The sequence below is a fragment of the Streptomyces sp. NPDC088910 genome, assembly GCF_044749865.1.
In the GTDB taxonomy this organism is placed as follows: domain Bacteria; phylum Actinomycetota; class Actinomycetes; order Streptomycetales; family Streptomycetaceae; genus Actinacidiphila.
On record NZ_JBIVIV010000001.1, the window covers coordinates 994,163 to 1,050,143 of the forward strand.

Consider the following 55,981-nt stretch of genomic DNA (forward strand, 5'->3'; position numbering starts at 1 on the left):
AGGAGATCGAGGACATCACCAAGTGACGTACGGGCGCTGACAGTTCAGCCACCCGCGGCGGGTCCGGGACCGGATACGGTTACGGGCCCGCCGTCCGCGTTCCGGTCAGAGTTCGTAGACCGCGCCGGAGACGGCGAGTTCGACCGGACCTTCGAAGGCGGACTTGGCGTCACGCAGGTTGACCGAGGGGTTGGTCCACGGCGGGATGTGGGTGAGGACCAGGCGTCCGGCGCGGGCGCGCGCGGCGGCCTCCCCGGCCTCGCGGCCGTTGAGGTGCAGCTCGGGGATGTCCTCCTTGCCGTGCGTGAAGGACGCCTCGCACAAGAAGAGGTCGGCGCCGTCCGCGAGCCCGTCCAGGGCGGCGCAGGGGCCGGTGTCGCCGGAGTACGCCAGCGTGCTGCCCTCGTACTCGATACGGAACCCGTACGCCTCGACCGGGTGGCTGACCAGGTCCGTGGTGATGCCGAACGGGCCCAGGCGGAAGGCGCCGGGCTCCAGGGTGCGGAAGTCGAAGACCTCGCTCATGCACTTCTCGTCCGGCACGTCGCCGTAGGCGATGCTCAGACGGCGCTCGGTGCCCTCGGGGCCGTAGACCGGGATCGGGGCGGCGGGGCCGCCGTCGTGCCGGTAGTAGCGGGCCACGAAGTAGCCGCACATGTCGATGCAGTGGTCGGCGTGCAGATGGCTGAGCAGTACGGCGTCCAGGTCGTACAGGCCGCAGTGACGCTGCAGTTCGCCGAGGGCGCCGTTGCCCATGTCGATCAGCAGCCGGAAGCCGTCGGCCTCGACGAGGTAGCTCGAACAAGCCGATTCCGCGGACGGGAACGACCCCGAGCAGCCGACGACGGTGAGCTTCATTCCTGGAAACACCTCCGTGGGCGCGCCACAGATCACCCCATTCCGGCTGGAGTGGGGGGATTGGCGGGACGGTCCGCCATGTCTTGAGAGGGTAAGGCGCGGGGGGTCCTCACGCGCCTCTCCCGCACCTCGTTGTGGGCGGAATCACCAGTACGGGGGGCCGCGGGGCCGGTTGCCGAACACCAACGCGGGCCCCCGCGCACCGGGGGGAGTCCTGGAACGCCGGACGGGCCGGCCGACGAGCGGTCAGGCCCAGAGCTGGCCGTGCAGGGCCGCGACGGCGGCCTCGGTGGACTCGGCGGTGTAGATGCCGGTCGAGAGGTACTTCCAGCCGCCGTCGGCGACGATGAAGACGATGTCGGCGCGCTGGGCGGCGCGGTGCGCCTTGGCGGCCACGCCGAGGGCGGCGTGCAGCGCCGCGCCGGTGGAGACCCCGGCGAAGATGCCTTCCTGCGACAGGAGTTCGCGGGTGCGGCGGACCGCGTCCTCGGAGCCGACGGAGAAGCGGGTGGTGAGCACGGACTCGTCGTACAGCTCGGGCACGAAGCCCTCGTCGAGGTTGCGCAGGCCGTAGACGACGTCGTCGTAGCGCGGCTCGGCGGCGACGACGGAGACTCCCGGCACCTTCTCGCGCAGGAAGCGGCCGACGCCCATGAGGGTGCCGGTGGTGCCGAGACCGGCGACGAAGTGGGTGATGGTGGGGAGGTCGGCGAGGATCTCCGGGCCGGTGGTGGCGTAGTGCGCGGCCGGGTTGGCGGGGTTGCCGTACTGGTAGAGCATCACCCAGTCGGGGTGCTCGGCGGCCAGTTCCTTGGCGACCCGGACCGCGGTGTTGGAGCCGCCCGCGGCCGGTGAGGAGATGATCTCCGCGCCCCACATGGCGAGCAGTTCGCGCCGCTCGGAGGAGGTGTTCTCCGGCATGACGCAGACGATCCGGTAGCCCTTGAGGCGGGCGGCCATGGCCAGCGAGATGCCGGTGTTGCCTGAGGTGGGCTCCAGGATGGTGCAGCCGGGCGTGAGGCGGCCGTCCGCCTCGGCCTGCTCGATCATGTGCAGGGCCGGGCGGTCCTTGACCGAGCCGGTCGGATTGCGGTCCTCCAGCTTCGCCCAGACGCTCACCTCGTCGGACGGCGACAGGCGCGGCAGGCGGACCAGCGGGGTGTTGCCGACCGCCGCCAGCGAACTGTCGTAACGCATCAGCGCGCGCCGCCGGCCACTGCCGGGAGGATCGTCACGCTGTCGCCGTCGGCGACCTTGGTGGAGATGCCGTCGAGGAAGCGGACGTCCTCGTCGTTGAGGTAGACGTTCACGAAGCGGCGCAGTTCGCCGCCGTCCACGACGCGGTCGCGCAGGCCCGCGTGCCGGGTGTCGAGGTCCGCGAACAGCTCGTCCAGGGTGGTCCCGGCGCCTTCGACGGCCTTCTGGCCGTCGGTGTAGGTGCGGAGGATGGTCGGGATGCGGACCTCGATGGCCATGACTGCGCTCCAGTGAGTGCGTGCGTACGACGACAGGGGCGGGGCGGGGCTGCGGTGCTTCAGCGGTCGTGCGGGGTGCGTGCGGAAGCGGGCGCGGGTGGTCAGGCGCCCTGACACGCCGCGCTGGTGCGGCGGCACAGGTCGACGTGCAGCCGCGCCACGAGCAGCGTGCCCGGCGCCTTGTCACTCACGTCGAAGAGAACCATGGGGTCATCGTATCGATTCCCCCTGGTGGGCCGAGACGGCCGTCCCACGATCCGGACCGTCAGACGTAGGAGTCCACGACCTGTACGGGTTCTTCGGTGACGACACCGTCCACGATGCGGAACGAGCGGAACTGGAACTCCTCCGCGAGCGAGACCAGCACGTAGTGCGCGCCGGGTTCCTGGGCGAGCGAGATGTCGGTACGGGAGGGGTACGCCTCGGTCGCGGTGTGCGAGTGGTAGATCACCACCTGCTCCTCGCCGCGCTGCCGCATCTCCTTGTCGAGCCGGAGCTGCTCCATCGAGTCGAACTCGTAGAAGGTGGGTGAGCGGGCCGCGTTCAGCATGGGCACGAACCGCTCGGGGCGGTCGCTGTCCTCGGGGCCCGCGACGACCCCGCACGCCTCGTCGGGGGCGTCGGCCTCGGCGTGCGCGACGATCCGGTCGTACAGGTCCTGGGTGATGGTGAGCATGCGGGAAAAATAACAGGGGCCGCGCGGTCACGGGCCGGTGGTCGGGGCCCGGCGCTCACGGGCCGGCGGTCGGGGCCCGGCGCCTACGGCCCGGTGGTCGCGGTCGCGGCGGCGGGGGTGGGGGCGGGCGCCAGGTGGGCCCTGCGGGCGAAGGCGGCCGGATTGCGCCGCTTGAGCAGCGCGTAGCCGCCGCCAAGGAGCGCGAGCCACAGCGGGACGCCGTACAGCGAGATCCGGGCGTCGGCGTCGGCGCCGATCAGCACCAGCACCAGGACGAGGAAGGCGAGCGCGAGCCAGCTGGCGACGGCGCCGCCGGGCGCGGTGAACCAGGCCGCCGCCGCGCGCCCGTCCTTGACCGCGGCGCGGTAGCGGATGTGCGAGGCGAGGATCACCCCCCAGGTCCAGACGGCGGCGACGGTCGCGAAGGCGGTGATGTACGTGAACGCGCCTGCGGGGTCGACGTAGTTGAGCCACACGCCGGTGCCCATCAGGGCGACGGAGACCAGGGTGCCGGTGGCCGGGGTGCGGCGGGCGGTGAGGCGGGTGAAGACCCGCGGGCCCTGGCCGTTGACGGCGAGGTCGCGGAGCATGCGCCCGGTGGAGTACATCCCGGAGTTGCAGGACGACAGGGCGGCGGTGAGCACCACGAAGTTGACGATGCCCGCGCCGAAGGGGATGCCGATCCGGGCGAAGGCGGCCACGAACGGGCTGACGCCGGGCCGGAATTCGGTCCAGGGGACGACGCAGAGGATGACGGCGAGCGCGCCGACGTAGAACAGGCCGATGCGCCAGGGAAGGGTGTTGATGGCCTTGGGCAGCGTCTCGCGGGGGTTCTCGGCCTCGCCCGCGGTGACGCCGACGAGTTCGACGGCCAGATAGGCGAACATGACGATCTGGAGGGTGAGCAGCGAGGAGCCGACGCCGTTGGGGAAGACCCCGCCGTCGCGCCACAGGTGGCCGACCGAGGCGGTGTCACCGGCCGCGGACACCCCGAGGGTGAGGACGCCGACGCCGATGAGGATCATGCCCGCGATGGCGGTGACCTTCACCATCGACAGCCAGAACTCGACCTCGCCGAAGAGCCGCACGGAGATCAGGTTGGCCGCGAAGAGCAGGACGAGGAAGCCGAGGGCGGCGGTCCACTGCGGAATCCAGGGCCACCAGTACGCGAGGTAGGTGGCGGCGGCGGTGACCTCGGCCATGCCGGTGACCACCCACATCAGCCAGTACGTCCAGCCGGTGACGAAGCCCGCGAAGGGGCCGAGGAATTCGCGGGCGTAGTCGGCGAAGGAGCCGGACACCGGGCGGTAGGTGAGGAGTTCGCCGAGCGCGCGCATGATGACGAAGATGGCGACGCCCGCGACGGCGTACATCAGGACCAGGCCGGGGCCCGCCTGGTGGATCGCGCGGCCCGCGCCGAGGAACAGGCCGGTGCCGATCGCGCCGCCGATGGCGATCATCTGGATCTGGCGGCTGCCGAGGCCGCGCGCGTACCCCTCGTCCCCCGCCGGGGCCTCGCCCGCCCCGTCCCGCCCGTCCGTTCCACCCGTCACGTCCGACACGTCCGTCATGCCGGATTCGTACCACGTGCGGTACGGCGCCGCCCGTCGGCGGCCGACGGTCCGTCAGGTCGGGTGCGGGCCGGACGAGGGGCGGATACGGGCCGGGGGCGGGTGGGCGCGGCTCGGGCCCGGCTCAGGTGAGGGCTTCGAGCAGGGTCTCCTGGAGCAGGCCGAACCACTGGAAGGCGAGCATCAGCGGCTTGCGCGGGTCCTCGTCCGGCAGGTGGTACAGCTCGCTGCGCTCGTCCTCGCTGACCTCCAGCCGGGCGCCGATGGACAGCCGCAGGTCGTTGAGCGTGCCGAGCCACTGGCGGGCCTCGTCGGCGGTGAGCCGGATCAGCGGGCCGCCCGCGTCCAGCGCGCGCAGCACGGCGAGGGCGTCCTCGCGCTTGCGGGCGCGCAGGTCGTTCTCGGTGAAGCGGCGGAATTCGGCGGCGTCGGCGGTCTCCTCGTACGCGCTCGGGAAGAGCCGGGCCAGCGCCGGGTCCTCCGGGGGCTTGGTGGGGCCGTCGGCGAAGAGCGCGGCCAGCGGGTCGTCGTCGGCCTCCGCGGGCTGGTTGCCCGGACCCACGAGTTCGAGCAACTGCGCCGTGAGGCTGCGGAGGATGGAGATCTCCACCGTGTCCAGCTCGATCGCGGCGCCGCCGCCGCGGACCCGCTCGAAGTAGCCCGCACGGGCGCGGCGGCCCATCAGCGGTCCTGCGTCAAGGTGGCCCACAGGCCGTATCCGTGCATCGCCTGCACGTCGCGTTCCATCTCCTCGCGGGTGCCGCTCGACACCACGGCGCGGCCCTTGTAATGGACGTCTTCCATCAGCTTCTTGGCCTTGCCCTTCGAGTACCCGAAGTAGGTCTGGAAGACATACGTCACGTAGCTCATGAGGTTGACGGGGTCGTTGTGGACGAGGGTCACCCACGGCACGTCCGGCGCGGGAACCTCGAAAGGCGCTTCGCTCGCTTCGGGACGCTCGACTTCTACTGGCGCGACACTCACAGGTTCCATGCTGCCGCTCCTGTGGTGCCTCGCACAAATGGGCGTGCGCGGCACCGCCGAATGGGGGGTTTTGCGCCCGCGCGGAATCCGCCGGTGTGCGGCGCCGCACACTTGCCCCGAGAAATCGTCACTCTGACGAGTATTGGGGGTAGCATCCTCGCCATGAGCACAGCAGACCTGGGACTGCCGGTGGACGTGCCGTCCACCGCCCTGTTCACCGACCGGTACGAGCTGACGATGCTGCGGGCCGCCCTGCGCAGCGGCGCCGCGCAGCGCCGCTCGGTCTTCGAGGCGTTCACCCGCAGGCTGCCCGAGGGGCGCCGCTACGGAGTGGTCGCCGGCACCGGCCGGGTCCTCGACGCGGTGGAGAACTTCCGCTTCGACGAACCCGTGCTGGAATTCCTGGAGCGCGAGGGCGTGGTGGACTCCGCGACCCTCGACTGGCTGGCGGGCTACCGCTTCACCGGCGACATCTGGGGATACCCGGAGGGCGAGGTGTACTTCCCCGGCTCGCCGATCCTGCGCGTCGAGGGCACCTTCGCCGAGGCCGTGCTGCTGGAGACGGTCATCCTGTCGATCCTCAACCACGACTCGGCGATCGCCGCGGCGGCCTCCCGGATGGCGGTGGCCGCGGGCGGCCGTCCGCTGATGGAGATGGGCGCCAGGCGCGCCCACGAGCTGGCCGCGGTGGCCGCCTCGCGGGCCGCGTACATCGGCGGCTTCGGCTCCTCCTCCAACCTCGCCGCCGGTTTCCGGTACGGCATCCCGACCATCGGCACCAGCGCGCACGCCTTCACGCTGCTGCACGACACCGAGCGCGACGCGTTCACCGCCCAGGTGGACGCGCTCGGCCGCGGCACGACGCTGCTGGTGGACACGTACGACCTCACCAGCGCCGTGCGCACCGCCGTGGAGATCGCCGGGCCCGAGCTGGGAGCGGTCCGGATCGACTCCGGCGACCTGCTGCTGCTCGCCTACCGGGTGCGCCAGCAGCTCGACGACCTCGGCGCCAAGGACACGAAGATCGTCGTGACCTCCGATCTGGACGAGTACGCCATCGCCTCGATGGCCGCCGCGCCCGTGGACGCCTACGGGGTCGGCACCTCCCTGGTCACCGGCAGCGGGCACCCCACCTGCTCGATGGTCTACAAGCTCGTGGCCCGCGCCACCTCCGACGACCCCGACGAGCCGCTGGTCTCCGTCGCCAAGAAGTCACTCGGCGGCAAGACGAGCGTCGGCGGCCGCAAGTGGGCCGCCCGGCGGCTCGACGAGGACGGCGTCGCCGCCGCCGAGGTGGTCGGCACCGGGGCCGTGCCGCCCGAGCTCGCCGACCGCCAGCTCCTCGTCCCCCTCGTCCGCCACGGCGAGGTCATCGGCCGCGAGCCCCTCGACTCCGCCCGCGCCCGCCACATCACCGCTCGCGCGGGCCTTCCCCTCTCCGCGACCCAGCTCTCCCGCGGCGAGCCCGTCCTCCCCACCGAACTGATGTGACCCCCGCGGGGGCGCCCCCTCAGGGGCGCGAGGAACCGCGCGAGCGGCCCGTCGACGGCTGAGCGCGCGGTTCCCCGCGCAGCGGGGAGGGCAACGTCTTACGTTGGGGGGAGCGCACCCCTAGGCTCGGGACCGTTTCCACACTTTCCGCCGGAAGGGCAAAATGCACCGCGCATTGATCGTCGTCGACGTGCAGAACGACTTCTGCGAGGGCGGCAGCCTCGCGGTGACCGGCGGGGCCGACGTGGCCGCGGCGATCACGGACCTGATCGGGGAGTCGGCGGGCAGCTACCGGCACGTCGTCGCCACCAGGGACCACCACATCGACCCGGGCTCGCACTTCTCGGACCGGCCGGACTTCGTGACGTCGTGGCCGGTGCACTGCGTCGCGGGCACGGAGGGCGCGGGGTTCCACCCGAACTTCGCGCCCGCGGTCGCCTCCGGCGCGGTGGACGCGGTCTTCGACAAGGGGGCGTACGCGGCGGCGTACAGCGGCTTCGAGGGCCTGGACGAGAACGGCGCGGCGCTGACCGGCTGGCTGCGCGAGCGCGGCGTCACGGAGGTGGACGTGGTGGGCATCGCCACCGACCACTGCGTGCGGGCGACCGCGCTGGACTCCGTACGCGACGGCTTCACGACCCGTGTGCTGCTCTCGCTGACCGCGGGCGTGGCGCCCACGACGACCGATCGGGCGCTGGTGGAGCTGCGCGAGGCGGGCGTGGAGCTGACCGGCGCCCCGGTGGTCGCCGGCTAGCGCGGAGTACGGTTCAGCTAGCGCGGAGTACGGTTCAGCGCCGAGATCGGGTGCCACAGCTCGGTGCTGGCGCCGACGTCCCCCTTGCCGCGGTATTCGCGCCAGACCAGGCCGTCCGGGTGGTGCAGGACCGCGGTGACCTCGTCGGGCGTGGGCGGCTCGGCGTTGCCGGTGAGCCGGGCGCCGCGGAAGCCGAGGTTGCTGAGCCGGGTGAGGGCGCGCTGCCGGTTCTGGGCGTGCACCACGACCCGTACCGTGCGTTCGGGGCACGCCGGATGCGGCAGGCCGAGTGCGACGACGACCGTGCCGCCCGGGAGCTTGGTGAATCCACCGACCGCCATGGTCACATCATCAGCCGTTCGGCCGCCGCCCACCAGAGGACGACGGCCGAACGCGGGATGAACCCGGATGAAACAGCAGGTCACAGCGAGTGCGACCCGATCAGGACGATCTTCGTGCGGTGACCGTCCCGGTGACCGTCCCGGTGATCAGCCCGGTGATCAGCGCGGTGATCGGCCCGGTGATCGGCCCGGTGATCAGCGGTGCGCCGGCCCGACCTGGAGGGTCATCGTGCTGCCGTCGAGCGCCTCACCGACGATGGTGATCCGGGTGTTGGTGTCCTGCACCTTCACCCCGCCGGTCGGGTTCGCGGCGTCCCAGTAGGAGCCGTAGTGGTCGTCGAAGACCGGGTTGCCGAGCTTCGCCTTGACCTTGGTGGCGACACCGTTGGTGTGCACGGTGAAGCCGTCGGTCGGGAACCAACTGAACGGCGAGTCGTACGCCTGGATGCGGTTGCGCATCACGCTGCCGTCCGACCACTTCTCCGCCTTGGCGTGGGCGTCGATCGGCAGGATCTGGCCCGTGCCGGGGTGGATGCCGACGTTGTTGTCGGACTGCGAGGTGTCCCACAGCCAGACCAGCAGACCGTTCTGGTACGGGTAGTGCTCGACCCAGTCCGGCCGGGTGCTCGTCCAGCCGAAGTTGTACGGGCCGGTCTTCAGCGTCTTGTCGTACGAGACGTACTGCCGGTTCTCCGCGATGTAGTACTGCGGGTAGTCATTGGTGAACGACGCCCCGATCCGGGAGAAGCCCTTGGCGGTCCAGCCGTTGTCGTCCGTCTCGGCGCCGTCGGTGAAGACGGTCGCGCCGTCCGCGGTGACCGAGATCGCGTCGGCCGCGAAGCCCTGCTGGGCCACGCCGCCGTCGGTCAGGTAGCGGAAGCGGAGCTGGATCTGCTTGCCCGCGTAGGCGTTCAGCGGGAAGGACAGGTCCTGGTACGCGCCGTTGGTGCCGGTCAGCGCCGGGGTGCCGCCGCCGTCGCGCGGGATGGACTTGCCGTTGGCGGTGCCGTCGAGCGCGGTCCAGGTGGCCCCGCCGTCGGCGGACGCCTCGGTGTAGAGGTAGTCGTACCCCTCCTCGATGTCCCACCAGCCCTTGAGGGCCAGCGACGCCGAGGACTTGCCGGTCAGGTCGACCGAGCGGGTCAGGGTGTTGGACAGGTTGTCGCCGCTGCCGCTCCACCACTGCTTGCTGCCCTCGGCGGGCGCGGTGATGGCGGTGGTGACCGCCTTGTCGGGCAGCGAGACGATCAGCGCCTGCTTGTCCTTGGTGTTGTACTCGGCGACGCCCAGCTTGGTCGTCGAGCGCGAAGCGGCCTTGGCCGTACCGTAGTTGAGCCAGCCGAGCTGGAGCTTGTCCCAGGCGCTCATGTCGTCCGGGAGGTCGCCGATCGAGTCCTTGCCGGTGCCCATCCAGGAGCCGGAGGACATCAGCGACCAGAAGCCGACGCTGGACTCGCCGACGTACGTGGTGTCGTACTCGTCGGGCAGGCCGAGGTCGTGGCCGTACTCGTGCGCGAAGACGCCGAGTCCGCCGTTCTCCGGCTGGAGGGTGTAGTCACCGATCCAGACGCCGGTGTTGCCGATCTGGGTGCCGCCGGACTTGTTGTCGGCCGGGCCCGTGCGGCCCGCGTCGGTGCCGTAGGCGTACCAGCGGTGCGCCCACAGCGCGTCCGTGCCCTGGGCGCCGCCGCCCGCGGACTCGTCCTCGCCCGCGTGCACGATCTGGAAGTGGTCGATGTAGCCGTCGGGCTCGTTGAAGTTGCCGTCGCCGTCGTAGTCGTAGCGGTCCCACTGGTCGTACTGGGCCAGGTCCGCCTTGATCTGCGCGTCGGTGCGGCCCTGGGCCTTCTGGTCGGCGACGTACGCGGTGGTGGCGTCGCGGATCAGGTCCCAGGCGCTGGAGCAGGTGCTGGCGCCGCAGTAGTTGGAGCCGTAACGGGCCTCGTTCCAGGGCACCTTGACCCAGGAGGAGACCTCGCCCTCCACCGAGTAGCGGCCCGAGGACTGCTTCTCGTAGTACTTCGCCAGCGACTCCTTCTTCGCGTCGTGCGAGAAGTAGAGGTCGTTGAAGTGCTGCTGGTTGTAATCCGCCTGCCAGGCCGTGCTGTTGTCGTTCTTCGGGTCCGGCTTGGCGATGGTGTTGTGCGCGGGGCCCGGGTCGCCGCCGTACTTCACGACCGGCGGCTGCGGGCCGTCGGGGCCGTCCGGGTCGTACGTCGTGGTGTTGTCGACCTGGTCGCCGAACTCGACAAGAATCGTGAAGATCTTGTCGGTCTGCTCGCGGCCCAGCTCGACGTACTTGCTCTTCTTGCCCTTGCCGGAGCCGAGTTGGACGACCTTCGAGCCGCCGCGCTGCTGCACGGTCGCGTCGCCGTTCACGACCTGCTGAAGCGCGGCCGTACGCTCGGCCGACTGCTTCTCGCTGAACGGGCCCGGCAGATCGTGGGCCTGGTTCTCCGCCGGATCGTGGCTGGCCACGGGTGCGGGCTGCCCCTTCTCGGCGGGAGCCGCGTACGCCCCCGCGGTGGTGACCGCGGTGACGCCCAACACGGCTATCGCGAGGGCCAGGGCGGCGGGTGTGGTGATCCTCCGCTGCGTTTTCAAGATTTTTGACCTCCCCTTGGGAAAGGCCATTGCATCGGAGTGACGGGAGAAAAAACAGATCTTGACTTGAGCATGGCAGGCCAGTACGTTTACCGGTTTCCCGGCACCGCTCAGCGGACCCACAGGTCACACCAACCGGCCGCCGCCGTACAGGCGTTGACGGACACCGGCGTCCGCAGGATGAGACGCCTGACACGCTTGCGACCCCGTGCGCCCCCTCGTGCTCCGCACCGTGGGTTAGGTCACGCTTACCCCATGTTCGGGCCGGGCATGCCGAAGCGTAGAGCCAGCCCGCTACCGAGGACGGATTCCCCCAATGCCACGTCCTACGACCGCGCAACTCGCCTACGGTTCCCTGACCGTTGTCCTGTCCACCTTCGCGATGCTCCTGCTGTCGGACGCACGGTCCGGCGTGGGAGTCGCCGTCATTTGCGCGGCGGGACTGATCCTGGGCCTGCTCGTCGCGGTGACCGTCACCCTGCCCTTCGCCGCCCGGGTGCGGTCCGCCCAGGCCCGGCCCAGCGCGTCCACCGGTTCTACCGGTTCCACCGTTCCCGCCGCCGAGTCCGGCGCCCAACCGTCCCCCGCACAGCGCCCGCTCCCACGGGCCGCCGGCGGTCGCGGCGTACGCGAGTCGTCGCGGGTCAGCGAGGCGTCACTACGACGCTGAGGCCCGGCGCGGACCCGCGCGGAAGACCCGCACCGCATGTCACCGCTGAAGGCACTTCGGCACTTCGGCACTTCACGGCGCCACCGCTTCATCGCTCCAGCGCTCGTCCGCTGCACCGCTTCACCGCGTCACCGCGTCAGACGGCGGCCACGACCACGGTCCTGGCCGCCTTGTCGTGCAGGCACTGCCGGAACGGCTTGTCCCAGGTGCACCACAGGGAGTTGAGCAGCCAGAAGAGCGGGCCGATCAGGATCGTGACGAGCACGCCGGGCAGCGCGTAGACCGCGGCCCGCGTCCAGCCGACGCCGCCGGGGACCGCGCCGTCCTCCAGGCGCGCCGCGCGTATCCGCAGCAGCATCTTGCCGAGGGTCTGCCCGCGGGCGGCCGTCATGGCTCCCTCGTAGAGGAAGTACGCGATGAAGGTCGCCGCCCCCGCGAGGATCTCCTTGCCGCGGCCCGCGTCACCTGGATGGGACAGATCACCGCCGAACACCGCCGCGCTGAGCAGCACGTCGAGGACGATCAGGATCGCGGTGTCGACGACCCGGGCCAGGAACCGCTGGCCGAGGGAGGCGAGCGGGGCCATCCCGGACGGCTGGTCTGCACTCATGACGCTCAGTCAATCAGCCATCCGGGTGGCGGTACAGGGCGTGTGCGGCGCCCTTCCGCCCGGCCGCCGGTCCGTCAGGCGGTCTGGACGACCACCGTCTTGGCGGCCTTGTCATGGAGCCCCTGCTTGTACGGCTTGTCGAACAGCACCGTGATGCCGAGGATCACGAACCAGACGCAGCTGCAGCAGAAGGCGGGCAGCCACAGCACGAGGGCGCGCAGCCCCGCCGCCGCGGAGGTGGGCACGCTGCCGTTCTCCAGCATCGCCACGCGCAGCTTCATCAGCTTCTTGCCCACCGTCTGGCCGGTGGACCGGGTCATGAACCACTCGTAGAGGAAGCCGAGCACCGCGAAGAAGGCGCCGCCGACCGCCGACTTGCCGCTGCTGAAGTTGTCGGTGCCGCCCGCCGCCCAGTCCAGCAGACCGGCCGGGATCAGCACGATGATCACGTCGATGACGCGGGCCAGCACGCGCTTGCCGCCGTCCGCCAGCGGCGGCATCCCGGCCAGCGGGTCCTGCGGGGCGCCGCCGTAGGGGTTGTTGGGGTCACCGGGCCCGCCGGGACCGCCAGGACCGCCAGGACCGCCAGGACCGCCGCCGTACGGGTTTCCCGGACCGCCGGGACCGCCCCCGCCGTACGGATTCGCCGGGCCGCCGGGACCGCCGCCGTAGGGGTTGTCGGAGCCGCCGGGGCCGCCCGGAGTGGCGGGACCGCCGCCGTACGGGTCGCCGCCGTACGGATTGCCCGGCGGCGGGGTGCCCTGGGCGCCGTTGTACGGGCCGCCTGCCTGGTCGCCTGGCGGCTTGGCGAAGGGGTCCTGGGGGGAACCGGGCGCTGGCTGATCGGTACTCATGTCCCGAGTCAAACCCGGACACCGGCCGCCCGCCCGCTGCGGACTCCGTTCGGAGTACGGCGCCGCCCCGGACGTACGGCATCGGCGCGGACGTACGCCCCCACGGACGTGACCTCAGTCGGCCGCCACGAACGTCCGCGCGGCCTTGTCGTGCCAGCACTGGCGCCACGGGCGGTCGAAGAGGCACCAGGCGAGGCCGACGACGCCGACGACCAGGACGTCCAGCACGGTGTGGGTCAGCCAGCGGCGAAGGCTCGGGCCGAAGGCCGGCGGGATCTGCGCCTCGACGTCCAGCACCCGCAGGCCCACCAGCTTCTTGCCCAGCGTGCGCCCCCACTTGACGGTCGGCAGCACTTCGAGCAGCAGGCCCGCCAGGACCGCCACCAGCAGCACCACGGCCAGCTCCAGGCCCGTCGTGCCGTCGATCAGCCACACCTTCACGGTCTCGCCGCTCTGCTTCGCGTCGTCCACCTTCGTGTGGATGTGGTGGTACGCGGCCGTGCCCAGCGGTACGGCCGCGGCGGCGGTCACCGCGCAGAACAGCACGGTGTCGAGCACGCGCGCCGCGAACCGCCGCACCAGCGCGCCCGGCCGCCCCTGCGCCGAGATCATGCTCAGGAACGGGTCACCGGCCGGGGGCCGCCACGGCGCCGGGCGCTCCTCGCCCGCGGGCCGCTCCTGCTCCCCCGCCGACTGCCGGGCCAGATGGTGCACCTGCTGCGCCCAGGGCGCGGCCTGCGGTTGAGGTTGCGGCTGGGCCTGCGGCTGCGGCTGGGCGTGCGGTTGAGGCTGGGCCTGGGCCTGCGGCTGGTGGGGCGGTGTCCGCGGCTGGGGCCGCTCGGCGGCGGGCGGCGACTGCTGCGCGGGCACGCCCGGCGCGGCGGCCGTGCCCGCGGCGCCCCAGGAGATCCGCGGCGGCTCGGCGCCGGGCTCCTGCCCGGCGGGCCGGGGCCAGGAAGGAGCGGGCTCCGGGGCGGACGCCGGGGCCGCAGCGGGCGCCGGCGTACCGAAGTCGGAGTGCGGCGCCCCCGGGTCCTCGTCGAGGAACATTGGCCCGGACTCGTCCATCGCCGGGGCGGGCGGAGGGGAAGAAGAAGGGGACGGGGACGGAACCGGCGCCTCACCCGCGGCGGGCGCGGGCCGGCTCGTACCCGGCACCCAGGTGGAGCCGTTCCAGTAGCGGATGTAGTTCGGGACCGAGGGGTCAGGGTAGTAGCCCGGGGCCGGGGACGCGGAGGAGGAACCGGAGGAGCCAGAAGTGGGTGCGCTCATGGTTCACGGAATCCGTATCTGCTCGGTCTGGGGGGTTTGTGACGTCCACATCTACCAGACGCGCGGGCCCGGCGTGACCGCCGTTCCCCGCACCGCCCGGCTTCGGAGGGCGTACTTGTCTTTACCCGTACGCGCCCCCTCGTGCCCGTGCTTCAGGAAATTTGAACCGAATCCCGCGAACCCGCGTAATGGTTGGAGTGGTACGCGCTCTCTCCTGGTGCAGGCCCCGGCGCAGCACCCGCTGCGCGTCACCGAAGACACCGCGGAACACGCGGAACGCGAAATGGGGCTGCCGCGCCGAGGAAAGGATGTCGAGTCGATGCACACCGTGGTGGAACGCGAACTGGAAATGCAGCTAGTGCTGTCGCCGGAGCGGAGCATCCCCGTACCCGCCAGGCTGGCCTATCGCACGGATGATCCCTTTGCCGTGCACATCACTTTCCACGTGGGCTCCGACGCCCCCGTGAACTGGACCTTCGCCCGCGAGCTGATCGTGGAGGGGGTGTTCAGGCCGTGCGGTCACGGTGACGTGCGGATCTGGCCGACGAAGGTCAACGGCCGCAGCGTGATCTGTCTGGCCCTCAGCTCCCCCGACGGCAACGCGCTGCTGGAGGCGCCCTCGTCGCCGGTCGCGGCCTGGCTGGAGCGGACGCTGCGGGTGGTGCCGCCGGGCACCGAGCACGAGCAGCTCGGCATGGACGACGGTCTCAGCCGGTTGCTCGCCCCGACCACGCGGGACGAGCTGTGGCTGAGCGATCCGTGGTCGGGGAAGGACGAGACGCCGGACGCGGGGGCGTGAGGGCCGGGCACGCCCGGCGCGGCCCTCAGAACAGCTTGCCCGGATTCAGCAGCCCGAGCGGGTCGAAGACGGCCTTCACGCCGCGCTGCAACTCGACGCCGGTGGGGCCGAGTTCGCGGGCCAGCCAGTCCTTCTTGAGCAGGCCGACGCCGTGCTCGCCGGTGATGGTGCCGCCGAGCGCGAGACCGAGCGCCATGATCTCGTCGAAGGACTCGCGGGCCCGCAGGGCCTCGTCGGGGTCGTGCGCGTCGAAGCAGACCACGGGGTGGGTGTTGCCGTCGCCCGCGTGCGCGCACACCCCGATCGTCAGGCCGAACTTGGCCGAGATGTCCGCGACGCCGTCCAGCATCTCGCCGAGCTTCGCGCGCGGTACGCACACGTCGTCGATCATCATGGCCGTCGAGATGGTCTCCAGCGCCGTCAGGGACAGGCGGCGCGCCTGGAGCAGCATCTCGGACTCGGCGCTGTCCTCCGCGGGCACCACGTCGGTGGCGCCCGCCGCCGTGCACAGCTCGCCGACCGCAGCGAGGTCGGCGGCCGGGTCCGCGGTGTCGAAGGCGGCGAGCAGCATGGCCTCGGTGGTCTCGGGCAGGCCCATGTTCGCCATCGCGTTGACCGCGCGGATGGTCGTGCCGTCCATCAGCTCCAGCAGCGACGGCACATGGCCGCTCTCCATGATCGAGCAGACGGCGGCGCAGGCCGCGGCGGCCGACGGGAATTCGGCGACCATGGCGAGCTGGCGCGGCGGCGCGGGCCGCAGCGCGAGGACCGCCTTCACGACGATGCCGAGGGTGCCCTCGGAGCCGACGAAGAGCCGCGTGAGGTCGTATCCCGCCACGCCCTTGGCGGTGCGCCGCCCGGTGGTCAGCAGCCGCCCGTCGGCCAGCACCACCTCGAGGCCGAGGACGTACTCGGCCGTCACCCCGTACTTCACGCAGCACAGGCCGCCCGCGCCGGTGCCGATGTTGCCGCCGATCGTGCACTGTTCCCAGCTCGACGGGTCCGGCGGGTAGGACAGGCCGTGCTCGCCGACCGCCCTGGACAGCACGGCGTTGACGACGCCCGGTTCGACCACGGCGATCCGGTCGACCGTGTCGATCTCCAGGATGCGGTCCATCTTCACCAGCGAGAGCACGATGCAGCCGTCCATGGCGTTGGCGCCGCCGGACAGCCCGGTCCGCGCCCCCTGCGGTACGACCGGCGCCCGGTGCGCGGTCGCGGTCCGCATGACGTGCTGCACGTCCTCGGTGCTGCGGGGCAGCACGACCGCCGCCGGGGTGCCGACGGCGGAGAAGCTCGCCATGTCCTGGGAGTACGCCGCGACGACGTCGGGGTCGGTCAGTACCGCCTCCGGCGGCAGGCCGCCGCGCAGTGCGGTGATCAGTTCATCGTGCATGTGTTCACCCTGGCAGGCCGGGGCCCCGCCCTCAAGGGCGGGACCCCGCGAGACCACAGGGTGAGATCAGAGGTTGCCGCGCAGCTCCTGCTCCCGCTCGATCGCCTCGAACAGGGCCTTGAAGTTGCCCTTGCCGAAGCCCATGGAGCCGTGGCGCTCGATCATCTCGAAGAAGACGGTCGGGCGGTCCTGGACCGGCTTGGTGAAGATCTGGAGCAGGTAGCCGTCCTCGTCGCGGTCCACGAGGAGCTTGAGTTCGCGCAGTGTCTCGACGGGGACGCGGGTCTCGCCCGCCCATTCGCCGAGGGTGTCGTAGTAGGAGTCGGGGGTGTCGAGGAATTCGACACCGGCGGCGCGCATGGCGCGTACGGAGGCGACGATGTCGTTGGTGGCCAGCGCGATGTGCTGGACGCCGGGGCCGCCGTAGAACTCCAGGTACTCGTCGATCTGGGACTTCTTCTTGGCGACGGCCGGCTCGTTGAGCGGGAACTTCACCTTGAGCGTGCCGTCGGCCACGACCTTGGACATCAGCGCCGAGTACTCGGTGGCGATGTCGTCGCCGACGAATTCCTTCATGTTGGTGAAGCCCATGACCCGGTTGTAGAAGGCCACCCACTCGTTCATCCGGCCGAGTTCGACATTGCCGACGCAGTGGTCGATGGCCTGGAAGAAGCGCCGCGCCGGGGGCTCGACCACCGGCTCGGCGGCGACGAAGCCCGGCATGTAGGGGCCGTCGTAGCCGGTGCGGTCGACCAGGGTGTGCCGGGTCTGGCCGTACGTGGCGATGGCGGCGAGCACGACGGTGCCGTGGTCGTCCTTCAGCTCGTACGGCTCGGTGAGGCCGGTGGCGCCGTGCTCGACGGCGTACGCGTACGCGGCGCGCGCGTCGGGGACCTCCAGGGCGAGGTCGACGACGCCGTCGCCGTGGGCGGCGACGTGGTCGGCCAGGAAGCGGCCGTGGTCGGTGGCGGGCTTGATGACGGAGGTGAACACGAAGCGCGCGCCGCCCGACTCCAGGACGTAGGAGGCGGTCTCGCGGCTGCCGTTCTCGGGTCCCGAGTAGGCGACGCGGCGCATGCCGAAAGCGGTGGAGTAGTAGTGCGCGGCCTGTTTGGCGTTGCCCACGGCGAAGACGACGGCGTCCATGCCCTTTACCGGGAAAGCATCCTGGGTCTCAGTCATGACAAAAGCGTCCCGCCGCTTGTCAGGGTGCGCAATAGTTCCGGATTTCAGTGGACAGTCTGCACAGCGGAAGCGAGGATCGACGGGTCAATCTGTGCAGCATGACCACGGAAGGCGGCGGGGTATGGGGATCGACGCGCTGGACGGGCGGCTGATCACGCTGCTGGACCGGGAGCCGCGGATCGGCGTGCTGGAGGCGTCCCGGCGGCTGGGGGTGGCGCGCGGCACGGTGCAGGCCCGGCTCGACCGGCTGAGGGCCAATGGGGTGATCCGCGGCTTCGGCCCGCAGGTGGACCCGGCGGCGCTCGGCTATCCGGTGACGGCGTTCGCCACGCTGGAGATCAAGCAGGGCCAAGGGGCCGACGTACGGGCGCACTTGACCACTGTGCCGGAGGTGCTGGAGCTGCACACCACGACCGGTCAGGGCGACATGCTCTGCCGTCTGGTGGCCCGTTCCAACGCCGATCTCCAGCGGGTGATCGACCGCGTTGTCGGCTTTGATGGGATTGTCCGGGCCGCCACGGCCATCGTCATGGAGAACCCGGTCCCGCTGCGGATCATCCCGCTGGTGGAGCAGGCGGCGCGCGACACGTAGACGCGCCACGCGGTCGAAGGAGACGGGGAGGTAGCGGCGCGGTGAGCTTCTGGCAGTACCTCTCCAACCGGCACCAGCAACTGCTCACCGACGCCTTCCAGCACGCCAGCGCCGTGTTCCAGTGCATGGTGCTCGCGACCGTGATCGGCGTCCTGATCGGTGTCCTGACCTACCGCAGCGACTGGGCGGGCAATCTCGCGGTCACCTCGACCGCGACCATCCTCACCATCCCGTCGCTGGCCCTGATCGGTCTGCTGATCCCGGTCCTGGGCCTGGGCGTGCCGCCGACGGTGACCGCGCTGACGCTGTACGGGCTGCTGCCGGTCGTCCGCAACTCCATCGTCGGGCTGCGCGGTGTGGACCCCGCGCTGGTGGACGCGGCCAAGGGCATCGGCATGTCGCGGGTGGCCCGGCTGCTGCGGGTGGAGCTGCCGCTGGCCTGGCCGCCGATCCTGACCGGTATCCGGGTCGCCACCCAGATGCTGATGGGTATCGCGGCGGTGGCCGCGTACGCCTCGGGCCCCGGCCTCGGCAACGAGATCTTCCGCGGCATCGCGTCGCTGGGCAGCGCCAACGCGCTCAACGAGGTGCTGTCCGGCACGCTCGGCATCATCGTCCTCGCGCTGCTCTTCGACGCCGCGTACGTGGGCATCGGCCGTCTGACCATTCCGAGGGGGATCCGTGTCTGAGCAGTGGTCACCGCAGGACCGGGAGCAGTCGGCGCCCGCCGGGGTGGCGGGCGCCACCATCGAGCTGGAGAACCTGACCAAGCGCTATCCGGGCAGCCAGGACCCGGCCGTGGACAGCGTCAGCATGGAGATCAAGGCCGGTGAGACGGTGATCTTCGTGGGCCCTTCCGGCTGCGGCAAGTCCACCACGCTGAAGATGATCAACCGGCTGATCGAGCCGTCGTCCGGGCGGATCAGGATCAACGACGAGGACGTCACCGCGATCGACCCGGTCAAGCTGCGCCGCAAGGTCGGGTACGCCATCCAGTCGTCCGGTCTCTTCCCGCACATGACGGTCGCGGAGAACATCGCGCTGGTGCCGAAGATGGTCGGCTGGAGCAAGTCGCGGGTCAAGGACCGGGTCGAGGAGATGCTCGACCTGGTGGGCCTGGACCCGCGGGAGTTCCACGGCCGCTACCCGCGCCAGCTCTCCGGCGGACAGCAGCAACGCGTGGGCGTGGCAAGGGCGTTGGCGGCCGACCCGCCGGTGCTGCTGATGGACGAGCCGTTCGGCGCGGTCGACCCGATCACCCGCGACCACCTCCAGGACGAACTGATCAGGCTCCAGCACGAGTTGCACAAGACGATCGTCTTCGTCACGCACGACTTCGACGAGGCGATCAAGCTGGGCGACCGGATCGCGGTGCTCCGCGAGCACTCGCACATCGCCCAGTTCGACACGCCGGAGGCCATTCTCACCAACCCGGCCGACGACTTCGTGTCCGGCTTCGTCGGCGCCGGCGCGGCGCTCAAGCGGCTCAATCTCACCCGCGTGCGCGATGTCGGCATCGCCGACTTCCCCGCGGTGGGCGTCGACGAGCCGTTGCAGTCGGTCTTCGAGCGGCTGCGCACCAGCCAGCACAACGAACTGCTGCTGCTCGACCGGCGGCGGCGCCCGTACAAGTGGCTGCGGCGCGGCGATCTGATGCGCGCCAAGGGGTCGTTGGCGCGGGCGGGCACGGTCGTGCACGACACGGTGACGCGGGACGCGACGCTGCGGGACGCGCTGGAGGCGGTGCTGACCGACAGCGGCGGGCGGGTGGCGGTGACCGGGCGGCGCGGCGAATTCGTGGGCGTGGTCGACATGGAGACGCTGATGAACTCGGTGCAGGAGATGCTGGAGGCCGACCGGCTGACCGCGATGGAGCACCAGCACGAACTGGCCGAGTCGCAGGCCGGGCAGGGGCACGAGGAGGAGCGGGCACGCGCCGAGCAGGAGGGCGCGGCGGGCGCGGAGCCGGCGTCATGAGCCCGGACGGCCCGGACCGCGCGACGGGGGCCAGCCGCGCCGACGGCGGCCGGTCCCACCCGTCGGGCCGGGACACCCGCGACGCCGGGGAGCGCCGTCCCCCCGGCGAGCACGACGTGCGGGGCCTGGCCTTCCGCGACGACGACGGCGGTACGGAGCGCGAGGAGCACGAGGGCGGGCCCGCGCCCGCCGCGACCAGGCCGAAGCCCAAACTGACCTGGCGGAAACTGGTGTTCACCCCGGTCGTGCTGGCCGCCGTGCTGCTCGCCACGTATCTGTGGATCACCAACATCCACCTGGACGCGATCGAGAAGAATTCGCTCGACGACGGCAATGTGCAGCTCCGGCTCTGGCAGCACGTGAAGCTGACCGCGATCTCCACCTTCTGGGTGCTGGTGATCGCCATCCCCGTCGGCATCGCGCTGACCCGGCGGCGGCTGCGCAGGGTCGCGCCGTTCGTGACCGCGCTCGCCAACATCGGCCAGGCCACCCCGGCGATCGGCCTGCTGGCGCTGCTGGTGATCTGGCTGGGCATCGGCGCCCGCACCGCGATCATCGGCATCGTGGCCTACGCGGTGCTGCCGGTGCTCTCCAACACCGTCGCGGGGCTCAAGGCCATCGACCCGACGCTGGTGGAGGCCGCGCGCGGCATCGGCATGTCGGCGCCCGGCGTGCTCGCCAAGGTCGAACTGCCGCTCGCCGTACCGCTGATCCTCGCGGGCGTGCGGACCGCGCTGGTGCTCAACGTCGGCACCGCCACGCTGGCCACCTTCGGCGGGGGCGGCGGCCTCGGCGACCTGATCACCTCCGGCATCGTCAACCAGCGGATGCCGGTGCTGATCCTCGGCTCGGTGCTGACGGTGGTGCTCGCGCTGTTCGTGGACTGGCTGGCCTCGGTCGCCGAGCAGTTGATGCGCCCCCGCGGCCTGGAGGTGACGGCGTGACGCGGCGGCGTACGGGGCTCGTGGCGCTCTGCGGCGCCGCCCTGCTGGCGTCCTGCGGGCTGACCAGCGGCAGCCCGCTGGTGGACAACGTCAAACCGGGCTCGATCGGGCAGGGCGAACCCCTCAAGGGCGCCCACCTGGTGATCACGTCCAAGAACTTCAGCGAGAACATCATCCTGGGCGAGATGATCGGCCTCGCCTTCAAGGCGGCGGGCGCGAGCGTGCTGGACCGGACGAACATCACCGGCTCGATCGGCGCCCGCGAGGCGGTCAAGTCCGGTCAGGCGGACGCGATGTACGAGTACACCGGCACCGCCTGGATCACGTATCTGGGGCACACGGAACCCATCAAGAACCCCCAGGCGCAGTGGCAGGCCGTGCACGACGCGGACCTGAAGAACGGCCTGACCTGGCTGCCGCCGTCCACGCTGAACAACACGTACTCGCTCGCCGTCAGCCAGCGCAACAACGCGAAGTACCACCTCAAGACGCTCTCCGACGTGGCCGCGCTGGCGAAGAAGGACCCCAAGGCCGTGACGCTGTGCGTGGAGAACGAGTTCGCCTCCCGGCAGGACGGGCTGCCCGGCATGATGAAGGCGTACGACATGGACATCCCCAGCTCGCGGATCCAGAAGATGGACGCGGGGATCATCTACACCCAGGTGAACAAGAGCGGTTCCTGCCTGCTGGGCGAGGTGTACACCACCGACGGCCGCATCCAGTCGATGCACCTGACCGTCATGGAGGACGACAAGCACTTCTTCCCCAACTACAACGCGGCGCCCGTCATCTACAGCAAGGCGTTCAAGAAGTACCCGGCCATCGCCAAGCTCCTCGACCCGATCAGCGCCAAGCTGGACACGGCGGTCGCGCAGAAGCTGAACGCCCAGGTGGACGTGGACGGGCAGGACCCGCACGACGTGGCGAAGAAGTGGCTGATCGCGGAGGGCTTCATCAAGAACGGGTGAGGGGGCCCTGCGGGGCTCGGGGGGGGGTACGGCTCGCGGGGTACGGGCCGGGGGTACGGCTCTGGGGTACGACTCTGGGGTGGATGCAAAGCTGTTTTGCAAAAGAGCGTTGCAAAGGTGCTTTGCATGCGCTTAAGGTGGTGTCCATGACGGACAAGAAGGACGCGGTGCCGATCGGCCCGATCTCGGACGAGGATCTGCTGACCCTCGACGCCAGGTCGCTGCGCGGCCTCGCCCACCCGCTGCGGATGCGGCTGCTGGCCGCGCTGCGCGACCGCGGCCCCGCCACGGCCTCCCAACTGGCCGACCGGCTCGGCGAGTCCAGCGGTGCGACCAGCTACCACCTGCGCCAGCTCGCCTCGTTCGGCCTGGTCGAGGACGACCCCGGCCGCGGCACCGCGCGCGAGCGCTGGTGGAAGGCGGTGCACCGGGGCCAACGCTTCGACAGCATCGGGGAGTTCGTCCGGCACCCCGACCCAGAGGTGCGCGCCGCGATGAGCACCTTCCTGGTCGAGCACGCCACCAGCAGCGCCGAGCAGGTGGCGACCTGGATGAGCACGATGCACACCTGGCCGAAGGTCTGGCAGGAGGCGTGGGACTCCAGCCGCTTCACGCTGCGCCTCACGCCGCAGGACGCGGTGGAGCTGAGCGAGCGGGTGCACGCGCTCGTGGAGTCCTTCCGCGAGCGGGAGACGGACGGGCCGGAGGGTGAGCGGGTCCGGGTGCAGTTCCACGAGTTCCCGATCGCGTCCGACTGACCCCGCTCCCCCGCGCCGCGCGCGCCGTCACCGCACGCGCAGCCGTATCCGTATCCGTACTCGTACCGGCTCCCTGTCCGTACCGGCTCCCTGTCCGCACCGGCCCGTAATTCCGTAGCTCCGTCACTCCGTATCAACGACCCATCGTCACGGGGGAATTCGCCATGCCCGCACGCACCGCGATACCGCACGCCCACCACCGGCCCGACGGGTCGGGACCGGCCCGCGACCGGCGCCCGCTGGGGGTGCTGCTGGCCGCCAACGTGGTCTCGATCGCCGGGAACATGCTCACCGTCGTCGCCGTCCCGTGGTTCGTGCTGGAGACCACCGGGAGCCCGGCGCGGGCCGGTCTGGTCGCCTTCGCGGCCACCCTGCCGGTCGTGCTCGCCGCGATCCTGGGCGGCCCGCTGATCGACCGGCTCGGCTACGCGGTCACGAGCGTCGTGTCGGACGTGGTGTGCGCGGCGGCCATGGCGGCCGTACCGCTGCTGCATCTGACCGTCGGGTTGCGCTACTGGGAACTGCTCGCGCTCGTCGGCGTCAGCGGCCTCTTCCACGCCCCCGGCGAGACCGCCCGCGAGGTGCTGATGCCCCGCCTCGCCGCACGCGCCGACACCACCGTGGCGCGGGCGTCGAGCGCGTACGAGGGCGCGTCGCGCGGCGCCCGTATGCTCGGCGCCCCGCTGGCGGGCGTGCTCATCTCGGTGATGGGCGCCACCAACACGCTGCTGGTCGACGCGGCGACCTTCGCGGTGTCCGCGGTGCTGATCGGGATCGGGGTACGGGGCCGGACGCCGGCGGAGGCGCCGGAGCCGCCGAAGGAGTCCGCCGGCAGTTACCGGGCCGAACTGCGCGAGGGATTCGCCTACTTGGTGGCCGCGCGGCTGCTGTTCGCCATCGTGGTGATGGTGATGGTGACCAACGCGCTGGACCAGGCGTGGTCGGCGGTGCTGCTGCCGGTGGACGCCCGCGAGCACCTGGGCGGTTCGGTGAGCGTCGGCCTGGTCGCCGGGACCTTCGGCGGCGGCGCGCTGATCGGCTCGCTGACGTACGGCGTCGTCGGCCACCGGGTGTCGCAACGCGGCCTCTACATCGGCGCGTTCCTCATCAGCGGCTTCCCCCGGACGGCCGTGGCCGCCTTCGTGCCCGGTCTGACCCCGCTCCTGGTCACCTGCGCGGTGTGCGGGCTGGCCGCCGGGGTCCTGAACCCGATGATCGGCACCGAGATGGTCCGCCTGGTCCCCGAGCGGCTGCGCAGCCGGGTCTTCGGCGCCGTCACCTCCGGCGTCCTGGTCGCCGTGCCGCTGGGCGGCCTGCTCGGCGGCTTCCTCGTCCAGTACGCGGGCCTGCGCACCGCCATGGCCACCGTCAGCGCCGTCTATCTGCTCACGACGCTGAGCCCGCTCGTCCTGCCCGCCTTCCGGCACTGGAACGACGAGCCCGGCGACGAGCCCGCCGTGTCGCCAGGCGCCGCGCGGGCGTCGGTCTAGCCGCCGTCTAGCAGGTCGGCAGCTTTCCGCCCTTGTCCAGGGCGGCCAGGGCCGCCAGCGCGTCGTCCAGGTCGTTGACCGGGACCAGCCTGAGCCCGTCGGGCAGCTCCGCCTTGGCGTCGGAGCACTCGCCGCGCGGTACGAGGAAGACGGTCGCGCCGTCGCGGCGGGCGGCCTGCTCCTTCAGCGGCACCCCGCCGACCGCGCCGACCTTGCCCGAGGCGTCGATGGTCCCGGTGCCCGCGATGGTCCGGCCGCCGGTGAGGTCGCCGCCGTGGCCGTCGCCGTTGATCTTGTCGATGATGCCGAGTGCGAAGAGCAGCCCGGCGCTGGGGCCGCCGACGTCGGCGAGCTGGAGATCGACCTTCACCTTGGACGGTGAGAGCCCGAGGTGCTTGAGCGCGGCCGTCGTCGCCGCGTCCTGCGAGTCGGTCATCTCCTTGCGGTTCGCCTTCTCGATCTCCTTCACCGAGCCGCCGGTGGGGTAGACCGAGTCGCGCGGCATCGCCGCCTGGTCCTTCTTGAACCACGCCTTCAGCACGTCGGTGACGTGCACCGAGGCGTCCGGTGACGTCGCCTGGATCGTCACCATCCGCAGTTGCCCGCTCGTCCTGCGCACCGGTGTCCCGCTCACCGTGATCACCTGCGTCCCCTGGTCCGCCCCCAGCACGTTCGCCGTCAGCCCCGGCTCCACGATCGAGATCGGGAGCGGGGCGAGGGCCGCGACGGCCAGCAGCCCGGCCGTGACTGCTCCGCAGACGGCCAGAGTCACGGTCCGCCGGGAGACGCTGCTTCTACGCATGCCGCCGACCCTATTTCACACCCCCCGCCCTCGCGGCCACGCCCCCGCACGACCAGCGCCCCGCCAGGGGCGCGAGGAACTGCGCGAGCAACCCACCACCGGCCGGTGGCCCGGACCCAACCGAACCGCCCCGCCGCCCCCGGCAAAGCAACCGCCCCGGGGCCGGGCCCCAGCTACCCGCACGCACGACCAGCGCCCCCTCAGGGGCGCGAGGAACTGCGCGAGTAACCCACCACCGGCCGGTGACCCGGACCCAACCGAACCGCCCCGCCGGGACCGGCGGTGACCCGCGGCAGCCCGCGCCCCAAAAACACGGCCCACCGCCCCCGGCAAAACAACCGCCCCGGGGCAGCGGCCCAAAACGCGTAGCCGGCGTCCCGGTAAAGGACCCGGCACGGGCCCGGGGGCCTGGGGGCGCACCCTTGTGGGGAGGCTCAGCGCCCTAGCGCAGGGCGTCGGCGACCTCCGTGGCGGCCTCCACGACGCGCGCACCGACCCTCTCCGGGACCGAGTCGGCGAGCATGACGACGCCGACGCTCCCCTCGATGCCGGGGACGCCAAGGAGGGGCGCGGCGGCCCCGCTGGCACCGGCCTCCAGCTCGCCGTGGGTGAGGACGTACCGGACCGGCTCGGTCGCGGTGACGGTATGGGCGGCGGGCGGCCCCTCGGCCGGGCGGGCGCCCAGGGACTCCTCCTCGACGAACCGCTCCCAGCGCGACCCGTCGGGCGTCGGCTGCATGCCCCGCCCGGCGAGAATGGCGCGCCCCGCGGCCCCGCGGTCCAGCGGGTGCCGGAAGCCGGTGCGATAGGCCACGTGGTAGTCGGTCCAGGTCGGCTCCACGACGGCGACGGCCAGCGCCTCGCTGCCGTCGACGAGGGTCAGGTGGGCGGTCGCCCCGATCTCCTCGGCGAGCGAGCGCAACGCGGGCAGTGCGGCCTCGCGCAGCAGCGGGTGCACCTGGTGGGCCAGACCGAGCACGCCCAGTCCGACGCGCGCCCGGCCGCCGAGGTCACGGCGGACCAGCGAATGCTGCTCCAGCGTGGCCAGCAAGCGGTAGACCACCGTCCGGTTCACACCGAGTTTGGCGGCCAGCTCGGTCACCGTCAGGCCGTGGTCGGTGTCGGCGAGCAGCTTGAGAACCCGCAGGCCCCGGTCAAGCGTTTGAGACGTCTCCGCGGTCACGACGCCCCCTCCTCGTAGGCGGCGGCCATCTCCACGGCGGTAACGCACTGCCGGTCCCGCGGCAGTGCGCGGAGAGGCCGCCGGTAGTCGTCATACCGGCTGCGCTCCGCGGCTGCACTGCCACGGCGCGTGCGTGACCGGCACCGTAGCGAGCGGGTACCGCTCAGCGGAAGGGGTCGTCCACAATCCGGGCGTCGGCTTGACCCGACTTTGGAGATCCACCCTCTACAATACGGCCGACATCATCGCATTCGGGTCGCCCACTCCTGCACCTTCTTGATCCGCTCGCCGAGCTGTCCCGCCGTCGCCTCGGCGCTCGGCGGCCCGCCGCACGCACGGCGCAATTCGGTGTGAATCACCCCGTGCGGCTTACCGCTCTGATGGTTGTACGCGGCCACGAGCGTGTTCAACTGCTTGCGCAGTTCGAGCAGTTGGCGGTGGGTGACGATCGGGCGCCGCTCGGCGGGGAGTTCGAGCAGATCGGCCTCTTCGTCCGGCTTCTTCCGACTGTGGGCGATCTGTCGGGCCTGCCGCTTCTGCAGCAGTATCTGGACCTGGTCCGGTTCGAGGAGTCCGGGGATGCCGAGGTAGTCCTGCTCCTCCTCGCTGCCCGGATGCGCCTGCATGCCGAACTCGGCCCCGTCGTACAGCACCCGGTCGAAGACCGCGTCGGACTCCAGCGCCTCGAAGGGCAGCATGTCCTCCTCGGTGGCCTCGTCCTCGGCCTTCTCCGCGTCCGCGAGGAGCTTGTCCTCCTCCGCGAAGGGGTCCTCCTCGCCCTGCTTCTTGGGCTTGTCGAGCACGTGGTCGCGCTCGACCTCCATCTCGTTGGCGAATTCCAGCAGCATCGGGATGGTCGGAACGAACACCGACGCCGTCTCGCCGCGCCGCCGCGACCGTACGAAACGGCCCACGGCCTGCGCGAAGAACAGCGGCGTCGAGATCGTCGTGGCGTACACGCCGACCGCGAGGCGGGGCACGTCGACGCCCTCCGACACCATCCGGACCGCGACCATCCACCGGTCCTCGGACTCGCTGAACTTCTCGATCCGCTTGGAGGAGCCGGGGTCGTCGGAGAGCACGACGGTCGGCTTGTGCCCGGAGATCTCCTTGAGCAGCTTGGCGTAGGCGCGGGCCGAGTCCTGGTCGGTGGCGATCACCAGGCCGCCCGCGTCCGGGATGCCCTTGCGGACCTCGGTCAGCCGCTGGTCGGCGGCCTTCAGCACGTTCGGGATCCAGTCGCCGGTCGGCGCGAGCGCGGTCCGCCACGCCTGCCCGATGGCGTCCTTCGTCATCGGCTCGCCCAGGCGCGCCGCGATCTCGTCGCCCGCCTTGGTGCGCCAGCGCATGTTGCCGCTGTAGCTGAGGAAGATCACCGGGCGCACGACGCCGTCGTTGAGCGCGTTGCCGTACCCGTACGTGTAGTCGGCGGCGCTGCGGCGGATGCCGTCGTTGCCCTCCTCGTACACCACGAAGGGGATCGGGTTGGTGTCCGACCTGAACGGCGTCCCGGTCAGCGCCAGCCGCCGCGTCGCCGGGTCGAACGCCTCCAGGCACGCCTCGCCCCACGACTTGCTGTCGCCCGCGTGGTGGATCTCGTCCAGGATCACCAGCGTCTTGCGCTGCTCGCAGCGGTTGCGGTGCAGCATCGGCCGCACCCCGACGCCCGCGTACGTCACGGCGACGCCGTGGTACTCCTTGCCGACGGGGCCCGCGCTGTACTCCGGGTCCAGCTTGATCCCTATCCGCGCCGCCGCGTCCGCCCACTGCGTCTTCAGGTGCTCGGTGGGCGCCACCACCGTGATCTGCTGCACCAGGTGGTTGTGGAGCAGATACGACGCCAGCGACAGCGCGAAGGTGGTCTTCCCGGCGCCGGGTGTCGCCACCGCGAGGAAGTCCCGCGGCTGCTTGGCGACGTACGCGTCGATGGCCCCCTGCTGCCAGGCCCGAAGCTTGTTCGCCGTCCCCCAGGGCGCGCGCCCGGGGAAGGCGGGAGACAGATGGTGCGGGTGCGATGCGGCGGTGGTAGTCACGGTCTCCGTTGAGGTTCGTCTCGCGGCGGGTCGGTACGAAAACCGCCTCAGCCTACCGGCCGCACCCCCTCACCCCCGTCCCGACGCCACCGCGCCGCCCGTGTGCGACTCAGCTCACATACGGGCGCGCGGACGCCGTCTCGTACGGTGATACGCCGTCCCGGGCGCAGGCGGTCGGTCTCACGCCGATTTCGGGTGGGGGCGCAGGCGGGCCGCTACGAAGGCGCCCACGAGGGCCAGGGCGGCGGCGGGGAGGAAGACGGCGGCGAAGGCGGCGGGGTGTGCCGTCGTGGTGGTGCTCGCGTCGGCCGCGGCGCCGACCGTGCCGCCCCCGAGGGCGGCGAAGACGGTGCCGGCGGCGGCGACCAGGAGGACGTTGGAGAGGGCGTCGGAGACCTGGAGGGCGGCGGAGTTGGCACCGGCCTCCGCGGGGGCGGACTGCTCCAGCATCAGCACGCTGAGGGTGGAGATGACCAGGCCCATGCCGAGGCCGCCCGCGCACCAGGCGACGGCCACGACCCACACCGGTACGGACTGGACGAGGGCGAGGCAGGCGCCGCAGATGGCGGCGGCGGACAGCACCATGCCGAACTGCGCGAGGCGTTCGCGGACCGGCGCCAGGCGCGGGCGGGCCTGGACGTACGAGCCGAGCGCCCAGGTGAGCCCGGCGCCCGCCAGCGACAGACCCGCCATGGTCGCGGACAGGCCGCGCTGGGTGACCAGCATCAGCGGGATGAAGCTCTCGGCGGCGATGAAGGTGCCCGCCGCGATCCCGCGCATCAGGATCACCGTGGGCAGCCCGCGCACCGCGCGGAAGGTGCCGGGCGGCAGCAGCCGCAGCGCGGACGGTACGAGCAGCACGATGCCCGCGACGGCCGGTATCACCGAGAGCGGGCTGATGTCCTGGCCCGCGTACTGCAACAGCGCCGCGCCCGTCGCGAGCGCCACCGCGTACCAGATCCGCCGCCCGTCCCGTACGGGCGGCGCGACCGGCTCGGGGGCCTCGGGCAGCGTCTCGGGGGCCGGGTCGGGGGCGTGCGCGGCCCGCCGCAGGGGCGGCAGCATGACGGCGAGCGGCAGCGCCACCAGGACCGGGATGGCCAGGAACACCCAGCGCCAGCCGAGGTGTTCGGTGACCGTCCCCGACACCAGCGGCCCGACGATCGACGGCACCACCCACGAGGCCGCGAAGGCGGCCATCACCGAGGGCCGCAGCCGTTCCGGATACGCCCGGCCGACCACCACGTACAGCGCGACGATCACGAGCCCGCCGCCGAGCCCCTGCACGGCCCGGCCGAGCACGAACGGCCACATCGACTGCGCGGTCCCGCTGATCACCAGTCCCGCCGCGAAGCCGCCGATGCCCGCCGCCAGCGGCGGCAGCGGCCCCGACCGGTCGCACCACTGCCCGCTGACCACCATCGCGAGCAGCGACGTCGTGAAATACCCCGAGAACGCGAACGCGTACAGCCCGAGACCGTCCAGCTCCCGCGCCGCGATCGGCATCGCCGTCCCCACCGCGGTCGCCTCGAACGCGATCATCAGCACCACCGACACGATGCCCAGGGTCAGCGCGCGGTACGACCGCCCCATCACGCCTTCCGGCGCGGCCGGGGCGGTCTCGGGGTCGATTCCAGGAAGCCGCTGGTCACGGCGAGTGTCGGAGGCAGTCACCAGCCAAGGGTAAGGGGCATCAGCCCCTTTCACCCCTGCCCTGCGACCCCCTTTCCCTCCGCCTTTCGCCCTACGCCCCGCCCTCGCCCCACCTCCGTCCCGGCCGCCTTCCCGCCCCGGCCCGCGCCCCCGTTCATGAACGCCGTATGGCAGTCCCGTTGCACCCCCTCCCCCACCCTTGACCCACCCCCGCCCCACCCGCGAAGGTCGAACCACACCGCACACACACCTGGCCGTGTGCCCGAGTGGTTGAGGGACTCGCCTGCAAAGCGAGTTACGCCGGTTCGATTCCGGTCACGGCCTCCATTGCCTGACCAGGCAAAAGAGAAGGGCGGCACCCGATGAGGGTGCCGCCCTTCTGGCCGTCCGTCTCAGTTCCCGTCTCAGTCCCGGACCCGCCGAACGTCTCAGCCTCTCGGCCACGTCTCCCGGTCATCAGCTCGCGAGTGCTTCGCCGAGCCTGGTGTGGGCGGCGCCGGGAAGCACTTGGTGCAAGGTCTCGGCGCGGGCTCGGACGAGGCCGTCGCGGTACGCCTCGGGGAGCCGTTCCCAGACGGCGACCGCCTTGTCGGCTGCCCCGGTGGGGTCGCCGTCGGTGTGGAGGCAGAGCGCGGCGTCCATCTCCAGCAGGGCGCGGGTCATGACGGACGGGGTCCGGGTGAGGGCGAGGGCGGCCTCCTGCTCGGCGTACGCCTCCCGTGTGCGGCCGAGGAGGGTGAACGCCTGGGAGAGGTGGACGTGGTGCTTCTGGAGCGGGTAGCCGAACCAGGTGTCGGCGGCCTGGGTGCCGTCCAGGTGTTCCGCGATGAGGCGGGCGTCGGCGACGGAGCGGAGTGCTCCCTGCCGGTCGCCGATGGCGGCGAGGGCGCGGGCGTTGACGGCCGCTGCCAGGGCCGCCGCGGCGGACGGACTCTGCCCGGCTTCGGCGCGGGCACGACCCGCGAGATCGGCGGCGGCTTTCGGAGCACCGTAGTTGAGGGGCACCATCGCGTGCCGTGCCAGTGCCCAGGCGAGCATCTGCCGGTCGCCGGACTCGCGGGCGGCCTGCTCGGCGGTGCTGAACCAGCCGTGCGCGTCGCGCTGGTCGCTGCGGTCGTGCTGGATGATCGCCACCAGGCCGGTGATCCCGGCCGCTGTCCGGGCAAGGTCGGCTCGCGCGGCAGCCGCGTGCGGACGGCTCAGGACGTCCCGCAGCAGGTCGAGGTCGTCCCGCATCTGCGTCAGGACAACGGTGGGCGGACGGCCGCGATAGCCGCCGCGGTGCCGCTCGAAAGCACCGTCGAGATAGGCGAGGTCACCGGCATCGGAGCCGCTGAGCGCCGCGTTGATGCCCTGGCGCGCTTCCGCGATGCCAGGCAGAGCCACCGCACCCGTCGCCGCCGCTGCCGCCGCGCCGAGGAACTGTCGTCGGTCCACCTCCGTGCCCTCCTCTCCCCCCTCACCACTATCCGGGCGATTCTGGATCCTGCGCCACTGCTTACTCGCCGCGACCGCCCGGACGATCTTCTCCACCGGCAGGCCGTACGCCTTCGCCAGCAGGGGGTGCCAGGCGGGGACTGGTAAACGGCGTTCGGTTTCCCAGCGTTTGAGGTTCTCCCGGTCGAACCAGCGGCCGTCCAGTACGGACCGCGTCGGCTGTGGGACGAGGTGGAGGCCGCCTTCCGCTGGTGGGCGGGCCGGGGAAAGCCGGGGGTCGAGCGCTTCGGGCTGACGGTCGACGCCGACGGGCAGTACGTGTGGCTGGACGATCCGGCCGAGTCCTGGGGTATCTGAGCGACATCACTCTCCAGGCACGAATCGGGGAGAGGCTCCTCGACGGCTTCCGGGCCGGGCCGGAGCCCCTGCCGAAGACGCCGCCGAAGGCGAAAACCCTGCCCGCGCCACCCCTGACCGCCGCCCAGCTCGGCGACGTGCTCCTCGCACTCGGGCCGCACCGGCGCCACTGACAGGGTGAACGACCGGACCGGCGGAAATACTGACGTGGCCGTGGCGGTTGCCGCCGGTATGGCGACTTTGGGACTGATCGGCAGCGGAAACATCGGCGGCACCCTGGCCCGGCTGGCGGTCGACAGCCGGCTCGACGTGGTGCTCAGCAACTCACGGGGGCCGGAAACCCTCGCGGACCTCGTCGCGGAGCTCGGTCCACGAGCCCGCGCGGGCACGGCGGCGGAGGCCGCCGCCGCCGGGGACTGGGTGGTGGTGACGGTCCCGGTCAAGGCGTACCCGCGGATTCCGCGGGAGCCGCTGGCGGGCAAGACCGTGATCGACACCGGCAACTACTACCCGCAGCGCGACGGCGACATCGCCGAGCTGGTCGAGAAGAAGACCACCGACAGCGGGCTGCTCCAGGGGTATCTGGACGGTGCCCACGTGGTGAAGGCGTTCAACAACATCTTCTTCAAGCACCTGGCGGCGCTGCCGCGTCCGGCGGGAGCGGCCGACCGCAGCGCCCTGCCCATCGCCGGTGACGACGCCGACGCGAAGGCGCACGCCGCTGAGCTGCTCGATCTGCTCGGCTTCGACACCGTGGACGCCGGGCCGCTCGCCGAGGGCCGGCGGTTCCAGCCCGGCACGGCGGCGTACGGGCTGCCCTACGCGGACAAGTCGGTCGCCGACTTCATGGCCGAGCCCCCCGCGCCGGCCTCCGTCGCCGACATCGAGGCGGCCCTGGCGGCGGCGGAGAGCTGAAGCCGGGCCCGAAACCGGGCCGCCCGTCCGCTCCCGCCGCGATTGGCCCAGGGACTTGGGGCGGGAGTGGTACAACGGCGCGGGGCGATCAGGCCGTAGCGTCGTCGGTATGAGTGAGCGAGTGGATTACGCGAAGCACGCGCCGGACGCGTTCCGGGCGATGCTGGGGTTCAGCCAGGCGGCGGCGAAGGGGCTCGACCCCGTGGTCGCGGAACTGGTGAAGATCAGGGCGTCGCAGATCAACCGGTGCGCGTTCTGCCTGGACATGCACATCAAGGACGCGCGGAAGGCCGGGGAGAGCGACCAGCGGATCTTCCTGCTGAGCGCGTGGGAAGAAGTCGACGGCGTCTACAGCGAGAAGGAACGGGCGGCGCTGGCGCTGACGGAGGCGGTGACGCTGCTGACGGACGGGTTCGTGCCGGACGAGGTGTACGCGCGGGCGGCGGAGCACTTCGACGCGGACGAGTTGGCGCGCCTGGGGGCCGCGATCGTGGCGATCAACGCGTGGAACCGGTTCAACGTGACGTTCAGGACGCAGCCGGCGGCGAGCGCGTGAGCGGCGCGGGGGCCGGGGCCGAGGTCGGGGCGGGAGGCGTGGCCGGGGCCGAGGTCGAGGCCGGGGCGGGGGGCGCGAAGGCGCTGCTGGCGCTGCATCACGGGCGGGACGCCGCCGATCCGTTGGTGCTGCCCGGGCCGTGGGACGCGGCCAGCGCGCGGGTGTTCGCGGACGCGGGCTTCCCGGCGCTGGCGACACCCAGCGCCGGGGTGTCGGCGTCGCTGGGGTACGAGGACGGCGAGGCGCCCGCCGACGAGATGTTCGCCGCGATCCGGCGGATCACCCGCGCCGTGGACGTCCCCGTGTCGGCCGACGTCGAGGCCGGATACGGGCTGGCGCCCGAGGAGCTGGTCGAGCGGCTGCTGGAGGCCGGGGCCGTCGGGTGCAATCTGGAGGACTCCGAGCCGGGGTCCAGGGGGCTGGTCGAGCCCCGGCGGCAGGCGGACCGGCTCGCGGCCGTACGCGCCGCCGCCGGGGACGCGTTGGTCGTCAACGCGCGCATCGACACGTTTCTGCGCGGCGACCGTACGACCGGCGCCGCCGTCGAGCGCGGGCTGCTCTACGCCGCCGCCGGAGCCGACTGCGTCTACCCGATCCTCGCCCCGCCCGCCCTCCTCGCCGAGATCGCCGAAGCCGTCCCGCTCCCCCTCAACGCCCTCTGCCGTCCCGGCGGGCCCTCCCCCCGCGAGCTGGCCTTCCTCGGCGCCACCCGCGTCACCTTCGGCGGCGGCCTCCAGCAACAAGCCCTGGAAGCCGTCCGCGACATGGCGACCGGCATGCGCCTGTGACCCGCCTGGCGCGCGCCGCGTAAAGGCGCCGGGCCACGTTGTCCAGGGGCGCGGTGGACCGGCACGCTCAGCCGCGGCCGCGCCCCTGACAAGCTCAACCCGCCCGGGATAGCTCCGCTACGAGGCCGCCCCGGCGCCTTGCGCTCGCACGTACCAGGCGCCGCCTGGACCGCCCATGATCCGCCGGACAGGCGCTAGTTCTGGGGTTTGACCACCGCGGCTTGGGGGCGGATGGGGAGGCGGGGGATGGGGCGGGCGGTGGCGGCGCGGACGGCGGCGGCCACCGCGGCGGGGGCGGTGACGACGGGGACCGCGGAGACGGCCTTGGCGCCGAAGGGGGCGAGGACGTCGCGCTCCTCGACCAGCCGGATGATGCGGACCGTGGGGGCGTCGAGGGCGGTCGGCAGGGAGTATCCGGTGAGGCTGGGGCGTTTGACGATGCCTCGGGGCGCGCGGAGGTCCTCCATCAGGGCGAGGCCGACGCCCTGGGTGATCCCGGCCTCGATGCGGGCGGCGAGCTGGCGGGGGTTGAGGATGCGGCCGACGTCCTGGGCGACGGCCATCTCGACCACGCGCACGGCGCCCAGTTCGATGTCGACGTCGACCACGGCGCGAATCGCGCAGAAGGTGAGGCCGACGAAGGCGTCGCCCTGGCCGGTGTCGTCGAGCCGGTCGGTCGGGTGCGGGCGGCACTGCGCGGTGGCCCACAGCTCCTTGCCGTCGAGGGTCTCGGCGACGGTGGTGGACAGCACACCGTCGTACGAGGTGATCTTGCCGTCGGCGATGGACAGCAGCTCCACGGACATGCCGAATTTGGCGGCGAGCGGCTGGAGCAGCTGGGTGCGGACCATCTTGGCCGCGCGCTCGACCGCGCCGCCGGACACCCAGGTGTGGCGTCCGCGCGCGGAGGGTCCCGACGGCGGCTGGTCGGTGTCGGACGGCAGCACCTGGACGTCGTCGATGCCGAGGACTTCCTGGACGATCTGCCGCGCCAGCGTGGTGAATCCCTGGCCGGTCTCGACGGCGGCGCAGATGACGGTGGCGCGGCCGTCGTGGACGCGTACGGTCGCGGTCGACACCTCGTCGGCGCCCTCGGCGCCGAGCACGTGGACCATGCCGAGCGCGTAGCCGACCCCGCGCCGCACCGCGCCCGGCTCGCCCGCGCCCGAGGTGCCGCCGGGCAGCAGCCACTGCGACTCGTCGTCGCCGTCTGGCAGCGGGGGCAGCTCGGCGTCGCGTACGGCCTTCAGCAGCTCGCCGACGGGCGCGGGGCAGGTGACGGTCTGGCCGGTGGGCAGCAGGTCGCCGGTGGCCAGGACGTTGCGCATCCGGATCTCGGCCGGATCCAGGCCGACCTTCGCGGCGAGCTTGTCCATCTGGCCCTCGTACGCGGCGCAGACCTGGAGCGCGCCTTCGCCGCGTACGTGGCCGGACGGCGGGTTGTTGGTGCGTACGGCCCAGCCCTCGACGAAGACGTGCGGGACGACGTAGGGACCGGCCGCGAAGGCCACGGCGGCGGCGAGCGCGTCGGAGGAGGCGTCGGCGTACGCGCCCGCGTCGAGCAGGATCTGCGCCTCGACCTTGACCAGGCGGCCCTCGGCGTCGGCGTGGTGGCGGTAGCGCAGCAGGGTGGGGTGGCGGTGGGCGTGGCCGAGGAAGGACTCCTCGCGGGTGGCCACGAATTTGACCGGGCAGCCGGTCTTGAGCGCGAGCAGGCCGAGCGGGAGCTGGACGCCGGAGTCCTCGCGGTCGCCCATCGCGCCGGGCACGCCGGTGACGACGACCTTGACGCGGTCGGGTTCGAGGCCGAAGCAGGCGGCGGCCAGGTCGCGGTCGGCGTGCGGGTCGGTGGAGGCGACGTACAGCTCGACGCCGCCGTCCGGGCGCGGGACGGCGAGTCCGGCCTCGGCGCCGATCGGGGCCGGGTCCTGGCGGCCGACCCGGTACAGGCCCTCCACGATGACGTCGCCGATCGCGTCGGGGTCGCCGAAGCGCAGCGGGATGTGCCGGATCAGATTGCCGTCGGGGTGCAGCGGCTCGGCGGCGAACGCCTTCTCGGGGTCGGTGACCGGCTCCAGCACCTCGTACTCGACGAGGATCGCGGCGGCGGCGAGCCGGGCGGTGTCGGGGTGGTCGGCGGCGACGGCGGCGATCGGCTCGCCGTGGTGCCGCACCAGGTCCTCGGCGAAGACCGGGCGGTCCGCGACCCGGCGGCCGTGCATCGCGTCGCCCGGCACGTCCTCGTGCGTGACGACGGCCCGCACGCCGGGCATCGCGACGGCCTCGCTGGTGTCGATCCGGGTGATCCGCGCGTGCGGGTACGGCGAGCGCAGCACGGCCGCCCACAGCAGCCCCTCGGCCCACAGATCCGCCGCGTACGGGTAGGTGCCCTGCGCCTTCTGGAGCGCGTCGGCCGAGGGCAGCGATGCGCCGATCCCCCGTACCGCCCCGGCGCCCGCCAGGGTCTCCGCGACGGGCCCCGGTCCGTCGATGATGCCGGTCATACGGCGCCTCCCGAGGGGCCGCCCTGGTGCGGGACGCGGGCGGCGGTGGAGGAGGCCGCGGACGCCGGGTTGTCGGGGTCGTCGGCGGCGGCCTCGCGGGCGGCGATGACCTGGTCGACGGCGTCGAGGACGCCGCGGTAGCCGGAGCAGCGGCAGAGGTTGCCGCACAGCGCCTGGCGGGTCTCCAGGTCGGTGGGTTTGTGGTTGCCCTCCAGCAGGTCGTGCACCGTCATCGCCATGCCGGGGATGCAGAAGCCGCACTGTACGGCGCCGGATTCGGCGAGCGCGCGCTGGACGTCGGAGGGGCGGCCGTCCACGGTCAGGCCCTCGACGGTACGGACCTCGCTGCCCGCCGCGGTGGCCGCGGGCACCAGGCAGGAGGCGACCAGACGGCCGTCGACCTGGACGGAGCAGGCCCCGCACTCGCCCTGTTCGCAGCCGTCCTTGGCGCCGGCGAGGCCGAGGCGTTCGCGCAGCACGTAGAGCAGCGACTCGCCGAGCCAGGCGTCGGTCACCGGGCGGTCGGCGCCGTTGACGCGCAGGACGTAGGAGGCGAGGGGGTGTTCGCTGTGGGTCTCCTCGACGGGTTCCGGCTCCGGCTCCCGCTCGGCCTCGTCGGCCGCGAGGTCGCCGTCCGCCTCCGCCGTACCGGAATCCGGGGCGAGGGGGTCGGGGGCGAGGGCGTCGGGCGTGAGGCCGTCCACGGCGTCGGGGAGCGGCCCGGCCGGGGGCAGTTCGCCCGGCGCGAGTCCGTCCGGTACGTGGCCATCCGGGACGTGGCCGTCCGCCACCAGTTCCTCGCCGCCGTCGAGCGCGGGCAGCGCCGACAGGCCGTCCAGGCCGCCCGGCAGGGCGTCGAGGCCGCTGAGACCGTCGAGCGCGGACAGGCCGTCGACGCCGTCGAGCGCGCCGATCCCGGTGAGCGGGGTGAGGCCGTCCGACAGGCCCTCGGGGTCGTGCAGCGCGCCCGCGCTGCCGGGGCTCTCGGGGTCGCCGGGGGCGCGCGTCCTGGCCGCCGGGTCGTGGCCGGTGCCGTAGTCGGCGTCGTGGCCGGTGTGCGTGAACGCGCTGTCGGCGGTGGCCTGGTGTCCCGCGCCGGGCGGCGGGCCCTCCGGGTCGTCGACGGCGGCGGACCAGGCGGCCTGGGTGGGCGGCCAGGGCAGCCCCTCGTCAACTCCCGCGCCCAGGCCGGTGCCCAGGCCCGTGCCGGGGTCGATGCCGGTGCCGACGCCGCTGAAGTCCCACTGCCCGGTGAGCTGGTCCTGCGGTGCGCCCTGCCCGGCCTGCGCCTGGGCGGCGGCCTGAGCGGCCGCCTGGGCCTGCGCGGCGGCCGCCGCGCCCTGCCCGAACATCCCGGCGGGGAAGGACTGCGTGGGCGCGGGCGACGGCGCCTGGTCCCACGGCGAGGCGAAGGAGCCGACGGAGAACTCCCCCGAGTCGCCGTCCGCGTCGTCCTTTATGACCGGGATCGACCACTGGGTGACCGGGTCGCCCTCACCGGTGACGGGCGGTCCCGCCGGGCCGTGCGCGCCGAGCGGGTCCTCGCCCGGCCGCGGCTCCGGCGGCAGTTGGGCCGCGAAGGAGACGTGCATGGTCTGGTCGGGGTCGTAGTCCCCGCCGCCGGGCACCGGCTGCCAGGTCCCCGACGTGCCGGGCGACGTGCCGGACCCGCCGGACGTGCCCGACCTGTCGTCGGTGCCGGGTGCGCCCGGCTGCGGCTGCGGCTGGTCGGTCATGCCAGTGCCCTCCCGAGCGCTCGACGGGACAGTGCGGCCACGGTACGGCGTAGCTGGACGGCGGCGGGCGGCAGTTCGACACCTTCCTGGTCCGGGATGCACGCGGCGGCCACGTACTCGCCGAAGGCCGTGCACGCCTCGGGGGCGAGATTGCGGTCGCCGTCCCAGTCGATGAGGCCCGCGACCCACTGCTCGGCCTCCAGGGGCCGCAGCGGCACCGGCGCGACCGCGCCCACCGAACAGCGCACCTGGCGGCGCGCGGGGTCGACCACGAGCGCGACGGAGGCCACCGCACGCCCCGGCCCGGTGCGCCCGGTGGCCTTGAGGAAGGTCTGCGGCGCGTGCAGCAGCGGAATCCTCACGAAGGCGAGGAGTTCGCCGGGGCGCAGCGGGTCCATGCCGGTGAGCAGGTGGCTGACCGGGAGTTCGCGGTCGCCCTCGGGTCCGGCGACGATGACGCTGGCCTCCAGCGCGGCGAGCACCGGGAGGGCGTCGCCGGTCGGGGCCGCGGTCGCGATGTTGCCGCCGAGGGTGCCCGCGTTGCGGATCTGCGGCGGTCCCGCGGAGCGGGCGGCGGCGGCGAGCGCGGGGATGAGGGCGGCGAAGTCCGGCCGCCCCATCCGCGCGTGGGTCAGTCCGGCGCCGAGCAGCGCCGCGCCGTCCGCGTACTGCCAGCCGCGGATCTCACTGATCCGGCCGAGGCCGACCAGCGCGTCCGGGCGCAGCAGCCCGGAGTTCACCGCCGCCATCAGGTCGGTGCCGCCTGCGACGGGCACGGCGCTGGGCATGGCGGCGAGCGCCTCCACCGCCTCGTCGAGCGAGGACGGCAGCGTCACGTTCTCCGCCGTCCGCCGTGCATACGTGCTCACGCAGCCTGCCCCTTCCCGGCCTTCCTCCGTCGCGCGGTAGCCGTACCGTACGTGCTCACAGCCTGGACGTGGCAACTCTGGCACATGTTCCACGGTGGTCAACGCGAGGGTCCACGAAGTACCGATCCGTCCGTCACGGGCGCGATCGTACGGCTCTGACGGAATCAACCGCTGTGCCGGAATTGCCATCCTTCGGGTGTGTTGCGACGGTACGCCACTCCACCGTGCCAGCTCCGCCCGCGCCGGGTGCGGAAGTTGCGGAATCAGTCACACGATCGGGGGCGGACCGTCCTTGGGACGGCCGAGGACGCCGGGGCGGCGCTGCCACGGCAGCGGGCCGCCCGGCGGCCGGTACTCCACGCCCAGGGCGTCCAGTCGGGCGTAGTGGGTCCGCATCCGGGCTTCGAATTCCGGCCAGTCGCGCTCGTCGGCGGCGGGCAGGTCCGACCAGGCGACCTCGGCGAAGGCGGCGAGCCGCGGGAAGGCCATGTAGTCCAGCACCCGTACGGAGTCCATGACTTCGGTCCAGATGTTGGCCTGGGTGCCGATGACGTGCGCCGCCTCCTTCTCGGTGAGCTGCGGCGGAACCGGCTCGAAGCGGAAGACGTCCTCCAGGCCGCGGGCGTGCGCGATCGGCACCGGCTCCTCGGGGTCCTCCGACTGCCGCCAGTCCAGGTAGACATGGGTCTGGGGGCACATCACCACGTCGTGCCCGGCCTTGGCCGCCGCGATGCCGCCGGCGTATCCCTGCCACGACGACACGGCGGCGCCCTCGGCGAGGCCGCCCTCCAGGATCTCGTCCCAGCCGATCAGCCGCCGGCCGCGCTCGGTCAGCCAGTGGTCGAAGTGGCCGATCATCCAGCTCTGCAGCTCGTCCTCGTCCTCCAGGCCCAGCTCCTGCATCCGCTCCTGCGCCGAACGCGAGGCGCGCCACTGGTCCTTGGGGCACTCGTCGCCGCCGACGTGGAAGAACTCGCCGGGGAACAGCTCCAGCAGCTCGGCGAAGACGTTCTCGTAGAAGCGCAGGGTGCTCTCGGCGGGCGAGAGCACATTGGGGTTGACGCCCCACGTGGTCAGCACGGAGAGGGCCGAGGTGTCGACGACGTCGGTGTTGCCGAGCTCCGGGTACGCGGCGATGGCCGCCTGCGAGTGGCCGGGGATGTCGACCTCGGGGACGACGGTGATGTGCCGCTCGGCGGCGTACGCGACGATCTCGCGGATGTCGTCCTGGGTGTAGTAACCGCCGTGCGGGCGCTCGTCCCACAGCGGCGACTCGCGCAGCCCGACCTTCGTGCGCTCGCGCCACGCGCCGACCTCGGTCAGCTTCGGGTAGCGCTTGATCTCCACCCGCCAGCCCTGGTCGTCGGTGAGGTGGAAGTGCAGCACGTTCAGCTTGTGGGCGGCCATCAGGTCGAGGTACTTGAACACGACGTCCTTCGGCATGAAGTGCCGTGCCACGTCGAGCATGAAGCCGCGCCAGGCGAAGCGGGGGGCGTCCTGTATCTGGCAGGTCGGCACGCGCCACTCGCGCTCCCCCAGGGGCGCCCGGCGGAAGGCGTCGGCCCCCAGGAGCTGGCGCAGGGTCTGCGCGCCCCAGAAGACGCCGGCGGGGCTCCCGCCGAAGACGTGCACGCCGGAGTTGGGCGCGGCCATGATGCGGTAGCCCTCGGGGCCCAGCTCCCTGGCCACCGCGTCGTCCACCGCCAGCCGGATCACGTCCTTCCCGGACGGCTCCACCGGTGCCAGCGGCAGGCCCGTCGCTGCCGCGAGCACTCCGCGCAGCCAGCGCGCGGCGCCTTCGGCGCCGGGGGTCGCGGTGAGGGTCGTCTCGGGCCCGAGGACGAAGGCGTCGTCGGTGCCGTACGGGGTCTGATGGCGCGGGGCCGGAATGAGGTCCATGGGGGCCATCCTGACCCGTAATCCGCGATTGGCATAGACCAATCCCGCAGCTGCCTGACCGAGGACCGTTCTCCGACCGCGGAAGCGTCATGCCTGGTCGCGCAGTTCCCGCGCCGCCGAAGGGCCCGGCTCACCCGCCCGCGGCAGACTTGCCCCGCCCGGGCGCGGGCAAAGACGACGGGCACGGGCCCCGAGGGGCGCCGGGGGCACCTCCCAGCGGTAGCTGGGGGGAGGCACTGCGCGGCCAGCCCCCACCGGGCGGGAGTGCGGGGGCTGCCGGAGCGGGGCACCGCGTACCCGGCCCGGGAAAGACTAGAAGGCGGCAGCCGCCCTCTCGCGTTGGGCGCGCACGGCCAGCAGCACGGTGAGGGTCACACCGAGGAGCAGCCACGCCAAGTGGGCGATGGTGAGGGCCTGCCACGCGGAGTGGGGCACGTCGGGGGCGGAGGCCAGGGCGAGGGTGGCGCCCAGCAGCGCGAACACGGCCGCGAGCTGCACACGCCCGTTCCAGCTCCGCAGGAACGCGCGCTCGGCGAAGGGCCCGCCGTACCACCAGCGGACGGCGAGGCCGACGACGACCACGGCGGCCAGACCGGCCGCGGTCACGGCGGAGACCGCCCACAGCGGCCACGGCGCGCGCTGCCGTTCCTTGTCGCAGGGCAGCACGGTGGTGACCAGCGGCACCAGCGGGAGTACGGCGACGGCGTTGATCTCCCGGACCCGCCGCAGCCAGGGATCGGCGGCCAGCTCCGTACGGACGGTGGCACGGATGCCCCGCAGCCGGGCGGGCAGCGGCGTACCGGAGCGGCGCCCGGCCACCGTCAGCAGGACCACGATCAGGACCAGGGCCGCCGCGGCCCCGGCGGCGGTGGCGATGATCTGCCACACGTCACCGGTCGCGATCCGGAAGAGCTGCACGCCCACCAGCAGGGCCACGGCGATGATCCCGGCCAGTGCCCCGCCGCGCGGCGCGGTGAGCTGGCTGGGGTCGGCGCCGAGCATCAGCGCCCGCTCCACCGCGCTCTGGTGCTCGGCGCGGTGCCGCTTGGGCACCCGGCCGAGCAGCCCGCGCCCCGAGGTCAGCGAACGGGCCAGCGCGACCTGCGCCTCGGCCTCCTGCGGGGCGAGCGCGACCGCGCGGCGGGCGGCGGCCACCGCGTCGGGCACCCGGCCGAGCCGCCGGTAGACGTCGGAGAGCAGCACCGACGGCTCCCAGCCGTCGGGGTCGGCGCCGGTGGCCCGCAGCGCGACGGTCAGCGCCGCGTGCGGCTCGTCCAGCGAGAGCAGCACGACCCCGGCCAGCACGAAGACGTCGGCCGCCTCCGCGGGCCCGGCGAGCGCCAGTGCCCAGTCGACCGACTCGCGGGCCTCGGGGCGCCGCTTCTCCTGCGCGAGGATCCAGGCGCGCAGCAGGTAGCCCGCGCTTCCGTTGCGCTCCACGAAGGCATCGCTGACGAGGGCGTGCGCCTCGGCGAACCGGCTCTGCGCGACGAGCGAGTGCACCCGCTCGCCGTCGCTCGCGTCGTCGTCGCCGGGCGCGTCCGCCGCGCCGAACGCGCCGTCGTCACCCTGACCGCTGTCCACGTCCGCCCCTGTTTCCGCCGGCGAGGAGCGCGGACGTCAGCTCTTGCCGCCGCTGCCCTTGCCGGACTTGTCCTTGTCCCCGCCGCCCAGCGGCATGCCCTCGTAGATCTCCTTGCACATCGGGCAGACCGGGTACTTCTTCGGATCGCGTCCCGGGACCCAGACCTTGCCGCAGAGCGCGACGACGGGCGTGCCTTCCAGCGCGCTCGCCATGATCTTGTCCTTCTGGACATAGTGCGCGTAGCGCTCGTGGTCGCCGTCACCATGGGAGAGCTGCGGGGTCGGCTCGACCAGAGTGCCGGTGCCCGCCCCGCGCTCGGGCTCAAGAGTGCTCATAAGACTCAAGACTAGTTGAGAGACGGATCGTCGGGATACGTGGCCACCATGGCCAGCTCATTGCGCTGCCTGCGCAGCACCGAGCGCCACAGTTGTTCGGGATCGGGCGAGGACACGTCGCCCGGCTCGGACTCGATCACGTACCAGGCGCCGTCGACGAGTTCCTTCTCCAGCTGGCCGGGCCCCCAGCCGGAATATCCGGCGAAGATCCGCAGCGAGCCCAGCTCGGCGGCGAGCAGTTCGGGCGGCGCCTCCAGGTCGACCAGGCCGATCGCGCCGTGCACCCGCCGCCAGCCCAGCGGGTCCGCGTCCTCGCCCTCGCGGACGTCGCCCGGCACCACGGCCAGGCCCAGCGCGGAGTCCAGCGAGACCGGGCCGCCCTGGAAGACCACCGGGGGCGCGCCCGCCAGCGGCGCCCAGGGCAGCAGGACGTCGCCGACGCCGACCGGCGTGGGCCGGTTCAGGACGACGCCGAGCGACCCCTCCGCGTCGTGGTCGAGGAGGAGCACCACCGCCCGGTCGAAGTTGGGGTCGGCGAGCGCCGGTGTGGCGACGAGCAGTCTTCCGGTGAGCGAGGACACCTCGGTCATGGGACACATGATCCCGCACAAACCCGCTGGGCGGAGCGGCAACCGCCACTCCCGGACATCCGCCGCTACGGCGCGACACGCGGTACGGCGCGCGCGGCAGCGGACGGTGTGCGGTCCGCCACGCACCGCGCTGTAGCGAAGTCATGACACTGGCCGAGGTTCACGGCAGCCGGGACGGGTCAGTAGGCGCATTACCATTTCTTCCTGCGCTCCGCGCGGCGAGCACCCCGGCCGCGCCCGGCCTCCCCCGTACCAACCGTTCCGAAGATCGCGAGATCCATGACCGACATCGCCGATGTACTGCTTGTTCATGGCGGAACCCCCCTCGAGGGCGAGATCCGTGTCCGCGGTGCGAAGAACCTCGTGCCCAAGGCCATGGTCGCCGCCCTGCTCGGCAGCGGACCGAGCAGACTCCGCAATGTCCCCGACATCCGTGACGTACGCGTCGTACGCGGGCTGCTCCAGCTCCACGGCGTGACGGTGCAGAGCGGTGAGGAACCGGGCGAGCTGGTCCTCGACCCGACGCGCGTCGAGAGCGCCAACGTGGCCGACATCGACGCCCACGCGGGCTCCTCCCGGATCCCGATCCTGTTCTGCGGCCCGCTGCTGCACCGGCTCGGCCATGCCTTCATCCCGGGCCTGGGCGGCTGCGACATCGGCGGCCGGCCGATCGACTTCCACTTCGACGTGCTGCGGCAGTTCGGCGCCACGATCGAGAAGCGCGCCGACGGCCAGTACCTGGAGGCGCCGCAGCGGCTGCGCGGCTGCAAGATCCGGCTGCCGTACCCGTCGGTCGGCTCGACCGAACAGGTGCTGCTCACCGCGGTGCTGGCCGAGGGCGTCACGGAGCTGTCCAACGCGGCGGTCGAGCCGGAGATCGAGGACCTGATCTGCGTCCTGCAGAAAATGGGCGCGATCATCTCGATGGACACCGACCGGACGATCCGGATCACCGGCGTCGACAAGCTCGGCGGCTACAACCACCGGGCCCTCCCCGACCGCCTCGAAGCCGCCTCCTGGGCGAGCGCGGCGCTGGCCACCGAGGGCAACATCTACGTCCGCGGCGCCCAGCAGCGGTCGATGATGACCTTCCTCAACACCTTCCGCCGGGTCGGCGGGGCCTTCGAGGTGGACGACGACGGCATCCGCTTCTGGCACCCGGGCGGCCCGCTCAACGCCATCGCGCTGGAGACCGACGTGCACCCCGGTTTCCAGACCGACTGGCAGCAGCCGCTGGTGGTGGCGCTCACCCAGGCGTCGGGGCTGTCCATCGTGCACGAGACGGTGTACGAGTCCCGGCTCGGCTTCACCTCCGCGCTCAACCAGATGGGCGCGCACATCCAGCTCTACCGCGAGTGCCTGGGCGGTTCCGCCTGCCGCTTCGGGCAGCGCAATTTCCTGCACTCCGCGGTCGTGTCGGGCCCGACCAAGCTCCAGGGCTCCGACCTGGTCATCCCCGACCTGCGCGGCGGCTTCTCGTACCTGATCGCGGCGCTGGCCGCGCAGGGCACCTCGCGCGTGCACGGCATCGACCTGATCAACCGGGGCTACGAGAACTTCCTCGCCAAGCTGGAGGGCCTGGGCGCCCACATCGAGCTGCCCCAGCCCGCGGGCGCGGTCGCTTCCTGAGCGGTACGCCCCATGCGAAAGGGCGGCTTCTCCCCCGGGAGAAGCCGCCCTTTGGCGATGTGATTACTTGCCCTTGGCGGCTTCCTTGAGCTTGGAGCCCGCCGAAACCTTCACGCTGTAGCCGGCCGCGATGTTGATCGGCTCACCGGTCTGCGGGTTACGCGCGGTCCGAGCGGCACGGTGGGTGCGCTCGAAGGTCAGGAAGCCGGGGATGGTGACCTTCTCGTCGCCCTTGGCCACGATCTCACCGACGGTCTCAGCGAACGCGGCCAGTACGGCGTCGGCGTCCTTGCGGGTCACCTCGGCGCGCTCGGACAGAGCGGCCACCAGCTCACTGCGGTTCATATCTGTACTCCCGTGTTCTTTCTGCCATGGGGGCGCGAGCTCGAAGCTGTTGCTGTGTGCCTCACTGCCCAGGTGTGCATCCTGCCCCCATATATGGGGGGAAAGCCAATCCACCGACCGCGCGAGTCGCACAAAAAACGATGCGATTGCACGGGGACACCACGGGGATGACGGATTGTCGTCACATGGTCGACGCATCGAATCCGTTTGTCGGACGGATTGTCAGACCGCCCCCGGCGCGGTCGCCGCGGCGGCCACCGCCGGTCCCTGCGCCTTGGCCGCGTCGCGTACGGCGTCGGCGACCGCGCCCGCGACCTTGTCGTTGAAGACGCTGGGGACGATGTAGTTGGCGTTCAGCTCGCCCTCCCCCACCACGTCCGCGAGGGCGTGCGCGGCGGCCAGCATCATCTCGGTGTTCACGGTGCGGGACTGGGCGTCCAGCAGGCCGCGGAAGACGCCGGGGAAGACCAGGACGTTGTTGATCTGGTTGGGGAAGTCGCTGCGCCCGGTGGCGACCACGGCGGCGGTCTCGCGGGCCACGCCCGGGTCCACCTCGGGGTCGGGGTTGGCGAGCGCGAAGACGATCGCGCCGTCCGCCATCCGCGCCACGTCCGTACCGTCCAGGACGTTGGGCGCGGAGACGCCGATGAAGACGTCGGCGCCGGTCACGGCCTCCTTCAGGGTGCCGCTGACGCCCTCGGGGTTGGTGTTGTCGGCGATCCAGCGCAGCGGCGAGTCCGGCGACGCCTCCACCAGGTCGTCGCGGTCGCAGTGCACCACGCCGTGGATGTCGGCGACCACCGCGTGCTTCACTCCGGCGGCCAGCAGCAGCTTGAGGATGGCCGTACCGGCCGCGCCCGCGCCGGACATGACGACGCGTACGTCGCCGATCTGCTTGCCGACCACGCGCAGCGCGTTGGTGAGCGCGGCGAGCACCACGATGGCGGTGCCGTGCTGGTCGTCGTGGAAGACCGGGATGTCCAGCGCCTCGCGCAGCCGGGCCTCGATCTCGAAGCAGCGCGGCGCGGAGATGTCCTCCAGGTTGATGCCCGCGAAGCCGGGGGCGATGGCCTTGACGATCGCCACGATCTCGTCGGTGTCCTGGGTGTCGAGGCACAGCGGCCAGGCGTCGATGCCGGCGAAGCGCTTGAAGAGGGCCGCCTTGCCCTCCATGACCGGCAGCGCGGCCTTCGGGCCGATGTTGCCGAGGCCGAGGACGGCGGAGCCGTCGGTGACGACGGCCACGCTGTTGCGCTTGATGGTCAGGCGGCGCGCGTCCTCGGGGTTCTCCGCGATGGCCATGCAGACCCGGGCGACGCCGGGGGTGTAGATCATGGAGAGGTCGTCACGGTTGCGGATCGGGTGCTTGGACTGCATCTCGATCTTGCCGCCGAGGTGCATGAGGAACGTACGGTCGGAGACCTTGCTCACGGCGACGCCCTCGATGCCGCGGAGCTTGCCGACGATCTCGTCGGCGTGCGCGGTGGAGCTGGCGGCGACGGTGACGTCGATGCGGAGCATGTCGTGGCCCGACGCGGTGACGTCCAGGCCGGTGACCGAACCGCCCGAGGACTCCACCGCGGTGGTGAGCTGGCTGACCGCGGTCCCGCTGGCGGGGACCTCCAGCCGTACCGTGATCGAGTACGAGACGCTTGGCGCCGTTGCCATGACGGACCTTCTTCCGGTTCCTCTGCTGCTGGTGGTGCTGCCCGTCGATCGTTGCACCTACCGACGGGTACGCGTAAACCCGCGTGGGGTGAAGATTGGAAGAATACTTCCGCGATGCGGGAGCGGCGCAACCGGGTGGACCGAAGAAGAGATTTTCGTCCGCCGGGAAGAGGTTCCCGTAGCCGTTTGTTAGCCTGAGTACGGCACCGGCTCGATCCAAGCCCCCGGGCCCAACCTTAGGCGCTTCGAGCGCCCACTTGCCGCGAGGCGAGCATGGCGGGCCGGTGTCGTGAACGTCACGTGGGCGCCCCCTCTTCCGGAGGGGGCGCCCACGGCGTTTTCGGACCCGTGCCAGGACCCGTCGTCGGACCCCGCCGCCCGGTCAGGGGCGCAGCAGGTCCGGCACTCCCTCGGCGTCCGGCAGATCGCCCTCGGCCGCGAGGACCATCAGGCGTTGCGTCGCCCGCGTCAGGGCCACGTACAGCACCCTCAGCCCCGCGGGCGACTCCTCAGCGATCTCGGCGGGGGACACCACGAGCGTGGCGTCGTACTCCAGGCCCTTGGCCTCCAGGCTGCCGAGCGCCACGACGCGCTCGCCGAGCCCTTCGAGCCAACCGCGGGCCTGGGCGCGGCGGTTCATGGCGACGACGACGCCGACCGTGCCGTCCACCTCCTCCAACAGCCGCGCGGCGCACCGGCGTACGTCCGCGCCGAGGTCGTCGCCCGCGACCGCGTACTGCGGCAGGACACCGGTGGAGCGCACGGCGCGCGGCGACTGCATGCCGGGCATGGCGAGCGCCAGCACGGTGGCGGCGACCTCCGCGATCTCGGCGGGGTTGCGGTAGTTGACGGTGAGGGTGAAGCGCCGCCGGGGCCGGGTGCCGAGCGCCTCGTCGCGCGCCCGCGCCGCCTCGTCCACGTCCGTCCAGGAACTCTGCGCCGGGTCGCCGACGATCGTCCAGGTGGCCGTACGGCCGCGGCGCCCGACCATCCGCCACTGCATCGGCGTCAGGTCCTGCGCCTCGTCCACGATGACGTGCGCGTACTCGGTGCGCTCCTCGTCCAGCCGCTCGGCCCGGCTGCGGCGGCCCGCGTCGTGCCGGTCGGCGAAGGTCGTGACCTCGTCCAGGCCGGTGAGCTGGTCCAGCGGGTCGGCCTCGCGGCGCTTGGGGCGCGGCACCGGGCCGAGCAGCGTGTCGAGTTCGTCCAGCAGCGCCACGTCGTGCGCGGTGGCGCCGGTCCTGCGCAGCGAGCGCGCCACCCGGCGGACCTCCGGCGGGGACAGCACCCGGCGCGCCCAGCGGGCCAGCCGCTTCTCGTCGGCGAGCGCGGCCAGCACGGCGCGCGGCTGGAGCACCGGCCACCAGGCGTCGAGGAAGTCGGTGAAGTCCTGCTCGGTGCTGATGTCCTCGTCGAAGCCCTGGCGTTCCTCCGCGGCCAGCTCCGGATCGTCGAAGCGGCGGCCGGTCTTGCGCCACAGCGCGTCCAGCAGCAGGCGGCGGGCGCGCGGGCGCAGCAGATTGACGGGCGCGGTGCCGCCGAGGGTGTTGTGGCGGATGCCCGCCAGTTCCTGCTCGGACAGCTCCACGCGGCGGCCGAAGGCGACCACGCGCAGCGTCGCCGGGCGGCCGGGCGTCAGGTCGAGCGCGCCGCGGGCCGCGTTGCGCAGCACCTTCTGCATCCGCAGCGAGCCCTTGATCCGGGCGACCGCGGGCTCGTCGTACAGATCGGCGGAGACGCCGTCGACCAGCGAGCCGACGGCGCGGATCGCGACCTGGCCCTCCTCGCCGAGCGACGGCAGCACGCCCTCGGTGTACGACACCAGCAGCGGGGTCGGGCTGACGCACAGGATGCCGCCCGCGTACCGCCGCCGGTCCTGGTAGAGCAGGTACGCGGCCCGGTGCAGAGCGACCGCGGTCTTGCCGGTGCCGGGGCCGCCGGTCACCTCGGTGACGGACGCGGCGGGCGCCCTGATCACCATGTCCTGCTCGGCCTGGATGCTCGCCACGATGTCCCGCATGGTGTGGCTGCGGGCCTGGCCGAGGGCCGCCATCAGGGCGCCGTCGCCGACGACCGGCAGCCCGGTGGTCAGCTCGGGGCGCAGCAGGTCGTCCTCGACGCCGAGCACCTTGCGGCCCTTGGAGCGGATCACCCGGCGGCGCACCACGCGCCCCGGCGCGACCGGGGTGGAGCGGTAGAAGGGCGCGGCGGCCGGGGCCCGCCAGTCGATGACCAGCGGCGCGTACTCGCTGTCCAGGACGCCGATCCGGCCGATGTGCAGGGTCTCGGCGATGTCGGCGGTCCGGTCCTCGCGGACGGCGTCGTCGGCGGGTTCGACGGAGGTGAAGGCGCCGTCGGCGCCCTTCTTGCCGTCCTTGCCCCGCAGCAGGTCGATCCGGCCGAAGAGGAAGTCCTCGAACTCGCTGTTCAGCCGGTTGAGGTGGACCCCCGCGCGGAAGACCTGCGCGTCCCGTTCGGCGAGCGCGCCCGGCGTGCCGACGTGGCCGCGCTGGGCGGCGTCCTTCATCAGGAACTCGGCTTCGTCGATCTTCTCTTCGAGGCGGTGGTACACCCGGTCCAGATGCGCCTGCTCGACGGCGATCTCCTGATCCCGGACCCCCAGGTGGGCTGTGGTCTGCGCGGCCACGCAGGACCCCCTTCTTCATTGCGTCATGCGCCGCCCACGTACGTGACGGGGCACGTGGGGCAGCCTGCAACCGTACGCGACCTGCGGGCTTCTGCACACTCCGCCGTGCGGTCGGGTCTGAGGCGCGGTCAGTTTTCCGGCGGGCCGGGGACCCCGGCGGGTCAGCCCTGGGGCGAGGTGAGAGTCCCGCGCGTGGTGGTGCGACGGCGGTGCCGGGCGACGCGCTCGCGGTTTCCGCAGATCTCGCTGCTGCACCAGCGGCGGCGCCGGCCGCGGGAGGTGTCGAGGTAGACCAGCGAGCAGTTCTCGCCCTCGCAGCGGCGCAGTTGCGTACGGGCCAGCGGGTCGGTCAGCAGCGCGACGGCGTCGCGGGCGACGGCCGCGAGCAGTCCGGCGGGCTCCGGGGGCGCGGCCAGCGTACGGATCAGGGCGCCGCCCTCGCCGGTGACCGCGCGCGGGGCGGGCGGGGCGGCCAGCGCCGTCGCGTTCAGCTCGGCGATGTCGGCGGCAGCGGGCCGCTCACCGGCGACCTCGGCGGTCACGACCCGGCAGACGACGGCGCGCAGGCCGCGGAATCCGCTCAGCCAGCCGTCGTCCACGGCGAGGTCCGGCCGCGCCGCCTCCCCGGGCGCGCGCGGCACCAGGCCGGTCCCGTACAGCCACGCCGCCAGCCGGTCGGGCGTGCCGAGCCGCTCCCGCTCGGGGCGGCCGGTGCGGGTGGCGACGAGATCGAGACACAGCCGGCCGGTGTCGAACCGTAGCGGGCTCGTTCCACTCATGGTCAGCCGCCTTCCCGCCCGCCCGTCACCTTCCCCCCAGGGTGCCCGGCGGCCGTCGCGGGGTCTAGGGCGTGTCAGGACCGCTGTGGCCGCGCTCGCCTGACCGGCTTACGGCGCCGAGCCGTATTTGTCGTCCGCGTGCGGGTCGAGGGAGAGCCGGTAGCCGCGTTTGACGACGGTCTGGATCAGCTGGGGGGCGCCGAGTGCGGTACGGAGCCGGGCCATCGCGGTCTCGACGGCGTGTTCGTCGCGGCCGGAGCCGGGCAGGGCGCGCAGCAGGTCGCCGCGGGCGACGACCCAGCCGGGGCGGCGGGCCAGCGCCCGCAGCAGGGCCATGCCCGCGGGCGGCACCGGCCGCAGCGTCCCGTCCACGACGACGGCGTGCCCGCGGATCTCGACGTGGTGCCCGGCGACGGGCAACGGCCTTACGCGGCCCGGCAGTTCGCTGGCGATGAGCTGCACCAGCGGTCCGAGCCTGAAGCGTTCGGGGTGCCGGGTGGGCACGTCGTGGCCCTGGAGCGGCAGCGCGGTGACCGGGCCGACGCAGGCGGTCATGACGTCGTGGCGGAGCGCCGCGAGGAGTGCGTCGCAACGGCCGCGCTGCCGGGCCCGGTCGAGGAAGGAGGCGGCGGCCGGGGCGCTGGTGAAGCTCAGCGCGTCGACCGACCGGGACAGGACGGCGTCGAGCAACCGGTCGACGGGCCCGAGGTCTTCGGGCGGCACCCAGCGGTAGACCGGCACCGCCACGACGGTCGCCCCGGCCGCCCGCAGCGACTCGATGAAGCCGGGCAGCGGCTCGCCGTGCAGCTGGACGGCGACGGTGCGGCCCTCGACTCCCTGCTCCAGCAGGCGTTCCAGGACCTCGGCCATCGATTCCGAGGCCGGTGACCACGCCTCGCGCAGCCCGGCCGCGCGCACCGCGCCGCGCACCTTGGGCCCGCGGGCGAGGAGTTCGACCGCACCGAGCCTTCGCAGCAGCGCCTCGCCCAGGCCCCAGCCGTCGGCGGCCTCGATCCAGCCGCGGAAGCCGATCGCGGTGGTGGCGACCACGATGTCGGGTGCGTCGGCGACGAGTCGCCTGGTGGTCTCCAGCAGTTCGGTGTCGTCGGGCAGCGGCACGATGCGCAGGACGGGCGCCCGCAGCACGACCGCGCCGCGCCGCTCCAGCAGCGCGGCCAGCTCGTCGGCTCTGCGGGCCGCCGTCACCCCGACGGTGAACCCGGCCAGGGGCGGCACCCCGCCGCCCGGGCCCGGATCGCTGTTCCTGGTCGCCTGCGCCTGCATGGCTCCGCCCCACTTTTGCTGGAGTTACGCGTGCCGGACGGCGGGCGGACCGTCCCTGATCCGCCGCCGCCCTCCCCGGCCACCCCGCCGGAGCCGCATCGTCCCAAGACGGGGTGACGGGTTCGATTCACCGGGATGACCCGGATGTTACGGACGCCTCCGCCGCTCACACCCGCGCGCGGACGGCGGTCCCGGCAGGCGCCGTCCGCCCGGTCCCGCCCGCCGCCCGCGCCGGTCGCCGCAGGTATACGGCCCACGTGACGGCGTAACAGAGCGCGGAGGAGGCGAGGAAGGAGAACGAAGGCGGGGAAGGAGACGAAGGCGGGGGTGGACTGTCGGGCCCGACCCTGGAAACGGCCGCATGCCCCCCCGCGCCCCGAGGTGACACGAGCGCAACCATGCGCTCGCCCGCGTCCGCACCCGGCTGTGCGCCGGCCCTCGTGGGGGGGGGAGTCGGGGCTGGGTGCCAGGGCTTGGTGCCGGGGCCGGGTCTCAGAGCCAGCCGCGGCGGGCCGCCTGCCAGGCGAGCTGGGTGCGGGTGGTGGCGCCCGCCAGCTCCATCATGCTCTGCACGCGCCGCTGGAGGGTGCGGCGGCTGAGGTTCATCTGGGTGGCTATCGCCTTGTCCGCGACCCCGGCGACCATCAGCGACAGCAGCCGCCGGTCGGTGGACGACAACGGGTCCGCGGGGCCGACGTCGGCCGCGCCGGTGACCGCGCCCGAGGCGTCGACGTGCAGCGGTACGGCGTCCTCCCAGTAACGCTCGAAGAGCGCGATGAGCGCGTCGAGGAGGCTGCTGTCGCGGACCAGCGCGGTGGACGGTTCCTCGGGGCTGCCGTGCGGGCCGCCGGGGACCAGCGGGAAGATCGCCACCGAGCGGTCGGCGACGGCCAGCCGCAGCGGGAGGTGCGGGACGGCGCGGGCGATCTCGCCCTTCCGCACGGCCGCCGCGATGTTGCCGACGGCGCTCTCGTCGTCGAAGAAGTCCCGTTCGTAGAGCACCCGGTAGCGGACCCCGCGCTCCAGCGCGTCGAACTCGGCGGTGTTGCTGCCCGACGGCATCGCCACGTACTGCGCCTTGCAGAACCACAGCATCTCGTCGCGCGCGTCCGCCTGGATCTGCCGCAGCCGCTGGCGCAGCGCCTCCGCCCCGGTGATGACCTCGATCAGCAGTCCGGCGTCCCGGCGGCGCGCGGTGGCCCGGTAGCTCTCCAGCAGGTCGGCCGCCGCCGAGCGCGCCAGGTCCAGGGCGTCGGCCCGGTGCTTGAGCTGCGGCAGCAGCGCCACGTCCGGCGGGTAGGCCCGGTAGCGCGGCGGCCGGCCGTCGGAGGCGCTGGCCATGGCCTTGGCGACGAGACCGGTCAGCGCCGACAGCGCGGTGTCCGGGCTCAGGCCCGAGTACTCCGCGATCTCCCGCGCCGAGGCGCTGTCCATCGTCACCAGCAGCCGGTACGCGGCCTCTTCGGCGTCGGTGATCCCGGCGGCCTCCAGGGCCATGGCACCCTCCTCGCGGGTACGGGGGCTGGGTGAGCAGCCACCGTACTACGAGCGGAGATCACCACCGCGGCCCGGCGAAGCCCGTGCCGGGAGCACGCGCCGGAACCACGTACCGGAACCACGGGCGCCGGAACCACGCGCGCCGGAACCACGCGCCGGGGCGAGCGGGCACCCCACTGGCCCGCTCGCCCCGGCTGTCGAGGTGGCGTCGGATCAGCGCCACCGGCTCACGTGCCCGTTCACCCCCGCCACAGATACGCGCGGCGTACGGTCTGCCGCACCTGGTCGCCCGCGGCGTCGCGCGCGGTGACCCGCAGCGTCACGTACGCATCGCCCCTGGAGTGGGCCGACTTGGTGAGCCGGGCGTCGAAGGTGTTGTGACCTCGGGCGTCCACGCGCGCGCCGGTCCAGGTCCGCCCGTCGTCGTACGACGCCTGGACCTCGACCTTCACGCCGGTCGGCACGGCCGCCCCGTCCTGGGCGCGGACGGTGAGACCCACGGTGTGCGAACTGCCCTTGCGCACCGCGTTCCAGGCGTCGACCGGTACCGCGTAGTCGACCTGGAGCAGCGGCAGCAGCGTCGGTCGCGCCGCGGTGCCGGAGCGGAACCACCACGAGGTGCTGGTGTCGGTGGCGTAGCGCCACTCCGGGGAGACCCGTGAAGTCGCCACGTCCAGGCGGTAGTCGGCGGTGCCCGCGGGCACTTCGAGGTCGGCCCACGGGGAGTCGGCGGCGGCGATCCGCCGGCCGTCGCGGAAGAGGGTGGCCTTGGCGGAGTCGCCCTCGACGGGGGCGTCCCGCCCGCCGCTCGTGCCGGAGGCCGTACGCGTACCGGAGGCCGGGCTCGTACCGGCCGCCGTGCCGAAGCCGCCGAAGTCGCCGCCGACCGCCGCGCGTGCCCAGTGTCCGGCGCCGGAGTCGGTGAACTCCGGTATGCGCAGGTCGAGTACGTCGCCGTTGCGCACGCTCGGGTTGCGCGTGCCGCGCGGGATCGAGGGCCGCACCACGGCCTGCTGCCACGCCTGGTCGGGCTGCTTGCCCGCCCGGTAGGTGGTGGTCGTGTCGACCATGCCGGCCAGCAGCGGCTGGTCGATGTCGAAGGTCGTCTCCTGGTTGACCCGGTGCATCCACCAGGTGCCGTTGGCGCTGACGTACTCGGTACGGGTCACGCCCGTCGGCACGTTCCGCGTCGCCTCCCACGCGAAGTTCTGGTACGGCCGCCACGCGAAGCGCTGCTCGGCGGCCCACGGGGCGCCGCCGTTCTCGGCGTACGTCGTCCTGATCACCGCGCTGTTGGCGGCGGTGACGGTGTGGACGACGCGCTGCGGGATCTGCTGAGTGGACGTCTGGAACACGTCGTACAGATACGGGCTGACCGCCGTGCCGCCGATCCGTACGGTGACGGTCTTCACCGGCTTCTTCGCCAGTCGCGCCAGCAGCGCGTCACCGGCCGCCTTCCCGATCCGTATCGTCGGCACCGCGTTGCGCTCGCCGGTCGGGTACCAGCGGGTCCAGCCGAAGTCGGAGAAGTGCACGATCATCAGTCCGCGCACGCCCGCCTTGGCCGCGGCTGCCGCCAACTCCCTTTCTCCCTCGCCGGATTCGTTGCGGATGACGGCCAACTTGCCGCGCGCCCCGCTGAAGTCCGGCGCTTCCAGGGAGCCCGCGTCGACCGCCGTCAGATTCACGCCCTTGCTGTCGAAGAGCGGTGAGTACGAGGTGTAGTAGCTCTTCAGCCTCAGTCCCGTGCCCGGCGCCTCGGTGGTGAGCTGCGGCGCGGCGAGCTGCCAGCGGGAGGAGAACTCGAAGTCGCCGTCGGTGACCTTCGTCGTGGGGCTGACGTAGAGCTTGCTGAGGATGCCGGTGAAGAACTCCTCGCTCTCGGTGAGGCCCCTGCCCTCGATCTGACGGTACGTCTGGTAGTAGGGGGTGCCGCTCTGTTCGGCGGGCCGCGGCGTACGGATCTCGACCTGCGTGGTCCTGCGGGCGTCCACGGTCACGGCCGTGTCCTTGGTGAGCCTCACCTCGGGCAGCACGACCAGCCGTTCCTCCATGCCGTCGTCCGTCATCTCCTGGAAAGACGCGCGGACTTGGTACGTGCCCTCTTCGAGGTCGGAGGCGGAGGTGCCCTTGCTGTCGCCCGACGGGTACAGCAGACCGCTCGCGCCCCAGATGCTGATGGTGGGGTGGGCCGGAGCGCCGTGCGCGTCGTAGGCGGTGACGGTCAGGGTGTGCAGCGGGCCGTGGGCGACCAGGCCGAGCGTGGTGTGGACGGGTGCTCCCGCCGTGCCCCCGGCCGGTGTCGCCGTCAGATAGCCGTAGTAGGAGCCGTACGTCACCTTGGCCGGGTCGAGGGTGAGGTCGGCGCGGGCGGTGCCGTGGGCGGGGACGGTGACCTTCGTCGCGGCGGCGGAACCGTCGCCGATCCGTACCGCGCCCGCGTTCACCGCCCGGCCGCCCGACGTCCTGAGCGCCAGGCCCAGCGTCAACGTGACCGGCGCGGCGGAGGTGTTGGTGTACGTGACCGGGTAGGTGGCCTTCGGGTCGGTCGCGTGGATGTCGCCGAGGAAGACGGTGCCGGTCGCGGTGAGCGTGCCGAGCGCCGCCGCCGACACGTCGAT

At 72.5% G+C, this 55,981-nt stretch carries 50 protein-coding genes, 1 tRNA gene and 1 pseudogene (2 of these 52 cut by a window edge); 18 read left to right on the forward strand and 34 right to left on the reverse strand.

Features of this window, described 5'->3' with window-relative positions; translation table 11 throughout:
- On the forward strand, window positions 1-26 hold the end of the coding sequence (locus ACIP4Z_RS04145; RefSeq protein ID WP_391117287.1) for a PTS transporter subunit EIIC. It extends 1,234 nt beyond the left edge of the window; the window shows 26 of its 1,260 coding nt (coding positions 1,235-1,260); its start codon lies beyond the left edge, outside the window; the stop codon is at window positions 24-26.
- 79 nt (window positions 27-105) lie between these two features.
- Here ACIP4Z_RS04145 and ACIP4Z_RS04150 read toward each other — a convergent pair whose 3' ends face one another.
- The 8 genes from ACIP4Z_RS04150 to clpS form a co-directional block, all read right to left on the reverse strand.
- Window positions 106-858, reverse strand: coding sequence for an MBL fold metallo-hydrolase (locus ACIP4Z_RS04150; protein WP_355343095.1), 753 nt, complete (start codon window positions 856-858; stop codon window positions 106-108).
- Between the two features lie 246 nt (window positions 859-1,104).
- Window positions 1,105-2,055 (reverse strand): cysteine synthase, encoded by a 951-nt coding sequence (locus tag ACIP4Z_RS04155; RefSeq protein WP_355343092.1) that lies wholly within the window; start codon window positions 2,053-2,055, stop codon window positions 1,105-1,107.
- On the reverse strand, window positions 2,055-2,333 hold the full coding sequence (locus tag ACIP4Z_RS04160; protein ID WP_188282154.1) for a MoaD/ThiS family protein: 279 nt from the start codon (window positions 2,331-2,333) through the stop codon (window positions 2,055-2,057). The genes ACIP4Z_RS04155 and ACIP4Z_RS04160 overlap by 1 nt, the downstream gene beginning before the upstream one ends.
- 101 nt (window positions 2,334-2,434) lie before the next feature.
- Entirely contained in the window at window positions 2,435-2,539 is a 105-nt protein-coding gene (locus ACIP4Z_RS04165) for a putative leader peptide (protein WP_317452711.1), read from the reverse strand.
- A gap of 59 nt (window positions 2,540-2,598) precedes the next feature.
- The gene (locus tag ACIP4Z_RS04170) at window positions 2,599-3,009 is read right to left on the reverse strand and encodes a M67 family metallopeptidase (protein ID WP_355343087.1); all 411 of its coding nucleotides are present in this window, start codon (window positions 3,007-3,009) and stop codon (window positions 2,599-2,601) included.
- Window positions 3,010-3,092: 83 nt separating this feature from the next.
- Entirely contained in the window at window positions 3,093-4,580 is a 1,488-nt protein-coding gene (locus tag ACIP4Z_RS04175) for an amino acid permease (protein ID WP_401304913.1), read from the reverse strand.
- 124 nt (window positions 4,581-4,704) lie between these two features.
- Entirely contained in the window at window positions 4,705-5,262 is a 558-nt protein-coding gene (locus tag ACIP4Z_RS04180) for a DUF2017 domain-containing protein (RefSeq protein WP_401305055.1), read from the reverse strand.
- Complete coding sequence (gene clpS / locus ACIP4Z_RS04185; RefSeq protein ID WP_188282151.1) at window positions 5,262-5,573, reverse strand: ATP-dependent Clp protease adapter ClpS; 312 nt, start codon at window positions 5,571-5,573, stop codon at window positions 5,262-5,264. Before clpS ends, ACIP4Z_RS04180 begins: the two co-directional genes overlap by 1 nt.
- Before the next feature lie 153 nt (window positions 5,574-5,726).
- Between clpS and ACIP4Z_RS04190 the strand changes: the two genes are divergently transcribed.
- Both ACIP4Z_RS04190 and ACIP4Z_RS04195 read left to right on the forward strand, forming a co-directional pair.
- The gene (locus tag ACIP4Z_RS04190; RefSeq protein WP_355343081.1) at window positions 5,727-7,055 is read left to right on the forward strand and encodes a nicotinate phosphoribosyltransferase; all 1,329 of its coding nucleotides are present in this window, start codon (window positions 5,727-5,729) and stop codon (window positions 7,053-7,055) included.
- Between the two features lie 163 nt (window positions 7,056-7,218).
- Window positions 7,219-7,809, forward strand: coding sequence for an isochorismatase family protein (locus ACIP4Z_RS04195; protein WP_355343078.1), 591 nt, complete (start codon window positions 7,219-7,221; stop codon window positions 7,807-7,809).
- 17 nt (window positions 7,810-7,826) lie between these two features.
- Here ACIP4Z_RS04195 and ACIP4Z_RS04200 read toward each other — a convergent pair whose 3' ends face one another.
- Both ACIP4Z_RS04200 and ACIP4Z_RS04205 read right to left on the reverse strand, forming a co-directional pair.
- Window positions 7,827-8,150, reverse strand: coding sequence for a hypothetical protein (locus ACIP4Z_RS04200; protein ID WP_355343075.1), 324 nt, complete (start codon window positions 8,148-8,150; stop codon window positions 7,827-7,829).
- Between the two features lie 195 nt (window positions 8,151-8,345).
- Window positions 8,346-10,754 carry an immune inhibitor A domain-containing protein gene (locus ACIP4Z_RS04205; protein WP_355343072.1) on the reverse strand — a complete coding sequence of 803 codons (2,409 nt, stop codon included), beginning with the start codon at window positions 10,752-10,754 and terminating at the stop codon, window positions 8,346-8,348.
- 316 nt (window positions 10,755-11,070) lie between these two features.
- Between ACIP4Z_RS04205 and ACIP4Z_RS04210 the strand changes: the two genes are divergently transcribed.
- Complete coding sequence (locus ACIP4Z_RS04210; RefSeq protein ID WP_401304917.1) at window positions 11,071-11,424, forward strand: hypothetical protein; 354 nt, start codon at window positions 11,071-11,073, stop codon at window positions 11,422-11,424.
- Between the two features lie 136 nt (window positions 11,425-11,560).
- On the opposite strand, the gene ACIP4Z_RS04215 is transcribed toward ACIP4Z_RS04210, so the two are convergent.
- The 3 genes from ACIP4Z_RS04215 to ACIP4Z_RS04225 form a co-directional block, all read right to left on the reverse strand.
- Entirely contained in the window at window positions 11,561-12,034 is a 474-nt protein-coding gene (locus ACIP4Z_RS04215; protein WP_401304919.1) for an RDD family protein, read from the reverse strand.
- A 74-nt stretch (window positions 12,035-12,108) separates the two neighbouring features.
- Window positions 12,109-12,888 (reverse strand): RDD family protein, encoded by a 780-nt coding sequence (locus ACIP4Z_RS04220; RefSeq protein WP_401304921.1) that lies wholly within the window; start codon window positions 12,886-12,888, stop codon window positions 12,109-12,111.
- A 114-nt stretch (window positions 12,889-13,002) separates the two neighbouring features.
- Window positions 13,003-14,160, reverse strand: a complete 1,158-nt coding sequence (locus tag ACIP4Z_RS04225; protein WP_401304923.1) for an RDD family protein — start codon at window positions 14,158-14,160, stop codon at window positions 13,003-13,005.
- Window positions 14,161-14,479: 319 nt separating this feature from the next.
- Between ACIP4Z_RS04225 and ACIP4Z_RS04230 the strand changes: the two genes are divergently transcribed.
- Window positions 14,480-14,959 carry an SsgA family sporulation/cell division regulator gene (locus ACIP4Z_RS04230; protein ID WP_355343286.1) on the forward strand — a complete coding sequence of 160 codons (480 nt, stop codon included), beginning with the start codon at window positions 14,480-14,482 and terminating at the stop codon, window positions 14,957-14,959.
- A gap of 25 nt (window positions 14,960-14,984) precedes the next feature.
- On the opposite strand, the gene ACIP4Z_RS04235 is transcribed toward ACIP4Z_RS04230, so the two are convergent.
- Window positions 14,985-16,355: an FAD-linked oxidase C-terminal domain-containing protein gene (locus ACIP4Z_RS04235; protein WP_355343057.1), complete on the reverse strand. Its 1,371-nt coding sequence runs from the start codon at window positions 16,353-16,355 to the stop codon at window positions 14,985-14,987.
- A 66-nt stretch (window positions 16,356-16,421) separates the two neighbouring features.
- Window positions 16,422-17,537, reverse strand: coding sequence for a 4-hydroxyphenylpyruvate dioxygenase (hppD, locus tag ACIP4Z_RS04240; protein ID WP_355343054.1), 1,116 nt, complete (start codon window positions 17,535-17,537; stop codon window positions 16,422-16,424).
- Window positions 17,538-17,661: 124 nt separating this feature from the next.
- Between hppD and ACIP4Z_RS04245 the strand changes: the two genes are divergently transcribed.
- The 7 genes from ACIP4Z_RS04245 to ACIP4Z_RS04275 all read left to right on the forward strand — a co-directional run bounded on the left by ACIP4Z_RS04245 (window position 17,662) and on the right by ACIP4Z_RS04275 (window position 24,269).
- Window positions 17,662-18,132, forward strand: a complete 471-nt coding sequence (locus tag ACIP4Z_RS04245; protein ID WP_093716663.1) for an Lrp/AsnC family transcriptional regulator — start codon at window positions 17,662-17,664, stop codon at window positions 18,130-18,132.
- A 41-nt stretch (window positions 18,133-18,173) separates the two neighbouring features.
- Window positions 18,174-18,821 carry an ABC transporter permease gene (locus ACIP4Z_RS04250; protein WP_355343051.1) on the forward strand — a complete coding sequence of 216 codons (648 nt, stop codon included), beginning with the start codon at window positions 18,174-18,176 and terminating at the stop codon, window positions 18,819-18,821.
- On the forward strand, window positions 18,814-20,109 hold the full coding sequence (locus ACIP4Z_RS04255) for a betaine/proline/choline family ABC transporter ATP-binding protein (RefSeq protein ID WP_401304926.1): 1,296 nt from the start codon (window positions 18,814-18,816) through the stop codon (window positions 20,107-20,109). The genes ACIP4Z_RS04250 and ACIP4Z_RS04255 overlap by 8 nt, the downstream gene beginning before the upstream one ends.
- Entirely contained in the window at window positions 20,106-21,053 is a 948-nt protein-coding gene (locus ACIP4Z_RS04260; RefSeq protein ID WP_401304928.1) for an ABC transporter permease, read from the forward strand. Before ACIP4Z_RS04255 ends, ACIP4Z_RS04260 begins: the two co-directional genes overlap by 4 nt.
- The gene (locus tag ACIP4Z_RS04265; RefSeq protein ID WP_391163964.1) at window positions 21,050-22,021 is read left to right on the forward strand and encodes a glycine betaine ABC transporter substrate-binding protein; all 972 of its coding nucleotides are present in this window, start codon (window positions 21,050-21,052) and stop codon (window positions 22,019-22,021) included. Before ACIP4Z_RS04260 ends, ACIP4Z_RS04265 begins: the two co-directional genes overlap by 4 nt.
- A gap of 146 nt (window positions 22,022-22,167) precedes the next feature.
- Window positions 22,168-22,779 (forward strand): helix-turn-helix domain-containing protein, encoded by a 612-nt coding sequence (locus ACIP4Z_RS04270; RefSeq protein WP_188284047.1) that lies wholly within the window; start codon window positions 22,168-22,170, stop codon window positions 22,777-22,779.
- Window positions 22,780-22,943: 164 nt separating this feature from the next.
- Complete coding sequence (locus ACIP4Z_RS04275) at window positions 22,944-24,269, forward strand: MFS transporter (protein ID WP_401304931.1); 1,326 nt, start codon at window positions 22,944-22,946, stop codon at window positions 24,267-24,269.
- A 7-nt stretch (window positions 24,270-24,276) separates the two neighbouring features.
- Here the strand turns inward: ACIP4Z_RS04275 and ACIP4Z_RS04280 are convergent, their stop codons facing one another.
- The 4 genes from ACIP4Z_RS04280 to ACIP4Z_RS04295 form a co-directional block, all read right to left on the reverse strand.
- Window positions 24,277-25,071, reverse strand: coding sequence for a S16 family serine protease (locus ACIP4Z_RS04280; protein WP_401304933.1), 795 nt, complete (start codon window positions 25,069-25,071; stop codon window positions 24,277-24,279).
- 442 nt (window positions 25,072-25,513) lie between these two features.
- Window positions 25,514-26,254 carry a helix-turn-helix domain-containing protein gene (locus ACIP4Z_RS04285; protein ID WP_355343033.1) on the reverse strand — a complete coding sequence of 247 codons (741 nt, stop codon included), beginning with the start codon at window positions 26,252-26,254 and terminating at the stop codon, window positions 25,514-25,516.
- A gap of 242 nt (window positions 26,255-26,496) precedes the next feature.
- A complete protein-coding gene (locus tag ACIP4Z_RS04290; protein ID WP_355343030.1) occupies window positions 26,497-28,287 on the reverse strand; it encodes a DEAD/DEAH box helicase in 1,791 nt (596 codons plus the stop codon).
- A gap of 180 nt (window positions 28,288-28,467) precedes the next feature.
- Window positions 28,468-29,880 carry an MFS transporter gene (locus ACIP4Z_RS04295; RefSeq protein WP_401305057.1) on the reverse strand — a complete coding sequence of 471 codons (1,413 nt, stop codon included), beginning with the start codon at window positions 29,878-29,880 and terminating at the stop codon, window positions 28,468-28,470.
- 312 nt (window positions 29,881-30,192) lie between these two features.
- Here ACIP4Z_RS04295 and ACIP4Z_RS04300 point away from each other — a divergent pair.
- A tRNA-Cys gene (locus ACIP4Z_RS04300) sits at window positions 30,193-30,267 on the forward strand.
- A 129-nt stretch (window positions 30,268-30,396) separates the two neighbouring features.
- On the opposite strand, the gene ACIP4Z_RS04305 is transcribed toward ACIP4Z_RS04300, so the two are convergent.
- Window positions 30,397-31,377 (reverse strand): twin-arginine translocation signal domain-containing protein, encoded by a 981-nt coding sequence (locus ACIP4Z_RS04305; RefSeq protein ID WP_401304935.1) that lies wholly within the window; start codon window positions 31,375-31,377, stop codon window positions 30,397-30,399.
- A 201-nt stretch (window positions 31,378-31,578) separates the two neighbouring features.
- Here ACIP4Z_RS04305 and ACIP4Z_RS04310 point away from each other — a divergent pair.
- From ACIP4Z_RS04310 to ACIP4Z_RS04325, 4 genes and pseudogenes are all read left to right on the forward strand, one after another.
- Window positions 31,579-31,734, forward strand: a pseudogene (locus ACIP4Z_RS04310) (protein-L-isoaspartate(D-aspartate) O-methyltransferase); the annotation flags it as partial.
- Between the two features lie 231 nt (window positions 31,735-31,965).
- Window positions 31,966-32,649: an NADPH-dependent F420 reductase gene (locus ACIP4Z_RS04315; RefSeq protein ID WP_401304937.1), complete on the forward strand. Its 684-nt coding sequence runs from the start codon at window positions 31,966-31,968 to the stop codon at window positions 32,647-32,649.
- A 109-nt stretch (window positions 32,650-32,758) separates the two neighbouring features.
- Window positions 32,759-33,205, forward strand: coding sequence for a carboxymuconolactone decarboxylase family protein (locus ACIP4Z_RS04320; protein ID WP_355343018.1), 447 nt, complete (start codon window positions 32,759-32,761; stop codon window positions 33,203-33,205).
- Between the two features lie 38 nt (window positions 33,206-33,243).
- On the forward strand, window positions 33,244-33,993 hold the full coding sequence (locus ACIP4Z_RS04325) for an isocitrate lyase/phosphoenolpyruvate mutase family protein (protein ID WP_401305059.1): 750 nt from the start codon (window positions 33,244-33,246) through the stop codon (window positions 33,991-33,993).
- A gap of 194 nt (window positions 33,994-34,187) precedes the next feature.
- On the opposite strand, the gene ACIP4Z_RS04330 is transcribed toward ACIP4Z_RS04325, so the two are convergent.
- The 7 genes from ACIP4Z_RS04330 to ACIP4Z_RS04360 all read right to left on the reverse strand — a co-directional run bounded on the left by ACIP4Z_RS04330 (window position 34,188) and on the right by ACIP4Z_RS04360 (window position 43,511).
- Complete coding sequence (locus tag ACIP4Z_RS04330; protein ID WP_355343012.1) at window positions 34,188-36,497, reverse strand: xanthine dehydrogenase family protein molybdopterin-binding subunit; 2,310 nt, start codon at window positions 36,495-36,497, stop codon at window positions 34,188-34,190.
- On the reverse strand, window positions 36,494-38,233 hold the full coding sequence (locus ACIP4Z_RS04335; RefSeq protein ID WP_401304939.1) for a (2Fe-2S)-binding protein: 1,740 nt from the start codon (window positions 38,231-38,233) through the stop codon (window positions 36,494-36,496). The genes ACIP4Z_RS04330 and ACIP4Z_RS04335 overlap by 4 nt, the downstream gene beginning before the upstream one ends.
- The gene (locus ACIP4Z_RS04340; RefSeq protein WP_355343006.1) at window positions 38,230-39,102 is read right to left on the reverse strand and encodes an FAD binding domain-containing protein; all 873 of its coding nucleotides are present in this window, start codon (window positions 39,100-39,102) and stop codon (window positions 38,230-38,232) included. Before ACIP4Z_RS04340 ends, ACIP4Z_RS04335 begins: the two co-directional genes overlap by 4 nt.
- 267 nt (window positions 39,103-39,369) lie before the next feature.
- Window positions 39,370-41,001 carry a beta-N-acetylhexosaminidase gene (locus ACIP4Z_RS04345; RefSeq protein WP_401304942.1) on the reverse strand — a complete coding sequence of 544 codons (1,632 nt, stop codon included), beginning with the start codon at window positions 40,999-41,001 and terminating at the stop codon, window positions 39,370-39,372.
- 312 nt (window positions 41,002-41,313) lie between these two features.
- Window positions 41,314-42,585, reverse strand: a complete 1,272-nt coding sequence (locus tag ACIP4Z_RS04350; protein WP_355343000.1) for a hypothetical protein — start codon at window positions 42,583-42,585, stop codon at window positions 41,314-41,316.
- Between the two features lie 36 nt (window positions 42,586-42,621).
- On the reverse strand, window positions 42,622-42,921 hold the full coding sequence (locus tag ACIP4Z_RS04355) for a DUF3039 domain-containing protein (protein WP_093716639.1): 300 nt from the start codon (window positions 42,919-42,921) through the stop codon (window positions 42,622-42,624).
- Window positions 42,922-42,932: 11 nt separating this feature from the next.
- On the reverse strand, window positions 42,933-43,511 hold the full coding sequence (locus tag ACIP4Z_RS04360) for a YqgE/AlgH family protein (protein ID WP_188284071.1): 579 nt from the start codon (window positions 43,509-43,511) through the stop codon (window positions 42,933-42,935).
- A gap of 279 nt (window positions 43,512-43,790) precedes the next feature.
- Between ACIP4Z_RS04360 and murA the strand changes: the two genes are divergently transcribed.
- Complete coding sequence (murA, locus tag ACIP4Z_RS04365; RefSeq protein WP_355342994.1) at window positions 43,791-45,140, forward strand: UDP-N-acetylglucosamine 1-carboxyvinyltransferase; 1,350 nt, start codon at window positions 43,791-43,793, stop codon at window positions 45,138-45,140.
- A 63-nt stretch (window positions 45,141-45,203) separates the two neighbouring features.
- On the opposite strand, the gene ACIP4Z_RS04370 is transcribed toward murA, so the two are convergent.
- From ACIP4Z_RS04370 to ACIP4Z_RS04400, 7 genes are all read right to left on the reverse strand, one after another.
- Window positions 45,204-45,485, reverse strand: coding sequence for an HU family DNA-binding protein (locus tag ACIP4Z_RS04370; protein ID WP_355342991.1), 282 nt, complete (start codon window positions 45,483-45,485; stop codon window positions 45,204-45,206).
- A 222-nt stretch (window positions 45,486-45,707) separates the two neighbouring features.
- Window positions 45,708-47,153, reverse strand: coding sequence for a malic enzyme-like NAD(P)-binding protein (locus tag ACIP4Z_RS04375; RefSeq protein ID WP_391047160.1), 1,446 nt, complete (start codon window positions 47,151-47,153; stop codon window positions 45,708-45,710).
- 382 nt (window positions 47,154-47,535) lie between these two features.
- On the reverse strand, window positions 47,536-49,800 hold the full coding sequence (locus ACIP4Z_RS04380; protein ID WP_391047162.1) for a UvrD-helicase domain-containing protein: 2,265 nt from the start codon (window positions 49,798-49,800) through the stop codon (window positions 47,536-47,538).
- 161 nt (window positions 49,801-49,961) lie between these two features.
- On the reverse strand, window positions 49,962-50,579 hold the full coding sequence (locus ACIP4Z_RS04385) for an ABATE domain-containing protein (protein ID WP_355342982.1): 618 nt from the start codon (window positions 50,577-50,579) through the stop codon (window positions 49,962-49,964).
- A gap of 108 nt (window positions 50,580-50,687) precedes the next feature.
- Window positions 50,688-51,863, reverse strand: a complete 1,176-nt coding sequence (locus ACIP4Z_RS04390) for a uroporphyrinogen-III synthase (protein WP_401304947.1) — start codon at window positions 51,861-51,863, stop codon at window positions 50,688-50,690.
- A 492-nt stretch (window positions 51,864-52,355) separates the two neighbouring features.
- The gene (locus tag ACIP4Z_RS04395; RefSeq protein WP_391117364.1) at window positions 52,356-53,360 is read right to left on the reverse strand and encodes a helix-turn-helix domain-containing protein; all 1,005 of its coding nucleotides are present in this window, start codon (window positions 53,358-53,360) and stop codon (window positions 52,356-52,358) included.
- A gap of 239 nt (window positions 53,361-53,599) precedes the next feature.
- Window positions 53,600-55,981 carry the 3' portion of a S8 family serine peptidase gene (locus ACIP4Z_RS04400; RefSeq protein ID WP_401304949.1) on the reverse strand. Its footprint extends 1,530 nt past the window's final position, so only the last 2,382 of its 3,912 coding nucleotides appear in the window; its start codon lies off the right edge, out of view; it ends in the stop codon at window positions 53,600-53,602.

Bases quoted from the DNA above. Each gene is read 5' to 3' on its own strand.
- ACIP4Z_RS04150 (WP_355343095.1), bottom strand. From the start codon at position 858: ATGAAGCTCACCGTCGTCGGCTGCTCGGGGTCGTTCCCGTCCGCGGAA.
- ACIP4Z_RS04155 (WP_355343092.1), bottom strand. From the start codon at position 2,055: ATGCGTTACGACAGTTCGCTGGCGGCGGTCGGCAACACCCCGCTGGTC.
- ACIP4Z_RS04160 (WP_188282154.1), bottom strand. From the start codon at position 2,333: ATGGCCATCGAGGTCCGCATCCCGACCATCCTCCGCACCTACACCGAC.
- ACIP4Z_RS04165 (WP_317452711.1), bottom strand. From the start codon at position 2,539: ATGGTTCTCTTCGACGTGAGTGACAAGGCGCCGGGCACGCTGCTCGTG.
- ACIP4Z_RS04170 (WP_355343087.1), bottom strand. From the start codon at position 3,009: ATGCTCACCATCACCCAGGACCTGTACGACCGGATCGTCGCGCACGCC.
- ACIP4Z_RS04175 (WP_401304913.1), bottom strand. From the start codon at position 4,580: ATGACGGACGTGTCGGACGTGACGGGTGGAACGGACGGGCGGGACGGG.
- ACIP4Z_RS04180 (WP_401305055.1), bottom strand. From the start codon at position 5,262: ATGGGCCGCCGCGCCCGTGCGGGCTACTTCGAGCGGGTCCGCGGCGGC.
- clpS (WP_188282151.1), bottom strand. From the start codon at position 5,573: ATGGAACCTGTGAGTGTCGCGCCAGTAGAAGTCGAGCGTCCCGAAGCG.
- ACIP4Z_RS04190 (WP_355343081.1), top strand. From the start codon at position 5,727: ATGAGCACAGCAGACCTGGGACTGCCGGTGGACGTGCCGTCCACCGCC.
- ACIP4Z_RS04195 (WP_355343078.1), top strand. From the start codon at position 7,219: ATGCACCGCGCATTGATCGTCGTCGACGTGCAGAACGACTTCTGCGAG.
- ACIP4Z_RS04200 (WP_355343075.1), bottom strand. From the start codon at position 8,150: ATGGCGGTCGGTGGATTCACCAAGCTCCCGGGCGGCACGGTCGTCGTC.
- ACIP4Z_RS04210 (WP_401304917.1), top strand. From the start codon at position 11,071: ATGCCACGTCCTACGACCGCGCAACTCGCCTACGGTTCCCTGACCGTT.
- ACIP4Z_RS04215 (WP_401304919.1), bottom strand. From the start codon at position 12,034: ATGAGTGCAGACCAGCCGTCCGGGATGGCCCCGCTCGCCTCCCTCGGC.
- ACIP4Z_RS04220 (WP_401304921.1), bottom strand. From the start codon at position 12,888: ATGAGTACCGATCAGCCAGCGCCCGGTTCCCCCCAGGACCCCTTCGCC.
- ACIP4Z_RS04225 (WP_401304923.1), bottom strand. From the start codon at position 14,160: ATGAGCGCACCCACTTCTGGCTCCTCCGGTTCCTCCTCCGCGTCCCCG.
- ACIP4Z_RS04230 (WP_355343286.1), top strand. From the start codon at position 14,480: ATGCACACCGTGGTGGAACGCGAACTGGAAATGCAGCTAGTGCTGTCG.
- ACIP4Z_RS04235 (WP_355343057.1), bottom strand. From the start codon at position 16,355: ATGCACGATGAACTGATCACCGCACTGCGCGGCGGCCTGCCGCCGGAG.
- hppD (WP_355343054.1), bottom strand. From the start codon at position 17,537: ATGACTGAGACCCAGGATGCTTTCCCGGTAAAGGGCATGGACGCCGTC.
- ACIP4Z_RS04245 (WP_093716663.1), top strand. From the start codon at position 17,662: ATGGGGATCGACGCGCTGGACGGGCGGCTGATCACGCTGCTGGACCGG.
- ACIP4Z_RS04260 (WP_401304928.1), top strand. From the start codon at position 20,106: ATGAGCCCGGACGGCCCGGACCGCGCGACGGGGGCCAGCCGCGCCGAC.
- ACIP4Z_RS04270 (WP_188284047.1), top strand. From the start codon at position 22,168: ATGACGGACAAGAAGGACGCGGTGCCGATCGGCCCGATCTCGGACGAG.
- ACIP4Z_RS04275 (WP_401304931.1), top strand. From the start codon at position 22,944: ATGCCCGCACGCACCGCGATACCGCACGCCCACCACCGGCCCGACGGG.
- ACIP4Z_RS04280 (WP_401304933.1), bottom strand. From the start codon at position 25,071: ATGCGTAGAAGCAGCGTCTCCCGGCGGACCGTGACTCTGGCCGTCTGC.
- ACIP4Z_RS04295 (WP_401305057.1), bottom strand. From the start codon at position 29,880: ATGGGGCGGTCGTACCGCGCGCTGACCCTGGGCATCGTGTCGGTGGTG.
- ACIP4Z_RS04315 (WP_401304937.1), top strand. From the start codon at position 31,966: ATGGCGACTTTGGGACTGATCGGCAGCGGAAACATCGGCGGCACCCTG.
- ACIP4Z_RS04320 (WP_355343018.1), top strand. From the start codon at position 32,759: ATGAGTGAGCGAGTGGATTACGCGAAGCACGCGCCGGACGCGTTCCGG.
- ACIP4Z_RS04330 (WP_355343012.1), bottom strand. From the start codon at position 36,497: ATGACCGGCATCATCGACGGACCGGGGCCCGTCGCGGAGACCCTGGCG.
- ACIP4Z_RS04335 (WP_401304939.1), bottom strand. From the start codon at position 38,233: ATGACCGACCAGCCGCAGCCGCAGCCGGGCGCACCCGGCACCGACGAC.
- ACIP4Z_RS04345 (WP_401304942.1), bottom strand. From the start codon at position 41,001: ATGGACCTCATTCCGGCCCCGCGCCATCAGACCCCGTACGGCACCGAC.
- ACIP4Z_RS04355 (WP_093716639.1), bottom strand. From the start codon at position 42,921: ATGAGCACTCTTGAGCCCGAGCGCGGGGCGGGCACCGGCACTCTGGTC.
- ACIP4Z_RS04360 (WP_188284071.1), bottom strand. From the start codon at position 43,511: ATGACCGAGGTGTCCTCGCTCACCGGAAGACTGCTCGTCGCCACACCG.
- murA (WP_355342994.1), top strand. From the start codon at position 43,791: ATGACCGACATCGCCGATGTACTGCTTGTTCATGGCGGAACCCCCCTC.
- ACIP4Z_RS04370 (WP_355342991.1), bottom strand. From the start codon at position 45,485: ATGAACCGCAGTGAGCTGGTGGCCGCTCTGTCCGAGCGCGCCGAGGTG.
- ACIP4Z_RS04375 (WP_391047160.1), bottom strand. From the start codon at position 47,153: ATGGCAACGGCGCCAAGCGTCTCGTACTCGATCACGGTACGGCTGGAG.
- ACIP4Z_RS04385 (WP_355342982.1), bottom strand. From the start codon at position 50,579: ATGAGTGGAACGAGCCCGCTACGGTTCGACACCGGCCGGCTGTGTCTC.
- ACIP4Z_RS04390 (WP_401304947.1), bottom strand. From the start codon at position 51,863: ATGCAGGCGCAGGCGACCAGGAACAGCGATCCGGGCCCGGGCGGCGGG.
- ACIP4Z_RS04395 (WP_391117364.1), bottom strand. From the start codon at position 53,360: ATGGCCCTGGAGGCCGCCGGGATCACCGACGCCGAAGAGGCCGCGTAC.